This window comes from Stenotrophomonas sp. SbOxS2, assembly GCF_013416715.1.
Classification (GTDB): domain Bacteria; phylum Pseudomonadota; class Gammaproteobacteria; order Xanthomonadales; family Xanthomonadaceae; genus Stenotrophomonas; species Stenotrophomonas lactitubi.
Window position 1 is genome coordinate 164,480 of the sequence record NZ_JAAVXD010000009.1, and the last position, 54,419, is coordinate 218,898.

Annotated in this window: 55 protein-coding genes and 1 riboswitch (2 of these 56 running past the window's edge); of the genes, 28 read left to right on the forward strand and 27 right to left on the reverse strand. The window is 67.6% G+C overall.

Translation table 11 applies throughout. From position 1 onward, the window contains the following. A protein-coding gene (locus tag HFK18_RS21185) for a hypothetical protein (RefSeq protein WP_025878393.1) crosses the window boundary here: on the reverse strand, window positions 1-264 show its 5' end (the start). The gene continues 351 nt to the left of window position 1, outside the view; the window shows 264 of its 615 coding nt (coding positions 1-264); its start codon is at window positions 262-264; the stop codon falls past the left edge of the window. A gap of 310 nt (window positions 265-574) precedes the next feature. Between HFK18_RS21185 and HFK18_RS21190 the strand changes: the two genes are divergently transcribed. Beyond that, window positions 575-1,504 (forward strand): oxygenase MpaB family protein, encoded by a 930-nt coding sequence (locus tag HFK18_RS21190; RefSeq protein ID WP_180167756.1) that lies wholly within the window; start codon window positions 575-577, stop codon window positions 1,502-1,504. A 119-nt stretch (window positions 1,505-1,623) separates the two neighbouring features. On the opposite strand, the gene HFK18_RS21195 is transcribed toward HFK18_RS21190, so the two are convergent. After that, window positions 1,624-2,211, reverse strand: coding sequence for a TetR/AcrR family transcriptional regulator (locus HFK18_RS21195; protein WP_180167757.1), 588 nt, complete (start codon window positions 2,209-2,211; stop codon window positions 1,624-1,626). Between the two features lie 133 nt (window positions 2,212-2,344). Between HFK18_RS21195 and HFK18_RS21200 the strand changes: the two genes are divergently transcribed. Together HFK18_RS21200 and HFK18_RS21205 are read left to right on the forward strand one after the other, a co-directional pair. Next, complete coding sequence (locus HFK18_RS21200) at window positions 2,345-3,559, forward strand: MFS transporter (RefSeq protein WP_180167758.1); 1,215 nt, start codon at window positions 2,345-2,347, stop codon at window positions 3,557-3,559. Next, window positions 3,556-4,719, forward strand: a complete 1,164-nt coding sequence (locus HFK18_RS21205; RefSeq protein WP_180167759.1) for an MFS transporter — start codon at window positions 3,556-3,558, stop codon at window positions 4,717-4,719. Before HFK18_RS21200 ends, HFK18_RS21205 begins: the two co-directional genes overlap by 4 nt. A gap of 166 nt (window positions 4,720-4,885) precedes the next feature. Here HFK18_RS21205 and HFK18_RS21210 read toward each other — a convergent pair whose 3' ends face one another. Next, window positions 4,886-6,997: a M13 family metallopeptidase gene (locus HFK18_RS21210; RefSeq protein ID WP_180167760.1), complete on the reverse strand. Its 2,112-nt coding sequence runs from the start codon at window positions 6,995-6,997 to the stop codon at window positions 4,886-4,888. A 174-nt stretch (window positions 6,998-7,171) separates the two neighbouring features. Between HFK18_RS21210 and HFK18_RS21215 the strand changes: the two genes are divergently transcribed. Beyond that, a complete protein-coding gene (locus HFK18_RS21215; RefSeq protein ID WP_180167761.1) occupies window positions 7,172-10,234 on the forward strand; it encodes an EAL domain-containing protein in 3,063 nt (1,020 codons plus the stop codon). Between the two features lie 66 nt (window positions 10,235-10,300). Here the strand turns inward: HFK18_RS21215 and HFK18_RS21220 are convergent, their stop codons facing one another. Continuing rightward, window positions 10,301-11,182, reverse strand: coding sequence for a LysR family transcriptional regulator (locus HFK18_RS21220; RefSeq protein WP_180167762.1), 882 nt, complete (start codon window positions 11,180-11,182; stop codon window positions 10,301-10,303). Window positions 11,183-11,276: 94 nt separating this feature from the next. Here HFK18_RS21220 and HFK18_RS21225 point away from each other — a divergent pair, with 94 nt between their 5' ends. From HFK18_RS21225 to HFK18_RS21240, 4 genes are all read left to right on the forward strand, one after another. Then, on the forward strand, window positions 11,277-11,687 hold the full coding sequence (locus tag HFK18_RS21225) for a DoxX family protein (protein ID WP_180167763.1): 411 nt from the start codon (window positions 11,277-11,279) through the stop codon (window positions 11,685-11,687). 43 nt (window positions 11,688-11,730) lie between these two features. Further along, complete coding sequence (locus HFK18_RS21230; RefSeq protein ID WP_180167764.1) at window positions 11,731-12,540, forward strand: class III extradiol ring-cleavage dioxygenase; 810 nt, start codon at window positions 11,731-11,733, stop codon at window positions 12,538-12,540. Continuing rightward, window positions 12,537-13,193 carry an alpha/beta fold hydrolase gene (locus HFK18_RS21235; protein WP_180167765.1) on the forward strand — a complete coding sequence of 219 codons (657 nt, stop codon included), beginning with the start codon at window positions 12,537-12,539 and terminating at the stop codon, window positions 13,191-13,193. The genes HFK18_RS21230 and HFK18_RS21235 overlap by 4 nt, the downstream gene beginning before the upstream one ends. 110 nt (window positions 13,194-13,303) lie before the next feature. Then, the gene (locus HFK18_RS21240) at window positions 13,304-14,947 is read left to right on the forward strand and encodes a Na+/H+ antiporter (protein ID WP_099821572.1); all 1,644 of its coding nucleotides are present in this window, start codon (window positions 13,304-13,306) and stop codon (window positions 14,945-14,947) included. A 110-nt stretch (window positions 14,948-15,057) separates the two neighbouring features. Here HFK18_RS21240 and HFK18_RS21245 read toward each other — a convergent pair whose 3' ends face one another. Further along, on the reverse strand, window positions 15,058-15,309 hold the full coding sequence (locus HFK18_RS21245) for a DUF3297 family protein (RefSeq protein ID WP_049466119.1): 252 nt from the start codon (window positions 15,307-15,309) through the stop codon (window positions 15,058-15,060). Window positions 15,310-15,399: 90 nt separating this feature from the next. Here HFK18_RS21245 and HFK18_RS21250 point away from each other — a divergent pair, with 90 nt between their 5' ends. Then, on the forward strand, window positions 15,400-15,942 hold the full coding sequence (locus HFK18_RS21250; RefSeq protein ID WP_025878402.1) for a hypothetical protein: 543 nt from the start codon (window positions 15,400-15,402) through the stop codon (window positions 15,940-15,942). A gap of 136 nt (window positions 15,943-16,078) precedes the next feature. Here HFK18_RS21250 and HFK18_RS21255 read toward each other — a convergent pair whose 3' ends face one another. From HFK18_RS21255 to msrB (HFK18_RS21275), 5 genes are all read right to left on the reverse strand, one after another. Beyond that, the gene (locus tag HFK18_RS21255) at window positions 16,079-16,354 is read right to left on the reverse strand and encodes a DUF4031 domain-containing protein (RefSeq protein WP_180167766.1); all 276 of its coding nucleotides are present in this window, start codon (window positions 16,352-16,354) and stop codon (window positions 16,079-16,081) included. Between the two features lie 13 nt (window positions 16,355-16,367). Further along, a complete protein-coding gene (locus HFK18_RS21260) occupies window positions 16,368-16,859 on the reverse strand; it encodes a hypothetical protein (RefSeq protein ID WP_180167767.1) in 492 nt (163 codons plus the stop codon). A gap of 133 nt (window positions 16,860-16,992) precedes the next feature. After that, window positions 16,993-17,967 (reverse strand): flagellar motor protein MotB, encoded by a 975-nt coding sequence (gene motB / locus HFK18_RS21265; RefSeq protein ID WP_180167768.1) that lies wholly within the window; start codon window positions 17,965-17,967, stop codon window positions 16,993-16,995. Window positions 17,968-17,970: 3 nt separating this feature from the next. After that, entirely contained in the window at window positions 17,971-18,825 is an 855-nt protein-coding gene (motA, locus tag HFK18_RS21270) for a flagellar motor stator protein MotA (RefSeq protein WP_012509934.1), read from the reverse strand. Between the two features lie 101 nt (window positions 18,826-18,926). After that, on the reverse strand, window positions 18,927-19,394 hold the full coding sequence (msrB, locus tag HFK18_RS21275) for a peptide-methionine (R)-S-oxide reductase MsrB (RefSeq protein ID WP_088099857.1): 468 nt from the start codon (window positions 19,392-19,394) through the stop codon (window positions 18,927-18,929). A 137-nt stretch (window positions 19,395-19,531) separates the two neighbouring features. On the opposite strand from msrB (HFK18_RS21275), the gene HFK18_RS21280 reads away from it, so the two are divergent. Both HFK18_RS21280 and HFK18_RS21285 read left to right on the forward strand, forming a co-directional pair. Beyond that, on the forward strand, window positions 19,532-19,906 hold the full coding sequence (locus tag HFK18_RS21280) for a classical arabinogalactan protein 4 (protein ID WP_180167769.1): 375 nt from the start codon (window positions 19,532-19,534) through the stop codon (window positions 19,904-19,906). Window positions 19,907-20,285: 379 nt separating this feature from the next. After that, the gene (locus HFK18_RS21285) at window positions 20,286-20,438 is read left to right on the forward strand and encodes a lana protein (RefSeq protein WP_089238441.1); all 153 of its coding nucleotides are present in this window, start codon (window positions 20,286-20,288) and stop codon (window positions 20,436-20,438) included. Window positions 20,439-20,495: 57 nt separating this feature from the next. On the opposite strand, the gene HFK18_RS21290 is transcribed toward HFK18_RS21285, so the two are convergent. Next, window positions 20,496-20,975 carry an Lrp/AsnC ligand binding domain-containing protein gene (locus HFK18_RS21290; RefSeq protein WP_089241164.1) on the reverse strand — a complete coding sequence of 160 codons (480 nt, stop codon included), beginning with the start codon at window positions 20,973-20,975 and terminating at the stop codon, window positions 20,496-20,498. Between the two features lie 149 nt (window positions 20,976-21,124). On the opposite strand from HFK18_RS21290, the gene HFK18_RS21295 reads away from it, so the two are divergent. Genes HFK18_RS21295 through HFK18_RS21305 form a run of 3 tightly spaced genes read left to right on the forward strand, consistent with a single transcriptional unit; the run spans window position 21,125 to window position 23,784 of the window. Then, on the forward strand, window positions 21,125-22,429 hold the full coding sequence (locus HFK18_RS21295) for a D-amino acid dehydrogenase (protein ID WP_025878410.1): 1,305 nt from the start codon (window positions 21,125-21,127) through the stop codon (window positions 22,427-22,429). Continuing rightward, entirely contained in the window at window positions 22,408-23,478 is a 1,071-nt protein-coding gene (alr, locus tag HFK18_RS21300) for an alanine racemase (protein WP_180167770.1), read from the forward strand. The genes HFK18_RS21295 and alr overlap by 22 nt, the downstream gene beginning before the upstream one ends. Window positions 23,479-23,520: 42 nt before the next feature. Then, window positions 23,521-23,784: a hypothetical protein gene (locus tag HFK18_RS21305; protein ID WP_180167771.1), complete on the forward strand. Its 264-nt coding sequence runs from the start codon at window positions 23,521-23,523 to the stop codon at window positions 23,782-23,784. On the opposite strand, the gene HFK18_RS21310 is transcribed toward HFK18_RS21305, so the two are convergent. Beyond that, window positions 23,715-24,281 (reverse strand): DUF3016 domain-containing protein, encoded by a 567-nt coding sequence (locus tag HFK18_RS21310; protein WP_089238446.1) that lies wholly within the window; start codon window positions 24,279-24,281, stop codon window positions 23,715-23,717. The two genes, HFK18_RS21305 and HFK18_RS21310, sit on opposite strands and share 70 nt — an antisense overlap. Before the next feature lie 249 nt (window positions 24,282-24,530). Between HFK18_RS21310 and HFK18_RS21315 the strand changes: the two genes are divergently transcribed. Continuing rightward, window positions 24,531-26,516 (forward strand): ATP-binding protein, encoded by a 1,986-nt coding sequence (locus HFK18_RS21315; protein WP_257216364.1) that lies wholly within the window; start codon window positions 24,531-24,533, stop codon window positions 26,514-26,516. Between the two features lie 51 nt (window positions 26,517-26,567). Continuing rightward, on the forward strand, window positions 26,568-26,861 hold the full coding sequence (locus HFK18_RS21320; protein ID WP_180167773.1) for a DUF3247 family protein: 294 nt from the start codon (window positions 26,568-26,570) through the stop codon (window positions 26,859-26,861). 85 nt (window positions 26,862-26,946) lie between these two features. Here the strand turns inward: HFK18_RS21320 and HFK18_RS21325 are convergent, their stop codons facing one another. After that, window positions 26,947-27,210: a hypothetical protein gene (locus HFK18_RS21325; protein WP_180167774.1), complete on the reverse strand. Its 264-nt coding sequence runs from the start codon at window positions 27,208-27,210 to the stop codon at window positions 26,947-26,949. Between the two features lie 155 nt (window positions 27,211-27,365). Here HFK18_RS21325 and HFK18_RS21330 point away from each other — a divergent pair, with 155 nt between their 5' ends. From HFK18_RS21330 to HFK18_RS21340, 3 genes are read left to right on the forward strand one after another with little or no spacing between them, the layout of a single operon-like run. After that, window positions 27,366-28,436: a class I SAM-dependent methyltransferase gene (locus HFK18_RS21330; protein ID WP_180167775.1), complete on the forward strand. Its 1,071-nt coding sequence runs from the start codon at window positions 27,366-27,368 to the stop codon at window positions 28,434-28,436. Next, window positions 28,433-29,134, forward strand: coding sequence for a pseudouridine synthase (locus HFK18_RS21335; RefSeq protein ID WP_180167776.1), 702 nt, complete (start codon window positions 28,433-28,435; stop codon window positions 29,132-29,134). Before HFK18_RS21330 ends, HFK18_RS21335 begins: the two co-directional genes overlap by 4 nt. Next, window positions 29,131-29,814 carry an HAD family phosphatase gene (locus HFK18_RS21340; RefSeq protein ID WP_180167777.1) on the forward strand — a complete coding sequence of 228 codons (684 nt, stop codon included), beginning with the start codon at window positions 29,131-29,133 and terminating at the stop codon, window positions 29,812-29,814. The genes HFK18_RS21335 and HFK18_RS21340 overlap by 4 nt, the downstream gene beginning before the upstream one ends. Before the next feature lie 98 nt (window positions 29,815-29,912). Here the strand turns inward: HFK18_RS21340 and fabB are convergent, their stop codons facing one another. Beyond that, the gene (gene fabB, locus HFK18_RS21345) at window positions 29,913-31,121 is read right to left on the reverse strand and encodes a beta-ketoacyl-ACP synthase I (protein WP_025878419.1); all 1,209 of its coding nucleotides are present in this window, start codon (window positions 31,119-31,121) and stop codon (window positions 29,913-29,915) included. After that, window positions 31,121-31,636, reverse strand: a complete 516-nt coding sequence (gene fabA, locus HFK18_RS21350) for a 3-hydroxyacyl-[acyl-carrier-protein] dehydratase FabA (RefSeq protein WP_165376167.1) — start codon at window positions 31,634-31,636, stop codon at window positions 31,121-31,123. The genes fabB and fabA overlap by 1 nt, the downstream gene beginning before the upstream one ends. A gap of 191 nt (window positions 31,637-31,827) precedes the next feature. Here fabA and dinB point away from each other — a divergent pair, with 191 nt between their 5' ends. Then, window positions 31,828-32,916 (forward strand): DNA polymerase IV, encoded by a 1,089-nt coding sequence (gene dinB, locus HFK18_RS21355; protein ID WP_180167778.1) that lies wholly within the window; start codon window positions 31,828-31,830, stop codon window positions 32,914-32,916. Between the two features lie 298 nt (window positions 32,917-33,214). Here the strand turns inward: dinB and HFK18_RS21360 are convergent, their stop codons facing one another. Next, window positions 33,215-34,126, reverse strand: a complete 912-nt coding sequence (locus tag HFK18_RS21360; RefSeq protein ID WP_180167779.1) for an MBL fold metallo-hydrolase — start codon at window positions 34,124-34,126, stop codon at window positions 33,215-33,217. 98 nt (window positions 34,127-34,224) lie between these two features. Beyond that, on the reverse strand, window positions 34,225-34,863 hold the full coding sequence (locus tag HFK18_RS21365; RefSeq protein ID WP_180167780.1) for an NAD(P)H-binding protein: 639 nt from the start codon (window positions 34,861-34,863) through the stop codon (window positions 34,225-34,227). 106 nt (window positions 34,864-34,969) lie between these two features. Between HFK18_RS21365 and HFK18_RS21370 the strand changes: the two genes are divergently transcribed. The 3 genes from HFK18_RS21370 to gph are packed head-to-tail and all read left to right on the forward strand — an operon-like array spanning window position 34,970 to window position 37,406. Beyond that, a complete protein-coding gene (locus HFK18_RS21370) occupies window positions 34,970-35,899 on the forward strand; it encodes a LysR family transcriptional regulator (RefSeq protein ID WP_180167781.1) in 930 nt (309 codons plus the stop codon). Further along, window positions 35,896-36,687, forward strand: a complete 792-nt coding sequence (locus HFK18_RS21375; protein ID WP_180167782.1) for a class I SAM-dependent methyltransferase — start codon at window positions 35,896-35,898, stop codon at window positions 36,685-36,687. Before HFK18_RS21370 ends, HFK18_RS21375 begins: the two co-directional genes overlap by 4 nt. A gap of 50 nt (window positions 36,688-36,737) precedes the next feature. After that, the gene (gph, locus tag HFK18_RS21380) at window positions 36,738-37,406 is read left to right on the forward strand and encodes a phosphoglycolate phosphatase (protein ID WP_180167803.1); all 669 of its coding nucleotides are present in this window, start codon (window positions 36,738-36,740) and stop codon (window positions 37,404-37,406) included. Between the two features lie 78 nt (window positions 37,407-37,484). On the opposite strand, the gene btuB is transcribed toward gph, so the two are convergent. Then, a complete protein-coding gene (gene btuB, locus HFK18_RS21385; RefSeq protein WP_180167783.1) occupies window positions 37,485-39,326 on the reverse strand; it encodes a TonB-dependent vitamin B12 receptor in 1,842 nt (613 codons plus the stop codon). 117 nt (window positions 39,327-39,443) lie between these two features. After that, window positions 39,444-39,665, reverse strand: a riboswitch (cobalamin riboswitch). 176 nt (window positions 39,666-39,841) lie between these two features. Here btuB and HFK18_RS21390 point away from each other — a divergent pair. Then, entirely contained in the window at window positions 39,842-40,420 is a 579-nt protein-coding gene (locus HFK18_RS21390) for a histidine phosphatase family protein (RefSeq protein ID WP_089238474.1), read from the forward strand. A 33-nt stretch (window positions 40,421-40,453) separates the two neighbouring features. Here HFK18_RS21390 and HFK18_RS21395 read toward each other — a convergent pair whose 3' ends face one another. Both HFK18_RS21395 and HFK18_RS21400 read right to left on the reverse strand, forming a co-directional pair. Beyond that, entirely contained in the window at window positions 40,454-40,816 is a 363-nt protein-coding gene (locus HFK18_RS21395) for a TfoX/Sxy family protein (RefSeq protein WP_180167784.1), read from the reverse strand. Beyond that, the gene (locus tag HFK18_RS21400; protein WP_180167785.1) at window positions 40,813-41,295 is read right to left on the reverse strand and encodes a GAF domain-containing protein; all 483 of its coding nucleotides are present in this window, start codon (window positions 41,293-41,295) and stop codon (window positions 40,813-40,815) included. Before HFK18_RS21400 ends, HFK18_RS21395 begins: the two co-directional genes overlap by 4 nt. Window positions 41,296-41,362: 67 nt before the next feature. On the opposite strand from HFK18_RS21400, the gene bioD reads away from it, so the two are divergent. Beyond that, complete coding sequence (gene bioD / locus HFK18_RS21405) at window positions 41,363-42,049, forward strand: dethiobiotin synthase (RefSeq protein ID WP_180167786.1); 687 nt, start codon at window positions 41,363-41,365, stop codon at window positions 42,047-42,049. An 82-nt stretch (window positions 42,050-42,131) separates the two neighbouring features. Here the strand turns inward: bioD and HFK18_RS21410 are convergent, their stop codons facing one another. The 4 genes from HFK18_RS21410 to msrB (HFK18_RS21425) all read right to left on the reverse strand — a co-directional run bounded on the left by HFK18_RS21410 (window position 42,132) and on the right by msrB (HFK18_RS21425) (window position 46,880). Further along, window positions 42,132-43,574, reverse strand: a complete 1,443-nt coding sequence (locus tag HFK18_RS21410) for a PLP-dependent aminotransferase family protein (protein WP_180167787.1) — start codon at window positions 43,572-43,574, stop codon at window positions 42,132-42,134. A 212-nt stretch (window positions 43,575-43,786) separates the two neighbouring features. Continuing rightward, the gene (gene msrA, locus HFK18_RS21415; protein WP_180167788.1) at window positions 43,787-44,524 is read right to left on the reverse strand and encodes a peptide-methionine (S)-S-oxide reductase MsrA; all 738 of its coding nucleotides are present in this window, start codon (window positions 44,522-44,524) and stop codon (window positions 43,787-43,789) included. Between the two features lie 14 nt (window positions 44,525-44,538). Further along, entirely contained in the window at window positions 44,539-46,302 is a 1,764-nt protein-coding gene (locus HFK18_RS21420) for a cytochrome c biogenesis protein DipZ (protein ID WP_180167789.1), read from the reverse strand. Window positions 46,303-46,304: 2 nt separating this feature from the next. Continuing rightward, window positions 46,305-46,880, reverse strand: a complete 576-nt coding sequence (gene msrB, locus HFK18_RS21425; protein WP_180167790.1) for a peptide-methionine (R)-S-oxide reductase MsrB — start codon at window positions 46,878-46,880, stop codon at window positions 46,305-46,307. A gap of 144 nt (window positions 46,881-47,024) precedes the next feature. On the opposite strand from msrB (HFK18_RS21425), the gene HFK18_RS21430 reads away from it, so the two are divergent. Together HFK18_RS21430 and HFK18_RS21435 are read left to right on the forward strand one after the other, a co-directional pair. Next, a complete protein-coding gene (locus tag HFK18_RS21430; RefSeq protein WP_025878436.1) occupies window positions 47,025-47,744 on the forward strand; it encodes a response regulator transcription factor in 720 nt (239 codons plus the stop codon). Beyond that, entirely contained in the window at window positions 47,741-49,213 is a 1,473-nt protein-coding gene (locus HFK18_RS21435) for a HAMP domain-containing sensor histidine kinase (RefSeq protein ID WP_180167791.1), read from the forward strand. Before HFK18_RS21430 ends, HFK18_RS21435 begins: the two co-directional genes overlap by 4 nt. On the opposite strand, the gene HFK18_RS21440 is transcribed toward HFK18_RS21435, so the two are convergent. After that, complete coding sequence (locus HFK18_RS21440; protein WP_100554650.1) at window positions 49,210-50,553, reverse strand: ATP-binding protein; 1,344 nt, start codon at window positions 50,551-50,553, stop codon at window positions 49,210-49,212. The genes HFK18_RS21435 and HFK18_RS21440 overlap by 4 nt on opposite strands. Beyond that, window positions 50,550-51,239: a winged helix-turn-helix domain-containing protein gene (locus tag HFK18_RS21445; RefSeq protein WP_099821602.1), complete on the reverse strand. Its 690-nt coding sequence runs from the start codon at window positions 51,237-51,239 to the stop codon at window positions 50,550-50,552. The genes HFK18_RS21440 and HFK18_RS21445 overlap by 4 nt, the downstream gene beginning before the upstream one ends. A 345-nt stretch (window positions 51,240-51,584) precedes the next feature. Here HFK18_RS21445 and asnB point away from each other — a divergent pair, with 345 nt between their 5' ends. Beyond that, window positions 51,585-53,486 carry an asparagine synthase (glutamine-hydrolyzing) gene (gene asnB / locus HFK18_RS21450; protein WP_180167792.1) on the forward strand — a complete coding sequence of 634 codons (1,902 nt, stop codon included), beginning with the start codon at window positions 51,585-51,587 and terminating at the stop codon, window positions 53,484-53,486. Between the two features lie 582 nt (window positions 53,487-54,068). Here the strand turns inward: asnB and queD are convergent. After that, a protein-coding gene (queD, locus tag HFK18_RS21455) for a 6-carboxytetrahydropterin synthase QueD (RefSeq protein ID WP_025878441.1) crosses the window boundary here: on the reverse strand, window positions 54,069-54,419 show its 3' portion. Its footprint extends 12 nt past the window's final position; the window shows 351 of its 363 coding nt (coding positions 13-363); its start codon lies off the right edge, out of view; it ends in the stop codon at window positions 54,069-54,071.

Genomic DNA, 54,419 nt, shown 5'->3' on the forward strand with positions numbered 1-54,419 from the left:
CACGACCACGCGGGTGAAGGTGATGTGGTAATCGTCGCGCCACAGGTAATTGGTGATCAGGCCGAGGATCAGCAGCGAGGCCGCCTGCCATCCGACGATCGAAGTGATCAGCCATTGGCACTTGGCCTGGGCCAGCACCGCCACTTCATCGCGGATCTGCTGTTCGCTGAGGCTGCGCCAGTGCGCGACCTGTTTTTCGAACGGGCTGCTGTAGAGCTCGTTGTCGCGAAGCAGTAATCCCAAACCCTTGAACAAAGCAATCATGGCTGGCTCCTTGGTGGAACGTGCGGCGATCTGCAGTGGACGGTGTGGCGGGTTCAGTTCTAGCACTTCCAGCGAGCGGTGCAATGGCCTCAAGGCCACGCGGCACAAGGGTTCTGTCTGAACAGGTGAATATTGGTGCGCCGCAGCATTGATCGCATGGCCTGCGACAAGATGTCGCAGGGTGAAACGTGCTGCGCGCGCACATGAAACCGACGCTGAGCGGCCGGGCTCGCCGTACCTGTCGTGATCGCCCAGAATCGGGGGGAACCGCGCAGGACGCGGTCCGCCCCTCCGTCGATCTGGACCCGTGATGCCGCCGTTGCTGCACCGTCTTTCCCGCCCCGTCACCGCCCCGATCCGACGCTGGGTACTGGATGCGTTTCCGCGTGATCAGAGTGGCATCGACTACGACCACCCGCTGGGCGATCCCGGCTGGTTCGGTGCGGACAGCGTGACCTGGCGGATGCACGCCGAACTGCCCTCGATGCTGGCCGGCGGCCTGTGTGCCCTGATGCTGCAGACCCTGCATCCGCGCGCGCTGGCCGGTGTCTACGACCATTCCAATTTCCGCCAGGACCTGGTCGGCCGCCTGCGCCGTACCACCGCTTTCGTGGCCGGCACCAGCTACGCGCCGGCAGGCGAGGTGGAAGCGCTGGTGGCCAAGGTGCGGCGCATCCACGCGCAGATCCGCGGCCATACCGCGCAGGGTGAGCCGTATGCCGCCGATGACCCGCAGCTGCTGACGTGGGTGCATGTGACCGAGGCCTACGGCTTCCTGCAGGGCTATCGCCGCTACGGGCGTGAGGTGCCTGCCGCGATCGCCGACCGCTACTACGACGAGTACCGTTGTGTGGCCGAAGCGCTGGGCGCGGTGGATGTGCCGCGCAGTGCGGCGGAAGTGGATGCGTACTTCTGCGCGCGGCAGCCGGAACTGGTGGTGGACGAACGCTCGCGCGAAGTGCTGCAGGTGCTGTCCGGCGTTCGCCTGCCGGTGCCGGTGCCCGGCCTGTCACGCGAAATCTTCCTCGGTGCTGGTGCCGCGCTGCTGCCGGACTGGGCCGAGGGCATGCTCGAGCGCAGCACGCGCCAACGTGCGCAGGCAGCGGCGTCGGCCAAGCTGATGCAGGGCATGGCGCCGCTGTTCCGCCGCGCGCTGCCCGATGGCCTGGCGACCCGTGCCTGCGCACGGGTGGGTGTGCCGGTGGACGTGTTGCGCGAGTGGCCGGCATTGCCCCGGTAGGCGCCGACCTTGGTCGGCGCGCCGCCGCGCGGCGCCGCATCCACGCATGGCGTGGATCTACTGCACGCTCGCGATCCGGGTGAATGCAACGGTAGATCCACGCCATGCGTGGATAGGCCTTACCCGGTCGACTTCAGCCCACGCAACAGCATCTCCAGTGCCGCCGTTGCTTGGCGAAGGCGTGCATCGCCATCTTCGCCTTCGGCGATCCAGAACGCTGCTTCGGCCAAGCTGCCGTAGATCAGCGAAGCCAGCGCCTGCGCATCCACCGGCGCGACTACATTCTGCGCGATCAACTGTTCGATCAATCGCTGCATCGAGTGCACGCAGTGCCGCTGCGATTCCGGTGACGCACCGCCGAGCACCGCACGTGCGTCGCGCAGCACGATGCGCTGGATCTCCGGTTCCAGCGCCATCTCCAGGTAGGCACCACAGCGCCGCACGAAGCCGTCCCAGGTATCGGCGGCGCCATCGCTGATCGCCTGCAGGCGTGCATCCGTCTCGGCGTCGAGCTGGACGACCACCGCCGCCAGCAGCCCCTTCTTGTCGCCGAAGTGGTGATACAGCGCACCGCGGGTCAGCCCAGCCTGGGCTGTCAGATCGTCCATCGAGGTGGCGGCATAGCCTTGTTCGCTGAACACGCGGCGGGCAGTAGCCAGCAAGCTGGCGCGGGTTTCTTCCATCTCGGCGCGGGTGCGACGGACCATCCGGAACTCCTTACATACGAAGTGCATGATTATTTACATACGAAGCGTATGAATGTAGTCTCTTATTCATACGCTCTGTATGTATTGTCGTGGCGCTGCGTGCGCCAGGCAAGTCGCTGCCCTGGAGATTTCGATGGCCACCCCGTACCGCGACCTGTTCGCTGCCCCCGGCACCACCGGCCTTGCCCTGGCCGGGCTGCTGGCACGCCTGCCGCTGCCGATGACCGGCATCGGCCTCATCACCTTGCTGTCGCAGCTGCGCGGCAGTTATGCGTTGGCCGGCGCAGTGTCTGCCACCTTCGTGCTCACCTATGCATTGCTGTCGCCGCAGGTGTCGCGCTGGGTCGACCGCCATGGGCAGGGCAGGGTGCTGCCGTGGGCCACCGCGGCCAGCGCGACAGGCCTGCTGCTCCTGCTGGCCTGTACAGTGCTGCGGGCGCCGGACTGGACCTTGTTCGCTGCGGCGATGCTGGCCGGCTGCATGCCCAGCGTGTCGGCGATGGTGCGGGCGCGCTGGACCGCGATCCACCGCGGCCGCCCGCAACTGCAGACGGCCTATTCGCTGGAGACGGTGTTCGATGAGGTCACCTTCATCGCCGGGCCGCCGTTGTCGGTCGGGCTGTCGGTGGCGGTATGGCCGCAGGCCGGCGTGCTGGCTGCCGCCCTGCTGCTGGTCGTCGGCGTGGCTCTACTGGTGCTGCAGCGTGGCACCGAACCACCGCTGCAGAGCTGCGAGGGCGCCGCGCCTTCGCGCTCCCTGCTGCGACAACCGGAGATCTGCCTGCTCGCATTGCTGATGCTGGCGATGGGTGTGATCGTCGGCACGGTCGACATCACCAGCGTGGCCTTTGCCGAACAGCGAGGTCAGCCCCTGGCAGCCAGCGCAGTGCTGTCGGCCTACGCGCTTGGCAGCTGCGCGGCAGGCCTCCTGTTTGGTGCGTTGAAGCTGCAGGTGCCATTGCAGCGCCTGTTGCTGCTGGGTGCAGCAGCCACCGCGCTGACCACGTTGCCGCTGCTGTTGGTGGGCACCCTGCCTGCACTGGCCGCTGCGGTGCTGCTGGCTGGGCTGGCTTTCGCGCCGACCATGATCGTGGCGATGTCGCTGGTGGAACAGCGCGTGCCCGAATGGCGCCTCACCGAGGGCATGACCTGGTTGCTGGCTGGCCTGAACATCGGCGTGGCACTGGGTGCTGCGTTGTCCGGGCAGCGCGTCGATGCCGGTGGTGCGCGCAGCGGCTTCGTCGTCGCGTTGGTGGCAGGCAGTGTCGTGCTGCTGGTCGCCCTGCTCGCGCAGGGTGCGCTGCGCACTTCTGCTTCGTCCACTTCCTCTGCAGGGATGGTCCCGTGAGTACTTCATCGCCCGCGCACGCCGCGCCTGTGCCCCGCCATCCGTGGTGGGCCATCTCCGCCGTCGGCCTCGCCACCTTCTCCGTGGTCACCACCGAAATGCTGCCGGTCGGACTGCTGACCCGCATCGCCGACAGCCTCGGCGCGTCCGTAGGCACCGCCGGTCTGATGATCTCGCTGCCGGCACTGCTGGCGGCGCTGTTCGCACCGCTGGTGGTGATTGCAGCTGGTGGCATTGATCGTCGCCGCATCCTGTGCGCGCTGCTCGGCCTGCTGCTGGTGGCCAACGTCGCCTCGGCACTGGCGCCAGGCATCGCATGGTTGCTGGCCGCGCGTGTGTTGGTGGGCTTCTGCATGGGCGGCATATGGGCCATTGCCGGCGGACTGGCGGCGCGCCTGGTGCCGCCAGCGCGCATCGGCCTGGCCACCTCGATCATCTTCGGTGGCGTAGCCGCGGCCTCGGTGCTGGGCGTGCCGCTGGGTGCGCTGATCGGCGAGGCGCTGGGATGGCGCTGGGCCTTCGTGGTGATGGCTGCGTTCAGTGCAGCCGTCCTGCTGCTGCATCTGTGGATGGTGCCGGCGTTGCCGGTGGACGGCTCGGTGCGCGCGCGCCAGTTCATGCAGCAGCTGGGCAACCGCGGCCTGCAGCAGGGGCTGCTGCTGACCCTGCTGCACTTCATCGCGTTCACCTATGTGCGGCCGTTGCTCACCACGCTGGCACACATCGATGCGACATGGATCGGAGGCCTGCTGTTTGCCTATGGCATGGCCGGCATCGTCGGCAACTTCATCGTTGGCCTGCTGGCAGCGCGACGCCCGCGTGGGTTGCTGCTGGCCATTGCGCTGGGCTTGCTGCTGACACCGCTGTTGTTCCTGTTGACCGGCGGCACGCCAGCCAGCGGTGTGCTGGTGCTGCTGGTGTGGGGCCTGGCCTATGGCGGGGTATCGGTGGGGTTGATGACATGGATGATGGCGGCTGCACCCAAGGCCGTGGAGATCGCTACGGCGCTTTACGTGGGCGTGTTCAACATCGGCATCGCGCTGGGCGCGTGGGGTGGGGGACTGCTGCTGGATGGCCTCGGGCTGCACGCCAACCTGTGGGCGGCGGCCGGGTTCGCGGCGGCGGCGACGTTGGTCGTGGCGGGTATGCGCAGGCAATAGATCCCCGCCATGCGTGGATGGCGGAAAAGCGCCAACCAAGGTTGGCACCCACCAGAGCGGGGCGGGTGGATTCCAGCCATGCGTGGATGCCTGAAAAGCGCCAACCAAGGTTGGCGTCTACCCATGGAAACGAAACGGGCGCCTTTCGGCGCCCGTTCGCGTTACATCACCAGACCTTGACCCGCTTGTCCGGGGCCAGGTACAGCTTCTGGCCTTCCTTCACGTCGAACGCCGGGTACCAGGCGTCGATGTTGCGCACCGTCAGCGCGCGGAACTGGCCCGGTGCATGCACGTCGGTCAGCAGCGAATTGCGCAGCGCCTGCTCGCGGCTCTTGCTGCGCCAGGCCTGGGCGAAGCCGAGGAAGAAGCGCTGGTCGGGGGTGAAACCTTCCAGGGTCTGGCCCGGCTTGCCCTGCAGCGACAGCTGGTAGGCGTCGTAAGCAGTGCCCAGGCCGGCGACGTCGGCGATGTTCTCCCCCAACGTCAGCTTGCCGTTGACATGTACGCCCGGGAACGGCTCGTAGCTGCTGAACTGCGCGGCCAGCGCATCACCGGCAGCGTTGAACTGCTTGAGGTCTTCGGCCGTCCACCAGTTGTGCAGCTTGCCGGTGTCGTCAAACAGCGCGCCCGCATTATCGAAGCCGTGGCTGATCTCATGGCCGATCACCGCGCCGATCGCACCGTAGTTCACCGCGTCGTCGGCGGCGCCGTCGAAGAACGGCGGCTGCAGGATCGCCGCCGGGAACACCAGGCGGTTTTCCAGCGGCACGTTCATCGCATTGATGGTCTGCGGCAGCATCGCCCACTCGCTGTGGTCGACCGGCTTGCCCAGCTTGGCGATGTTGCGCTGGTACTCGAACAGTTCGGCGCGCTGTGCATTGCCCAGCGGATCATCACGATGGATTTCCAGGCCGCTGTAGTCGCGCCACTTGTCCGGATAGCCCATGCCCACGGTCAGGCCAGCCACCTTGGCCTTGGCGCTGGCCTTGGTCTGCGGTGACATCCAGGCCAGTGCATCGATGCGCTTGGCGAAGGCGGCGATGATGTTCTTCGCCATCTCGTCGGCACGTTCCTTGGTCTTGGCATCGAAGTGCTTTTCGACGTAGCGCTTGCCGATGGCCTCGCCGACGGCATGGTTGGCGTCATCCACCGCACGCTTCCAGCGATCGCTCTGCTGCGGCGTACCGCTCAGCGCGGTGCCATGGAAGGCGAAGCGCGCATCTGCGAACTTCTTCGGCAGATAGGCGGCGGCACGGTCCAGCGCGTGGAAGGTCATGTAGTCCTTCCAGGCATCCAGCGGCTCGGTGGCCACCAGCTTGGAGAGGCCGGCCACGGCCTTCGGCTGCCACACGATGAAGTCCTGCTGCTTGCCGAGTGCGGCTGCGTCCAGGAACGCGGCCCAGTCCATGCCCGGCGCCTTGGCGTTGAAGTCGGCCTGGGTCCAGGGGTTGGCACCCTTGGTCACGTCGTTGGTTTCTTCCTGGGTGGCATGCGCCTGCGCGATCTTCGTTTCCAGGGCGAGGATGCGCTGCGCCTTGCCGGCCGGGTCGGCCACGCCGGCCAGCTGCAGCACCTGCGCGATGTAGGCCTGGTACTGCTTGCGCAGTTCGGCCATGCGGCCACCCCCCAGGTAGAAATCGCGGTCCGGCATGCCCAGGCCGCCCTGCACCAGGTACGGCGCAGTGCGGTCGGGCTGCAGCAGGTCCACCGAGACCCAGAGGCCGAACAGGCGGTCGGTGTAGAAGTTGGTGGCATTGAGCAGGTCGACATCGGCGCGTACGTCGCCGCCGAGGGCGCGGGCCAGGCCGGCCTTGTCGGCGATCGCATCGATGTTCTTCAGCTGCGGCTGCACCGGCGCCAGGCCGCGCTGTTCGATGCCGGCCTCGTCCATGTAGGCGGCGTAGTAGTCGCCGATCAGCTTGTCTTCGCCGCTGGCCTGGGCGTTGCCGGCAGCGCCTTCCAGGATCGCGCGGGTATCGGCCTGGGTCTTCTCGGCGATCACGTTGAAGCTGCCGAAGCGCGAGCGGTCCGCCGGGATCTCGGTGTTCTTCACCCAGCTGCCGTTGGCGAAGCCGAAGAAGTCGTCACCGGCGGCGACGCTGCGGTCCATGCCACTGGCATCGAAACCAAAGCTGCCCAGCATCGGCTTGGCGGCAGCGGGTGTCGCCTCGGCCGGTGCGGCGGTGCCGGCGGCCGGATCGGCCGGGCGGTCGCAGGCGGCCAGGGACAGGCTGGCAACGATGGCCAGTGCCAGGGTGGGGCGGCGCAGCTTGGACATGGACTTCTCTTGCGGCGGAAAACTCCAAGTCTAATCCGCTGCGGGCCGGCTGGACGTGCCCGGCAGGGCCAGCACTGTGCGTGATCTGGCTGAACACGCAGCAGCGACCTTCACGCGGTCATCGGCGTGGTGCATGCTGCGGGCTGGATGTCTGCAGCACCCGGGGGAGGGCGCATGCAGGACAGGTTGAGGCGTCAAGAATGGCGTCCGCCGGCCGTTGAGGTCGGGGATGTGGAGGAATCGTTCGCGCATGAAGCCAGCCGACTGCACAGGGAAGACCGACCGATGCCGGCGCTGAGACACGCGCTGGCCCGGCCGTTGCGTGCCATTACCTGGGGCGGCGTGGTGCTGGGCGTGCTGCTGGCGCTCGGCCTGGCCGCAATGCTGGCCAACGATTACCAGCGCCGGCTGGAAGCCGCGCAGCGGCAGAGCCGGGCGCTGGCGATAGGCAGCGAGCGCCTGCTGGCATTGGAGCTGCGCAACCTGGAGCGGGCGATGGGCGGCATCGCCGCCGATGCGGCCGAGCTGTTCCGCACGGTGCCTGCGCAGGCGCCCGCGCTGCTGGACGCTGCCATCGCCGGCGTGCTGGGCCGGCACGCCGAACTGCACAGCATTGTCGTGCTCGATACCTACGGGCGCGCCCTGACGGCCGGCAAGGGCGACCTGCAGCTGCCGCTGTGGACCGATCCGCAGCGACGAGGCCAGGGAAGTGCGCTGTACATCGGCCCGCCGCAGCGTGCCAACGACGGCGGCTGGGTGGTGCCGCTGGCGCTGCCGATGGAGGGTGATCGCTGGCTGCTGGCGCGGCTGCGCTGCGGCGAACTGCAGCGGATTGTGGGCGGTCTGGATGTGGGACCGAGCGGCCTGGCCTCGATCAGCGATGCCGATGGCTACATGCTGGCCCGCGTGCCCGATCCGGATGGCACCGTCGGCCGCCGCTACCTGTTGCCGGCACGCACGCTGCTGGGCCGGCAGGCAGTGGTTGAACTGGGCAGCATTCCCGGCGCGGTGGACCAGATACCGCGCATCTCCACCATCAGTACCCTCGAACGCAGCCCGCTGGCGGTGCAGGTCGGTCTGGCCGACGAAGATGTGCTGAAGCCATGGTGGCCGTACCTGCAGGCGGCGATCGCCATCGTGCTGGCCTACGTCGGAGTGCTGGTGGTGCTGCTGTATGCGGTGCGCCGCAGCACTTGCCGGCAGCAGTCGATGGCCGAAGAGCTGCGGACCGGCCACGCCGAGCTGCGCCTGGCCCATCAGGTGGGCCGCGTATGTACCTGGTATGTCGACGAAGACGCTGCGCTGCTGCGCTGGTCACCGCTGGCGCGTGAGATCTTCGGTGTGCAGACCGATGCGCTGCCGGTGGCCGATTTCTTCGCCCGCGTGCACCACGATGACAGCGCACGCATGCAGCAGGCCTTCGACCAGGCCTTCGCCGGCACCGCGGTACTCGACGAAGAATTCCGCCTGGTGCTGCCCGGCGGTGCCGTGCGCTGGGTGGCCGCGCGCGGCCAGCGGGTGGCGGTGGCCGATCGGCAGCGGCGCATGATCGGTGCACTGACCGACCTCAGCGAGCGCTACCAGGCGCGCGAGCAGATGCGCCAGGTCGAGCGCCGCTTCCGCCTGCTGTTCGATCGCAACCCCGCGCCGTTCTGGGTGTTCGATCCGGACACATTGCGCTTCATCGAGGTCAACGAGGCGGCCGTGCAGCAGTACGGCTACAGCCGCGATGAATTCCTGGCGATGAGCATCCTCGACATCCGCCCGCGCGAGGGTTGGGACGAGGTCAAGGGCGCCATCGCGCAGGTGCGCAGTGGTGAACTGCAGGACGCTGCGGTGCGCCTGCACCAGCGCAAGGATGGCACGGTGTTTGAAGTGCGCGTGCACCTGTCGCAGCTGGATTTCGATGGCCAGCCCGCATGCCTGGTGCTGGCCGAGGATGTCAGCGAACGCCTGGCCTACGAGCGCGAACTGGCCTATCACGCGCGGCACAATCCGGCCACGGGCCTGCTCAACGTGCGCGCGCTGAGCGAACAGCTGGACGAGCAGTCCGGCGCCTACACCATCGCCTATGTACAGCTGCGCGGCCTGCAGCTGGTGGCCGATACGCTGGGCCGCGAGATCGGCGATGCGGTTCTGCAGTCGATGGCCTCGCGCCTGGGCGGGCTGGGCGCGCGCTTCGGCCTGCTGGCGTTCCAGCCGGCAGAAGACTTCGTGCTGGCGATCGCGCCGGAACACAACACCCAGCGCGTGCTGGACGATCTGCTGCAGATCGTCTCGGCACCGATGCGCGGACAGGATTCGCTGCACCAGTTCGAACCCCGCATTGGTGTGGCGGTGCATGACGCCGATGCAGGGCACAGTGCGGAACAGGCGATCGGCATGGCCGCGCAGGCGGCGCACGCGGCCCGCGCCGAAGGCAACGTGGTGGCCTGGTTCGATGCGGCGGTGACCACCCGCCTGGCCGATCGCCTGCGCCTGGCCGGTCGCATCCACGCGGCCATCGACAACGAGTTCCAGCTGTACTTCCAGCCGATCCGGCACGCCAGCGATGGCAGCCCGGCGTCACTGGAGGCCCTGCTGCGCTGGCCGCAGGCCGACGGCAGTTTCATCCCGCCCAGCGAGTTCATCCAGTTGTGCGAGGACACCGGCCTGATCCTGGCGTTGGGACGCTGGGTGATCCGCGCGGCGGCACAGGCGCAGCGGCGTCTGGTCGAAGCCGGCTGGGGCGAGCTGTCGATCGCGGTCAACGTGTCGGCGGTTCAGTTCTTCAACAGCGATCTGGTGGCCGAGTTCGCCCGCGCGCAGCAGGATTTCGGCCTGGCCCGCGGTGCACTGCATGTGGAGCTGACCGAGAGCAGCCTGATGCGCAAGCCGGCGCAGGCGATGCAGACCATGCAGCGCCTGCACGAGCAGGGCATCAGCGTGTCGCTGGACGATTTCGGTACCGGCTACTCGAGCATGTCCTATCTGCAGCACCTGCCGCTGGACATCCTCAAGATCGATCGCAGCTTCGTCGCCGACGTGGAGACCAATCCGCGCAACGCGTCGATCTGCCGGGCGCTGCTGTCGCTGGGCCACAGCATGGGGCTGACGATCATCGCCGAGGGCGTGGAAACGCCGGGGCAGCTGGACTGGCTGGCCGCGCATGGCTGCGACCAGGTGCAGGGTTACCTGCTGGGGCGGCCGGCACCCCTGGAGAAGATCATCGCGCAGCTGGATGAGGTTGTTGCCTAGGCCGCGCGTCGTGCTCGCCGGGCGTGGCCCGGCGCTACCGTGTCAGGCGCGCCTCTGGTAGCGCCCTCACACCCCGGTTTCCACCAGGTAATCGATGAAGCTGCGCACCTTTGGCGCGAGATGGCTGCGGCTGGTGTAGACGGCGAAGATGCCGATCGGCGCGGCCTCCCATTCCGGCAGGATGCGCACCAGGCGGCCATCGGCGAGGGCCTCGTGCAACAGGAAGTCCGGCTGCAGGATCACGCCCATGCCGGCAATCGCGGCTTCGCGCAGGACGTCGCCGTTGTTGGCGCGCAGCAGGGTTGTCACTGCCGCCTTTACTTCGCCGCCGGGTCCCTGCAGTGGCCAGTGGTCGCCGGCTGCCCAGTAGCTGTAGCCGAGGCAGGTGTGCGTCTGCAGATCCTCCGGTGCCTGTGGTGTTCCGTGTGCGGCCAGGTAGGCCGGTGCGGCGCACAGGCTGATCCGCGATTGGCCCAGGCGCCGTGCGATCAGGGTGGGGCTGGGTTCTCGGGTGATGCGGATGGCCACGTCGTAGCCTTCTTCGACCATGTCCACCAGGCGGTCGGACAGCGCCAGGTCCAGTTCGACCTGCGGGAAACGCTCGCGGTAGCCAGCCAGCAAGGGACCGAGGCGGGCGATCCCCCAACTGACCGGCGCATTGATGCGCAGCATGCCGGACGGCTCCAGCGCCTGTGCGCCGATGCTGGCCTCCAGCGCATCGAACTCGGCCAGCAGGCGCACGCACTGCGCGTAATAGGCGGCGCCGGCACTGGTCGGGCTGACCCGGCGGGTGGTGCGGTGGAGCAGGCGGGTGGACAGGCGTTTTTCCAGCGCGGCGACCTGGCGGGTGACCCCGGCCGTGGACATGTCCAGCGCCTGTGCGGCAGCGCTGAAGCCGTTGCGTTCGACCACCGCGACGAACACGCGCATGGCATCCAGGGTGTCCATTGTTGCGCCTTTTGAAATAAATACGGTCGATTCATCGTATTTATCGGTGGGGAAGAGCGCAATAACCTGTGCCCTGTCCCCACCGAGGTGCCCCATGAACGCTACCGCCACTCCCCTGTCCCCGCTTGCCCCGTATGCCGCGACCCTGCTGCGGCTGGCCCTGGGCGTGCTGTTCCTGGTCCATGCGCTGACCAAGCTGCTGGTGTTCACCCCCGCCGGTACCGCTGCCTTCTTCGAATCGCTGGGCCTGCCCGGCGTCCTGGGCTACCTCACCATCGCCGTTGAGCTGACGATTTCCGCAGCGCTGCTGCTCGGCATCTACGCGCGCTGGATCGGCCTGCTCGGTGTGCCGCTGCTGCTGGGCACCATCGTGACCGTGCACGGCGCCAACGGTTTCAGCTTCGCCAACGCGGGCGGTGGTTGGGAATATCCGGCGTTCTGGGCGCTGGCCCTGGTGGTGCTGTTCCTGCTTGGCGATGGCCGCTGGACCCTGCGTTCGCGCTGATCGTCATCCGGCCCGCTGCCTGTTCCTGTCATTGGAGAAGATCATGTCCCGCCTGCCTTCGCTGTACATCTCCCACGGCTCGCCGATGACCGCCCTGCATCCGGGCCAGGTCGGCGTGCGCCTGGCCGAGCTGGCCCGCGACCTGCCGGCACCGCGTGCGATCGTCATCGCCTCGGCGCATTGGCTGGCCCGGCAGCCGCTGGTCGGCAGCCATCCACACCCGCCCACCATCCACGATTTCGGGGGCTTCCCACGCGAACTGTTCGAACTGCAGTACCCGGCGCCCGGTGATCCGGTGTTGGCCGAAGACGTGGCGGGTCGCATCGCCGCCGCCGGCCTGCCGGTGGCACTCGATCCGCAACGTGGCCTTGACCACGGCGCGTGGGTGCCGCTGCGCCTGCTGCACCCGCAGGCCGACATCCCGGTGGTACCGGTGTCGATCCAGCCGATGCTGGGCCCGCAGCATCAGTTCGCGCTGGGCCGCGCACTGGCGCCGCTGCGCGAACAGGGTGTGCTGTTGATCGGCTCGGGCAGCATCACCCACAACCTGCACGACTGGGGCAACTACCACGACGGCAAGGAAGCGCCTTACGTGCGTCCCTTCATCGACTGGGTGGAGCAGCGGCTGGCGGCCAATGACCGCGATGCCCTGTTCGATTACCGTCGACAGGCACCGTTTGCGGAGCGTGCGCACCCCACCGACGAGCATCTGCTGCCGTTGTACTTCGCGATGGGCGCGGCGGGCGAGGGCGGCTTTGGTGCCAAGCGCATCGATGCCGGTATCGATGCCGGCTTCCTGGCGATGGACCTGTACCGCTTCGATGGCGCCGATCGCGCTCAGGATGCGGCGTGAACCCGCTGCTGCAACCGGTGCTGGAGCGCCCTGCGCAAGGACCGGCGCAGGGCCTGGTGGTGCTGTTGCACGGGGTGGGCAGCAATGAGCAGTCGCTGCTTCCGCTGGCCTCGGCCATCGACCCGCGCCTGCACGTGCTGCTGCCGCGCGGTCCTGTGGTCTTCGGGCCACAGGCGTTCGGCTGGTTCACGGTGCGCTTCGATGCGCAGGGGCCGGTGATCGATCCGGCGCAGGCCGAGACTTCGCGCCTGCTGCTGGCGGATTGGCTGGCTGGCCAACAGCAGCGGCTGGGACTGGATGCGCGGCAGACTGCGCTGGCCGGCTTCAGCCAGGGCGGCATCATGGCCGCCAGCGTCGCCCTGACCCAGCCGCAGCGGGTGACATCCTTCGCGATCCTGTGCGGGCGCATCCTGCCGGAAATCGCGCCGAGCATCCCGGCTGATGTGGGCCAGGCCGGGCTGGACGCGCTGGTGGTGCACGGCTACGACGACGACAAGCTGCCCTACACCCTGGCCGAAGCCGCATCGCACCGGTTGCAGGCACTGGGCGTGGCCCATCAGCTGCGTGGCTACCCGGTCGGTCATGCGTTGTCCGCGGACATGCAGCGGGACACGCTGGCGTGGCTCGAGCGGCGCTTGCTGTCGCGGTCCTGACGCGCATTCAGATGGCTGGCCGCAGTGGCGGCCTGCTGTGTTAAGTTTTTTCCCGTCCCCCGGCGCACTCCGGTTTTTCCGGCCCCACGCGCCGCTCCTGTGGAAGAAGCATGCACACCATCGAAGTCGTCCTGGCGATGCTGGTGGCCGTTGTCGCCAGCGGTTACCTGGTTCGCGTCCTGCCATTCTCGTTGCCGCTGCCGCTGGTGCAGATCGGCCTCGGTGCGGTAATCGCCGGGGTATTCAACCGCGGCCACGCGCTGGAACCGGAAGTGTTCTTCCTGCTGTTCCTGCCGCCACTGTTGTTCCTCGATGGCTGGCGCATTCCCAAACAGGGCCTGTTCCGCGACAAGGGCGCGATCCTCGAGCTGGCGTTCGGGCTGGTGGTGTTCACCGTGATCGGCGCGGGCCTGCTGATCCACTGGATGATTCCGGTGATGCCGCTGGCGGTGTGCTTCGCGTTGGCCGCGATCGTGTCGCCGACCGACCCGGTGGCGGTTGGTGCAATCGCTTCGAAGGCGCCGATCCCCAAGCGCCTGATGCACATCCTCGAAGGCGAGTCGCTGCTCAACGATGCCTCCGGCCTGGTCTGCTTCCGCTTCGCGGTGGCGGCGGTGATGACCGGCACCTTCTCGTTGGCGACCGCCTCGCTGACCTTCCTGTGGGTGGCGGTGGCCGGCCTGGCCGTCGGCGTGGCGGTCACCCTCGGCGTGTCCACGTTCCAGCGCTGGCTGTGGCGCCGCTTCGGCGAAGAGCCGGGCGCGGCGATGCTGGTCAACCTGCTGATCCCGTTCGCGGCGTACCTGCTGGCTGAAGAGATCAACGCCTCGGGCATCCTCGCTGCGGTCGCAGCGGGCATCTCCATGAGCTACGTGGAAATGACCGGCCGTGTCTCCGGCAGCATGCGTGTGCAGCGTGCCGGCGTCTGGAACATGCTGCAGTTCAGCTTCAACGGCATCATGTTCGTGCTGCTGGGCGAGCAGTTGCCGGGCATCGTCGAACGCGCCACCACCACCATGAACGAGAGCGGCCACCAGAGCGCGTGGTGGCTGCTGGTGTACGTGCTGGTGATCAACGCGACGCTGATCGCGCTGCGCCTGCTGTGGGTGTGGCTGTCGCTGCGCTGGAACCTGCTGCGCGCGCGACGCCGCGGCCTGGAGCATGGCGAGGCACCGAACTGGCGCATCGTGGTGGCCACCTCGGTGGCGGGCGTGCGTGGTGCGATCACCTTGGCCGGCGTGCTGACGCTGCCGTTGTTCCTGCCCGATGGCAGCCCGTTCCCGGCACGCGACCTGGTGATCTTCCTGGCTGCCGCGGTGATCCTGTGCTCGCTGGTCGGCGCCAGCGTGGCGCTGCCGCAGCTGTTGAAGGGCCTGCAGCTGCCGGCCGATTCGGGTGAGCGCAAGGAAGAGGATCTGGCCCGCAAGCTGTCCTCGAAGGCCGCGTTGGCGGGCGTGGAGCGCATGCGCCAGCAGCTGGTGCTCAACCAGAACACCGAGAACGTGCAGCTGTACAACGACGCCGCATCGCGGGTGAGCCTGCTGTATCAGCGGCATCTGGACCGCGACAACCCCGATGTGGATCCGGAAAAGGTGAACCGGATGGAGATGGGCTACCGTCAGCTGCGCAGCGCCGGTCTCAATGCCGAGCGCGAGGAACTGTTCCGGCTGACCCGTCGCGGCGTGGTGTCGGACGAGATCGCGCGGCGGCTGATCCGCAACCTGGACTTGCTGGAATCGCGCAAGCGCGAGTGATGGGTCTGTTGGGTAGAGCCGAGCCCACGCTCGGCTGAGCTTTCCGTCCAGGTGCCATGACACCTGAGCAGACAGCAGCCGAGCGTGGGCTCGGCTCTACAAGGCAGCCGTCAGGCTTCCGGCTTCTGTTCCAGGAAGTAAGCCTCGACCTTGCCCTTGACCTTGATGGTCATCGGGTTGCCGCGACGGTCGCGGGCCTTGCCGGCCTGCACGCGGATCCAGCCTTCGCTGACCGAGTATTCCTCGACGTTGTCGCGCTCGACATCGTTGAAGCGCACGCCGACGCCGCGCTCCAGGGCCTGCGCATCGTGGAAGGGGCTGGCCGGGTTGATCGCCAGGTGGTCGGGAGGGGTATCGCTCATCGCTTCATTCACAGTGACGGCCACCACGGCCGGCTTCAGCGGTACAGGATAAACCGTAGAATGCCCACCTGCTCCCGAGGATGTTCCGCCATGCCTGACAACAGCGACTATTTCGACTTCGAGGAAGACGCCCACGATTTCGACGAGGACGACTTCGAGGCGCGGGTCTGGAATCTGCTGGTGCTGATCAATCCGGGCGACGAAGAGCTGGCCCTGCAGCAGTTCAACCGCTGGCGCGAGCATCTGTCCGAGGACGGCCAGCCGCTGGAAGCCGACAGCGATTGGCTGCCGGCGCTGTTCACCGCCATCGCCTGGCAGTCCGGCTTCGAGGTCGAACGAGATGACTTCGATTCGCTGCAGTCGGCGGTGAACGAGCTGTCAGCGCGCTTCAACCTGCAGCTGGACTGGGGTGGCGACCTGGACGATGAGGACTTCGCCGCAGACCTGGACGGCGTGCAGCTGATGAGCACCGCCTTCGACCGCCTGCGCGAGCACAACTACACGCTGTGGAGCGTGGATGCCGGCAACGACGGCTTCAGTGGCTGGATGGCGCTGACCCGCGATGACGACGCCCTGCTGGCGCTGTGCTCGCTGCTGAACGTGGAAGTGCGGCTGGGCAGCGACCCGTTCTGAGAGTCACCGGTAGCGCCGGGCCATGCCCGGCGGCTTCTCGCCGCGCTGGATGAATCGTGTCCAATGTGTCGCGGCAGGTTCCGCGCGCATTGCGATGCGTTCATGCCAATCGCGCCCTCGTGTTCCTTGGGCGCGCCTACGGCCGGTACTGCGCCCTGGCATTGGCGATCACCGCTTTCACCTGCGCGCGATCCACGTGCCGGGAAATCGCCACCGCGCCCAGCGCCAGCGCCTGCGCACGCAGCTCGGCGGTGACATCGTAATGCGCCCCGCTGGCCTTGTTCTGGAAGGCCCGCGAGGGAATGCCGAGCTGCGCCGCCATCGCGTGCAGCTCGGCCAGGGTATCGGCCATCAGGTGCGCCCAGCGCTGACCGCGCCAGGGATGCACCGCGTCATCGACGTAGACCGACACCGCCGCCGCCGGATCAGGCCTGCGGCTTGCCGTCGGCGTCGGCGGCCGTAGCGGCCTCGGCGTCGGCAGTATCCGCAGCCGCTTCATCGGCAGCGTCGCCTTCGGCGGCTGCGTCTTCAGCCTGCTCGCTGGCGAACTCGGCCACCAGCTTGTCCAGGTACTCCTCGGCGGTCTGGCCTGCTTCTTCGGCCAGGGTGTCGAGCAGCTTCTGCATCAGCTCGGAATATTCCAGGGTGACCTTGCGGCCTTCGGCTTCCTGCACGTTGGACAGGTGCTTGAGCATGGCCAGCATCGGCACCGGGTTGTCGGCGTTGCCCATGGTCTGGCCACCGATGGCCAGCAGCCACTCGCGGCCCTGCAGGCCGATGGCGGCCACGGCCTGGCCGTCCTCGTTGACCAGCACGGCATGGTTCTGCACCTGCTGCTGGGCGTTCAGACGGAGGAACGGGCGCTTGGCCTGGTGCTTCTTGCGCTTGTCGCGCTTGGCCTTGGAGGACTGGGACATGGGGTGGGATCACCTGGAAACGGAAAGACCGCCATTGTACTGGGTGCCGCGCTGCGCGCTCGCCGGGCATGGCCCGGCGCTACCTTTGGGCGTTGGGATCCGGTAGCGCCGGGCCATGCCCGGCGGAAACCGGTCAGCGGTCAGAGCCCTTTCCTGCAGAAAGGGATCCGACCCCTGCTGGCCCCTGCGCGGCCTGCACGTCCGGATCCACGGTGGTCGCCGACAGGCCCACCTGCGGTCCGGCGCCGGCCAGCGCGGCTTCTTCGGCGGCCTTGGTCATCACCACGATGCTGATGCGGCGGTTGATCGGGTTCTGCGGATCGGTCCTGTCGAACAGCACCGACGAAGACAGGCCGACCACGCGGGTGATCTTGCTGTCGTCCATGCCGCCATCGATCAACGCGCGGCGCGCGGCATTGGCGCGGTCGGCGCTCAGTTCCCAGTTGCCGTAGCCGCGTGCGGCCGAATAGGCGGTGATGTCGGTGTGGCCGGTCAGGCTGATCCGGTTCGGCACGTGGTTCAGGTACTCGGCCAGCTCGTGCAGGATCTGCTGCGTGTACGGCTTCAGGGTGGCGCTGCCGAGGTCGAACATCGGCCGGTTCTGCTTGTCCACGATCTGGATGCGCAGGCCTTCCGGGGTCAGGTCCAGCAGCAGCTGGTCCTTGAACGGTTCCAGCGCCTGGCTGCGGCTGATCGCCTCCTGCAGCTCCTTCATCAACGCTTCCAGCTGCTGCTTGTCGCGCTGCTGTTCGTCCACCGGCTGCGGTATCGCCTTCTGCTGGTTCTGGAAGGGATCGTTGCTGTTGCCACGCGAGACGTCGGTGGCGCCGCCCAGCTTGATCATCGAAGTGCTGGCGCCGCCCGGTCCGGCCATGCCCGGTGCAGGCGTCGCGCTGGAGCCGACCAGCGGGCTGGGGTTGCGGAAGTATTGGGAAATGGCCGCGCGCTCGGGCTTGCTGGTGCTGGCCATCAGCCACAGCACCAGGAAGAAGGCCATCATCGCGGTCACGAAGTCGGCATAGGCCACCTTCCACGAACCGCCGTGGTGGGCGGCGTGGCCGGCCTTCTTGACCCGGCGGACGATGACGGTGGGCTTGGTCTCGGCCATGGCTTACTTGACCGTCTTCAGGTGCTGCTCGAAGTCGGAGAACGCCGGGCGCACGTTCGACGGCAGCGTCTTGCGGGCGAACTCCAGCGCGATCTTCGGGTTGTAGCCGCGCAGGCAGGCCAGCAGGGCAGTTTTCACCGACTCGTAGATGCGGCTGTCCTGCTCGGCGCGGGCTTCCATCGCCGACGCCATCGGGCCGACGAAGCCATAGCCCAGCAGGATGCCGAGGAAGGTGCCGACCAGCGCGCCGGCCACATGGCCACCCACTTCGACGATGTCGCCGCCGATCGAGCCCATGGTGATGACGATGCCCAGCACCGCCGCGACGATGCCGAAACCGGGCAGGCCGTCGGCAACCTTGGTCAGTACCTGCGACGGCGCCATCGCTTCGGCGTGGTGCTTTTCCAGCTCCAGCTCCAGCAGCGGCTCCAGCTCGTGCGGCTCGATGTTGCTGCCGATCATCAGGCGCAGGCAGTCGGTGATGAAGTCGATCAGGTGGTGGTCGGCCTGCACCTTCGGGTAGTTGCCGAACAGCGCGCTTTCGGCCGGACGCTCGACGTGGTCTTCCAGCGCCATGAAGCCTTCACGGCGGGCCTTGTTGAGCAGTTCGTACACCAGGCTGAGGACATCGATGTAGTCCTGCTGCTTGTAGCGCGGGCCCTTGAACACGCCGACCATGGCCTGCAGCGTCTGCTTGACCGTCTTGGCCGGGGTGCCGACCAGGAACGCACCCAGCGCGGCACCGCCGATGATGACCAGTTCGTAAGGCTGCCACAGCGCCCCAAGGCGGCCGTGTGCGCCGAGGTAGCCGCCCAGCACGCTGATGATGACGACCAGGAATCCAACGATGATGAGCATGGCGCGACGCAAGGAGGGGGGATATCTCCTTGTCGGCCTGACACCGGTGTTTCTGAAGAGGGAATTCTGTGAAGTCGGTCAGCGGGTCATTCCGGCGCGTGTCAGCCCGCCACGCCGGCTTCCGCGCCGCCACGCTGCAGCGGATCGGGCCACGGCTCGCCGTTGCCGGTGAATGAAAGTGAGACCGAGTTCAGGCAGTGGCGCTCGTAAGTGGGCGGCGGACCGTCCGGGAACACATGGCCCAGATGGCTGCCGCAGCGGGCGCAGGTGATCTCGGTGCGCACCATGCCGTGGCTGCTGTCGCGGATCTCGCGCACATGTGCCGGGTCGAACGGAGCGAAGAAACTGGGCCAGCCGGTGCCCGAATCGAACTTGGTGCTGGAGCGGAACAGCGGCAGCGCGCACAGCCGGCAGCAGTAGACGCCCTCACGCTTGTTGTCGAGGAACACCCCGCAGAAGGGTGCCTCGGTGCCATGCTGCAGCAGCACGCGGCGCTCCTCGGCGCTGAGCCCGGCGACCAGGGCGTCGGTCTGCGTGGCGGTGGGGGGCGTCAGATCGAAAGCGCTCATGCCGGCTCTCCGTGGGGTTGTGGCCTGGGATGCCGCAGACGTGGGGGTGTCGGCACGCGCTTGCAAGTGTGATGGCCGTTCATGGCCGGCACACAGGGGCAGGTGCAGGGTGGATAGGGTCCACCCTGGAGCGCGCCATGAAACCCCGCCTGGTTCTACTGTTGACGGCCCTGCTGCCTCTGCTTGCCCAGGCCCAGGTGCCCACCGGCAATCCGACCGCCACCCGCAGCAGCTCGACGCTGGCACCGCCGCGTGTAGCCCCGCCACCGCAGGCATCGCGCCCGCAGCCGCAGGTGCTGCCCTCGCCGCAGCCGGCCCAGCCGATCCGCTCGACCGGCCCGGCCCAGGTGACCCCCACGCCCGCACCGGCACTGCCGGACAAGGTCTACGACCGCAACGGCCGCATCGTTCCCGGCGTCAAACCGGTCGGCCCCAACCGCGTATTCGACTCGCGCACCGGCCGCTACTACGACAGCGTACCCACCGGCGACGGCCAGCAGATCAAGCGCTGACCCCAGCGCCCCAAACCGATCGCGTACCCATAGAGAGCGCAGCGACCCGCTGTCGCTCTTTTTTCTTTTTCTTTTCCGTGGCTGGTGCCCGCATGAACCTGTCCAAGGCCGGGCGGGTGGGCTGTGCAGGGACGTATTCACGGCGCCCCCTGCACAGCCCACCCGCCCGGCCAACGCGCAGCGCCGCACCAGGCTCCAGCCACGAGGGGCTCAGCCGTTGGCAGGAAACCCGCCACCCACATGAACGCCGGAAAACAGCCCCCGCCCTGCACACCCCGCATCACCCGTTTTTCGCCTGCGATTAACCGCGCCAGGACCACGGTGGACCTGCGCCGGCATCCCCGCCGTCGCGCTTCCCTCGTCCCCTTGGAATACGATCATGGCCAACCAGCAGAACCGTCATCCCGGCAAGGAACAGCAGGGCAAAACACCGCAGGACCAGCAGCGCCAGCAGCAACAGCAACAGCAGCCGAACGAGCAGCAGAAGAAGAATCCGCAACAGGGTTCCATGAAGAACCCGCAGCAGCGCTGATGCAGCCAGGGGCCAGAGCCCGTGCTACGGGATCTGGTCCCGCTGCCGCCGGTCGATTCAGTCGGGAATCGGCAGCGACCAGGTCTCCTTGACCTCCTCCATCACGATGTAGCTCTTCGATTCACGCACATGCGGCAGGGTCAGCAGGGTGCTGCCAAGCAGCTTGCGATAGGAGGCCATCTCGCTGATCCGCGCCTTCAACAGGTAGTCGAAATCGCCCGACACCAGATGGCATTCCAGTACGTTGGGCAGCTTCAGCGCCGCCCGCCGGAACTCCTCGAAGATGTCACCGGATTTGTAGGCCAGGCTGATCTCCACGAACACCAGCAGGCTGGCTTTCAGCGCCGATGGGTCCAGGTGGGCGTGATAGCCGGTGATCACCGCTTCGCGCTCCAGCCGGCGTACGCGCTCGGTGCACGGGGTGGTCGACAGACCGACCCGTTCGCCCAGCTCGGTGAAGGAAATGCGGCCTTCGCCCTGCAGGATGCGCAGGATCTTGCGGTCGATCTTGTCCAGTTCGCGGGGGCGGGTGGTCATGGCCGTCAACCTTGAGGAATGAATCAGAGGAAAATATCCTGCCTGCATTCCTAAAATCAGGCAAATCACCTAGGAACGGAAGAATATACTTCCCCGATTGTGGCCCCTGCGCACCCAAATGCAGGGAATGATCGGGTTGGAGAATTTCCATGCGAGTCCTAGTTCTCGGCAGCGGCGTGATCGGCACCACCAGTGCCTGGTACCTGCGACAGGCCGGGTTTGAAGTCACGGTCGTCGACCGCCAGCCCGGTCCCGCGCTGGAAACCAGCTTCGCCAATGCCGGCCAGCTGTCCTTCGGCTACACCTCGCCGTGGGCCGCCCCGGGCGTGCCGAAGAAGGCCATCGGCTGGCTGTTCGAAAAGCACGCACCGCTGGCGATCAAGCCGGGCATGGACCTGGCCCAGTACCGCTGGCTGTGGCAGATGCTGCGCAACTGCACCCACGAGCGCTACGCGATCAACAAGGCGCGCATGGTGCGCATGTCCGAGTACAGCCGCGACTGCCTGAACGAGCTGCGCGCGCAGATCGGCATCGATTTCGAAGGGCGCGACCTGGGCACCACCCAGCTGTTCCGCACCCAGCAGCAGCTGGATGCATCAGCGCAGGACATCGAGATCCTGGCCCAGTACGGCGTGCCGTACGAAGTGCTGGATCGCGCTGGCATCATCAAGGCCGAGCCCGCGCTGGCCCACGTCGATGGCCTGGTCGGCGCGCTGCGCCTGCCGCGCGACCAGACCGGCGATTGCCAGCTGTTCACCCGCCGCCTGGCGCAGATGGCGGCCGAAGCGGGGGTCGAGTTCCGTTACGACCAGGACATCACCGGCGTGGAATTCGACGGTGACCGCATCACCGGCGTGCGCATCGGCGGCAAGCTGGAAACCGCGGACCGCTTCGTGGTCGCACTGGGCAGCTATTCACCGGGGCTGGTCGCGCCGCTGGGCATGCGCCTGCCGGTGTATCCGCTGAAGGGCTACTCGCTGACCCTGCCGATCACCGACCCGGCGATGGCGCCCACCTCGACCATCCTCGATGAGAGCTACAAGGTTGCGGTGACCCGCTTCGACAACCGCATCCGCGTCGGCGGCATGGCCGAAGTGGCTGGTTTCGACCTGTCACTGTCGCCGCGTCGCCGCGAGACGCTGGAGCTGGTGGTGCGCGATCTGTACCCGAAGGGCGGCGACCTGGCCAAGGCCGAGTTCTGGACCGGCCTGCGCCCGGCCACGCCCGACGGTACGCCGGTGATCGGCGCTACGCCGTTCCGCAACCTGTTCCTCAACACCGGCCACGGCACGCTGGGCTGGACCATGGCCTGCGGCTCGGGCCGCTACCTGGCCGACCTGATGAGCGCGCGCCAGCCGCAGATCAGCACCGAAGGCCTGGATATCTTCCGCTACGGCCAGTACCGCCACGCCCCGCAACATGAGAACCGCACATGCGTCCTGCCCGCGCGCTGATCGATCTGGGCGCACTGCGCAGCAACTACCGTCTGGCCCGTGAACTGGGTGGTGGCAAGGCGTTGGCGATCATCAAGGCCGATGCCTATGGCCACGGTGCAGTGCGCTGCGCGCAGTCACTGGAAGGCGAGGCCGACGGCTTCGGCGTGGCCACGATCGAAGAGGCACTGGAGCTGCGCCAGGCCGGTATCCGTGCACCGATCCTGCTGCTGGAAGGGATCTTCGAGCCAAGCGAAATGGCGCTGGTGGCCGAGCATGACCTGTGGTTCTCAGTCGGTTCGCCGTGGCAGCTGGAGGCGCTGGCCGCGTTCGACAGCCCACGCCCGCTGACGGTGTGGCTGAAGCTGGACAGTGGCATGCACCGGCTGGGCCTGGACGTGGCCGGTTTCCGTGCCGCGCATGCTCGTTTGTCTGCACTGCCGCAGGTGGCGCGCATCGTACTTATGACCCACCTGGCACGCGCCGACGAGCTGGACAGCGAGCGTACCCATGAGCAGGCCGCGACCTTCGTCGAGGCCATCGAAGGCCTGCAAGGCGAGACCAGCGTCTGCAATTCGCCGGCGCTGCTGGGCTGGCCTGACGTACGCAGTGACTGGGTGCGCCCGGGCCTGATGCTGTACGGCGCAAACCCGCTGCCGGACAACAGCGAGCTGACCGCGCGCCTGCGCCCGGTGATGACGATGCAGTCCAAGGTGATCGCCGAGCGCTGGATCGAGGCCGGTGAGCCGGTCGGCTACGGTGCGCGTTTCGTCGCCAAGGCACGCACACGCGTGGGCGTGGTCGCACTGGGCTATGCCGATGGCTATCCGCAGTTCGCGCCCAATGGCACCCCGGTGCTGATCGATGGCCAACCCGGTGGGCTGATCGGCCGCGTGTCGATGGACATGCTGACCGTGGACCTGACCGCGCATGCGCAGGCCGGCGTCGGCAGCGTGGTGGAGCTGTGGGGCACTGCGCCGACCCTTTCAGAGTTGGCGCCGCGTTGCGGTGTCAGTGCCTACCAGCTGCCGTGCGGCGTCAAGCGCGTGGCACGTGTCTACCAGGATTGACCGGCTCTGGTAGCGGCCGACCTTGGTCGGCGCTTTGAATGTGTGTCGACCAAGGTCGACACCTACCGGATCGATCAGGCGCTGCGCACGGCTCTGGTAGCGGCCGACCTTGGTCGGCGCTTTGAATGTGTGTCGACCAAGGTCGACACCTACCGGATCGATCAGGCGCTGCGCACGGCTCTGGTAGCGGCCGACCTTGGTCGGCGCTTTGAATGCGTGTCGACCAAGGTCGACACCTACCGCGCAGCGGTGACGCGCGAGGTCAGCTGGCGCTTCACCCAATCATCGATCAGGCGCTTTTCATAGCGCAGCGGATCGGTATCGCTCTTCAGGCCGATGTTGTGCAGGTAGCCGCTGTCGCTCAGGCGGGCGTCGCCTTCATCGATGATGCGCCCGCTGGCATCCTTCAGCGTGTACTGCAGGGTGATCCGCGGCGGGTAGATGTCGCGCATGATCCGGATGTCGCTGCCACGCGGGCCGTGCCAGGGCTCGTAGTCGCCCGCGCGCTTGATATCGACCAGGGTCACGTCCAGCGTCTGCCCGGCCTGCAGTGGCTTGGCGGCGCTGGTCTGCACGTAACGTGCCAGCTGCTGCACCCAGTCCCCACGTTCAGCCTCGAAGCGGTTGCTGCTCTGACGGAGCTCGGTGAACTTCGCCGGATCGTCCCACTTCACGCTGACCGGGCCATCGGCCTGCAGCGCACGCGGTGCGTCGGGCGCGGTTACCGTGCGCGGCGCGGCGGCCACGCTGCCCACGGCAAGCATGCCGGCCAGCAGCAGGGCGGTTGAAAGCGAACCTTTCATGGCAGTCTCCTGCGTCCCCGAAGCGGGGAGGGTGATGATCTCGGATCGAGTGTGATCCCGCTGGAGGGCCGCAGCAATGGTCAGTAGCGTCAAATGCGTCAACAGTTGCCGCCAATTCATGGTCGTCAACCGTGACTGACGGCGCTTGACGCTGTGAATACGCGCTCTGGAAGATGCTGTACCTCCATCCGGTCTTTTCTCCCCACGCCCTTGTCCACACTGCCGCCCCTCGTGGAGCGCTCACCCTTGATGGTGCCGACGCCCGAAACTGACCTGCACCATGGCGTGCTTGAGCGCATCAACGCAGGTTTCTGTGTGATCCAGGTGCTGTTCGATGGCGACGAGGCGATCGATTACCGCTTCCTCGAGGTCAACGACGCTTTCGAGCGCCACACCGGCCTGAAGGATGCCTGTGGCAAGCGCATGAGCGCGCTGGAGCCGCAGCACGAAGGCGACTGGTTCCGCATCTATGGCGAAGTCGCCCGGACCGGGCGGCCGGCCCAGTTCGAGATGGATGCCCGTGCCCTGGGGCGTACGTTCGCCGTTGATGCTGTTCGGGTGGGGCGGCCGGGCGAGGACAAGGTCGGCATCCTGTTCTTCGATGTGACCGCGCGCAAGCAGATGGAAGTGGAACTGGGCGAGAGCGAGGCCCGTTTCAGTGCGTTGGCCGATGGCCTGCCGATGCCGGTGTGGGTGCTGGATGAGCGCGGCCACGCCCGTTTCGTCAACAGTGCCTTCAGCGAATTCTTCGGCGGCGACGAGAACCGCGTGCCGGAAGATGTCTGGCGCGGCCTGGTGCATCCCGACGATGCCTCGGTGTTCGAATACGAACTGCAGGAAGCGCTGAAAGCGCAGCGTTCGATGCACGCGCTGGTGCGCGCCCGCCGTGCCGATGGACAGTGGCGCTGGCTGGAAATGAACGCCCGTCCGCGCTTCTCGCGGATGGGCCGCTTCATCGGCCTGGCCGGCAGCAGCCCGGACGTCACCGAGCGTCGCGAGATCGAACTGGCGCGCGAAGAGCTGCTGCAGTCCGAGCGCGCCGCGCGCAGTGCGGCGGAGAACATGGCGCGGCTGAAGGACGAATTCCTGGCCACGCTGTCGCACGAACTGCGCACGCCGCTGACCACGATCCTGGGCTGGAGCGAACTGCTGCTGCAGCGCGTCGATTCCACCAGTCCGCTGTACAAGGGCTTGGGCGTGATCGCCAACAGTGCCACCGCGCAGAAGCGGTTGATCTCGGACATGCTCGATCTCAGCAGCATGCTGCTGGGCAAGGTGCAGCTGGAAGTGGAAGTGCTGGATCTGCGCGACCAGTTGAACGAAGCGATGGGCGCGCAGGAGCTGGTGGCCGAGGGCAAGGCGCTGGACGTCACCCTGCAGCTGCCGTCGCAGGCGTGCCAGGTGCTGGGCGATGCCACCCGCCTGCAGCAGGTGTTCTGGAACCTGCTGTCCAACGCGATCAAGTTCACCCCGGCCGAAGGCCGCATCGACGTGCAGCTGCAGGCCGATGGCAACTATTGGACGATCACCGTGCGCGATACCGGCGACGGCATCGCACCGGAGTTCCTGAACCACCTGTTCAGCCGCTTCCGCCAAGCCGACGGCACCACCACCCGCCGTCATGGCGGTCTGGGCCTGGGCCTGGCGATCGTGCAGCAGCTGGTGGAGCTGCACGGCGGTACGGTCAGCGCGGCCAGCGATGGCCACGGTCACGGTTCCACCTTCACTGTGCGCCTGCCGCAGCACCTGCCCGATGCCGAACGGCGACCGCTGCGTGAGGTCGTCAGCGGTCCGATCCTGGAACCGATGGTGGTCGAACCGTACCCGCTGCGCGGCCTGCATGTGCTGGCGGTGGAAGATCAGCCAGAAGTGCTGGAGTACCTGCGGCGCATGCTGGAAGAGCAGGGCGCCAGCGTATCTGCGGCCAGCTCTGCGGGCGAGGCACTGGCGCTGCTGGCCGACAATGGCCACCTGCAGTACCACGTGCTGCTGACCGACATCGGCATGCCGGGCATGGATGGCTATGGCCTGGTGAGCACGCTGCGCGAGGACCTGGGCGTGGATGCCACGGCATTGCCTGCGGTGGCGGTGACGGCACTGGCGCGTGCTGATGACCGTCGCCGTGCGTTGGCCTCGGGCTTCCAGGAGCATGTGGCCAAGCCGTATTCGGTGGCCCAGTTGGTGGGTGTCGTGCGGCGCGTGCAGGCCACGCGCGGGGACAGCCTGCTGCACTGAGCATTCACGGCCAATCGGCGATCCTGCATGCCTGCACGCAGGAGGTTGTCGATGTCCCGTATTGCTCCCCGAATCCATACCGATGCCGCGCAGATCGCGCGCCTGGAAGCCCTGCTGCCGCAGTTGCACGGGGAAACCCAGGTCCAGCTGACCCTGCACGACGGCCGCCGCCTGCTGGGCACGGTTGCGGTGCAGCCGACGCTGCAGCAGTACCGCAATGACGCCGGCGACGAAGGCAGCAACGGCCAGCTGCGGCTGGACGATCTCGATACGCCGGTGCAGCAGCATCACGTGTGGCTGGATGAAATCGCCAGCATCCGCGAGCTGCCGCCCACGGCGCCTTGATCCGATGTAGAGCCGAGCCCATGCTCGGCTGCCGTTTGCGCGGCTGTGCCGCCGCCCGAGCATGGGCACGGGCGCTACAGGCCTGTCAGTGCTCGAACAGCGTTGCCGTCGCCTCGAACCTGCGCGCATAGGCGCGCTCCTCGGCTACCCGGGTCACTTCCTCGTCGGCCAGATCCGGTGCCCCATACACGGCGTAGGCCACACTGCCATCGGCGCCGTGGCCGACCTGGTGCAGGCGGTAGCGGGAGTGACCACCGCCGGTATCCTCCGGGTAATGGACGGGGGGATGGCTGCCTTCCAGGTCCATTTCACTGTTGTCGACAACACCTCCGACGAACAAGGCACGCATGCAGGATCTCCAGGAGTTGCGGGGAGCTTCTACCCTGAACGCTGGCATGTTGCTGCGGCATCAAGGCAACGTTGAAGTTTCGCAAAGCGGCGGCCGGGGCCGGGCCAGACAAGCCGGTACAATGGACGGCCCTCACGCTTCCAGTACCCGCGCCGATGGCATCCAGCGACGACGCCCCCCTGCAGACCCTGTTCCTGCCGTTCTCCAGCGGCGCCCTGCGCTGGCCGGAGGGGCCGGTGGCCTTCCTGCGCGCCCGTGACGGCTGGCCCCTGCGCGAGCAGGCCGGCGGCCGCGAAGTTGACTGCGAGCAGAGCTTCGCTCCGTTCGCGCAGCCGCTGCAGCAGGCCGCTGGCTGGACCGTCAGCGGCCAGCTGGATGATGCTGCCGGCCGCGGCCGTTACCCGCTGGTGCTGGTGCTGCCGCCGCGCCAGCGCGAGGAAGCCCGCGCGCTGTTCGCCCGCGCCCTGGCGCTGGTCGCCGAGGGTGGCCGCATCGTGGCCTGCCAGCACAACAACGAAGGCGCCCGCTCCGGCGAAGGCGACCTCAAGCAGTTGGCCGGCCTCGGCGGCAGCCTGACCAAGAACCACTGCCGCGTGTTCTGGACCGCACCGCTGCAGGGCCAGCATGACGCGGACGTGGCCAAGCGCTGGGGCAGCCTGGACGCGGTGCGGCCGATCGTCGGCGGCCGCTTCCTCAGCCGTCCTGGCGTGTTCGCCTGGGACCGCATCGATCCGGCATCGGCGCTTCTGGCCGAACATCTGCCGGCCGACCTGGCCGGGCGTGCGGCCGACCTCGGTGCCGGCTACGGTTACCTGTCGCGCGAGCTGCTGGAGCGCTGCCCGAAGATCACCGCGCTGGACCTGTACGAGGCCGAGAAGCGCGCGCTGGACCTGGCCGAACTCAACCTCGCGCCGCCACCGCGCCCGGTGCCGCTGCGCTTCCTGTGGCGCGATGTCACCGCCGGCATCGAGCCGGACTACGACGTCATCATCAGCAACCCGCCGTTCCACACCCCCTCGCGTGCGGATCGTCCGGACATCGGCCAGCGCTTCATCGCCGTAGCCGCGCAGGCGCTGCGCCCGGGCGGGCGCCTGTACGTGGTGGCCAACCGCCACTTGCCGTACGAGTACACGCTCAACGAGAGCTTCGGCGCGGTCCGCGTGGTTGCCGAGCGCGATGGCTTCAAGCTGGTCGAGGCAGTGAAGGGCAAGGGGAAGGCCCGGTGAAACTGGTCAAGCTCATCGCCAACCTCGGCTACGGCAGCCGCAAGCAGGTGCAGTGGATGTTCCGCGAAGGGCGCGTCACCGACGCTGACGGCGAGGTGCTGTATGCCGACGACCAGGTGCCGCATGAAGCGGTGCGGGTCGATGGCGAGCCGCTGGACCCGCCGGTGGGCCTGTCGCTGGCGATGTACAAGCCGGCCGGCTACACCTGTTCGACCAAGGACAAGGGCCGCCTGATCTACGACCTGCTGCCGCCGCGCTTCCGCGACCGCGACCCGGTGCTGTCCACCGTCGGCCGCCTGGACCGCGAGACCAGCGGCCTGCTGCTGCTGACCGACGATGGCAACCTGCTGCACCGGATCATTTCGCCGAAGTCGAAGCTGCCCAAGGTCTACGAAGTGGAGCTGGCTGAAGACCTGCGCGGTGACGAGATGGCGCTGTTTGCCAGCGGCACGCTGATGCTGGAAGCGGAGAAGACGCCCCTGCTGCCGGCTGAACTGCAGGTGCTCGGGCCGCGCAAGGCGCGCCTGATACTGCACGAAGGTCGCTACCATCAGGTACGCCGCATGTTCGCTGCCGCAGGCAACCACGTGCAGGCACTGCACCGCAGCCGTGTCGGTGGCCTGGACCTGCAGGGACTGGCCGAAGGGCAATGGCGGCTGCTGACCTCCACCGATCTGGATACGCTGTTCGCTCCATGACCTCCATCGCTGCGCTGCCGTTCCTGCCTGACGCCGTCATCTTCGACATGGACGGCCTGATGATCGACAGCGAGCGTGTGTCGCTTGCATGCTGGAGCGAGGCCGCAGAGGAGTTCGGCCTGCCGCTGGATGCCGACTTCTTCGTGCGCATGGTCGGTCTTGGCGACCGCGACAGCCAAGCGCTGCTGCGCCAGCAGGGGATCGAAGACAGCGTGATCGAGGCGATGGCGGCGCGCTGCCATGATCTGTACGAGGAACGCACGCAGACAGGGTTGCCGCTGCGCCCGGGCATCCTAGAACTGCTTGAGTTGTTGAAGTCGCACGCGGTGCCGCGTGCGGTGGCGACCTCGACCCGGCAACCGCGGGCCAACCGCAAGCTGGCCGCGACCGGGCTGCTGCCGTACTTCGATGCGGTGGTTGCCGGTGGCGACGTGGCGCGGGCCAAGCCGGCACCGGACATCTACCTGCTGGCCGCGCAGCGGCTGGGCAAGGCACCGGAACGCTGCCTGGCGCTGGAGGATTCCCCAGCCGGCACGCGTGCCGCACTGGCTGCGGGCATGACCGTGATCCAAGTGCCGGACCTGGTGCATCCCGATGAAGAACTGCGTGCGTTGGGCCACCGCATCGTCGGCTCGCTGGTGGACGCGCACGCGCTGCTGCTGCCGCTGTTGCCGAGGTAGCTGCCAACCTTGGTTGGCACTGAGCCGAGCATGGGCTCGGCTCTACATCCATGGCAACCGCTCTGGTAGGTGCCAACCTTGGTTGGCACGCTTTCAGATCACACCCTGCCGAACACCAGCGCCGCGTTGGTGCCACCGAAGCCGAAGCTGTTGGACATCACCGTGTCCAGCTTCTGCTCGCGGCTTTCGCGCAGGATCGGGAAGCCTTCCACCCTCGGGTCCAGCTCACCGATGTTGGCCGAACCGGCCACGAAGCCGTCGCGCATCATCAGCAGGCAGTAGATCGCTTCATGCACGCTGGCAGCGCCCAGCGAATGGCCCGACAGCGCCTTGGTCGAGGACAGCGGCGGAATCGCATCGCCGAACACCTCGCGGATCGCACCCAACTCGGTCACATCACCCAGCGGGGTCGAGGTGCCGTGGGTGTTGAGGTAATCCAGCGGACGGTCCACGTTCTGCAGCGCCATCTTCATGCAGCGCACGGCGCCTTCGCCGGACGGGGCGACCATGTCGGCGCCATCGGAGGTCACGCCATAACCGATCAGCTCGGCATGGATGTGCGCGCCACGTGCCACGGCGTGGTCGTAATCCTCCAGCACCAGCATGCCGCCACCACCGGCGATGACGAAGCCATCGCGGTCCTTGTCATACGGGCGCGAGGCGCTGGCGGGGGTGTCGTTGAAGCTGGTGGACAGTGCACCCATCGCATCGAACATCACGCTCATCGACCAGTGCAGGTCTTCACCGCCGCCGGCGAACATGATGTCCTGCGCGCCGTGACGGATGAGGTCGGCAGCCGCGCCGATGCAGTGTGCGGAGGTCGCGCAGGCGGCCGACAGCGAGTAGCTGACGCCCTTGATCTGGAACGCGGTGGCCAGGCACGCCGACACGGTCGAGCACATCGTGCGCGGCACCATGTACGGACCGACCTTGCGCACGCCACGGCTGCGCAGCAGATCGACCGCACCCACCTGCCATTCGCTGGAGCCACCGCCGGAACCGGCGATCAGGCCGGTGCGCAGGCCACTGACCTGCTCCGGGGTCAGCCCCGCATCGGTGATGGCATCGGCCATCGCCAGGTAGGCGAAGGCGGCGGCATCGCTCATGAAGCGCTTCTGCTTGCGGTCGATCAGCGCGTCCAGGTCGAGGTCGACACGACCGCCGACCTGGCTGCGCAGGCCGGCTTCGGCGTGGTCGGCCAGCGCGGTGATGCCGGCGCGGCTCTCGCGCAGGGCGGCCGAAACGGTATCCAGATCATTGCCGAGGCAGGACGTGATGCCCATGCCGGTGATGACGACGCGACGCATCAGAAGCTCCCGGTTTCAGTGAACAGGCCCACGCGCAGGTCGCGGGCGTTGTAGATCTCGCGGTCGTCCACGTACATGCGCGCGTCGGACTGGGCCATCACCAGCTTGCGGTTGATGACGCGACTGATGTCGATCTCGTAGCGCACCAGCTTCGCGTCTGGCAGCACCTGGCCGGTGAACTTCACTTCGCCGCAGCCCAGGGCGCGGCCCTTGCCGGGGGCACCCAGCCAGGTGAGGAAGAAGCCGGTCAGCTGCCACATGGCATCCAGGCCCAGGCAGCCGGGCATCACCGGGTCGCCGATGAAGTGGCAGCCGAAGAACCACAGGTCCGGGCGGATATCCAGTTCGGCGCGTACCATGCCCTTGCCATGCGGTCCGCCGTCCTCGCGGATGTCGGTGATGCGGTCGAACATCAGCATCGGGTCGTTGGGCAACCGGCCGGCGGCAGCGCCGAACAGTTCACCGCGTGCGCTGGCCAGCAGCTGGTCGCGGTTGAACGCGTGGAGACGAGTCATGGAAAGCGCAATCCTGGAAGCGAAAACAAGGCAACGAGTTCCCGAGGATGCACGACGGATCAGGCGGATATCAAACCGCCTCTCCGTACGCGTGCGTAGTGTTTTCAGCTGAAACCACGCATCCCGTTGATGCACAACGACCATACTTCGGCGTCTGGACGGGTACGGTGCAGGTATCATGTGGGCCAACCATGAACGCACTGCGCAAGATCATCCACGTCGACATGGACGCCTTCTACGCGTCGGTGGAGCAGCGCGACGATCCGTCACTGCGCGGCAAGCCGGTGGTGGTGGCATGGCGCGGCGCGCGTTCAGTGGTGTGCGCCGCCTCGTACGAGGCGCGCGTGTTCGGTGTGCGTTCGGCGATGCCGGCACTGCGCGCCGAGCGCCTGTGCCCGGACGCGGTCTTCGTGCCGCCGGACTTCGCGCGTTACAAGGCGGTGTCGCGCCACGTGCGCGAGATCTTCCTGCGCCATACCGACCTGGTCGAGCCGTTGTCCTTGGACGAGGCCTACCTGGACGTGACCGAGCCGAAGAGTGGCATCGAACTGGCCACCGACATCGCCCGCACCATCCGCGCGCAGATCCGCGAGGAAACCAACCTGACCGCTTCAGCCGGGATCGCGCCGAACAAGTTCCTGGCCAAGATCGCCTCGGACTGGCGCAAGCCCGACGGCCAGTTCGTGATTCCGCCGCAGCGGGTGGACGCATTCCTGCTGCCGCTGCCGGTGAACCGCGTGCCCGGCGTGGGCAAGGTGATGGAAGGCAAGCTGGCGGCGCGCGGCATCGTCACCTGCGGCGACCTGCGGCAATGGACGCTGCCGGACCTGGAAGACGCCTTCGGCAGCTTCGGCCGCAGCCTGTACAACCGCGCACGCGGTGTCGACGAGCGGCCGGTGGAGCCTGACCAGCAGGTGCAGTCGATCTCTTCGGAGGACACCTTCGCCGAGGACCTGCTGCTGGAAGACCTGAGCGAAGCGATCGTGCAACTGGCCGGGAAGACCTGGCAGGCCACGCGCAAGACCGAACGCATCGGCCACACCGTGGTGTTGAAGCTGAAGACCGCGCAGTTCCGCCTCCTTACCCGCAGCTTCACCCCGGAACGCCCGCCCGAGTCGATGGAAGAACTGCGCGACATCGCACTTTCATTGCGCGCCCGCGTCGACCTACCCGCCGACACCCGCTACCGCCTGGTCGGCGTCGGCCTCGGCGGCTTCCGCGAAAAAGAGCCGGTGGTGCAGGGCGAATTGTTCGAGCACACCCAGACCGATCGTCCCTGATCGTTCATCCACGCATGTCTGGATCTGCGTGTCGACCAAGGTCGACACCTACCAAGGGCAGGCCATGCCATCCAGACAGATTGCGGAGATCTGTCGAAGGCGGGGTGGGTCCGGTTGCGGGGGTGTCCGCGGCATGGATGCCGCGGCCAAGCCTACAGGGACGTATTCACGGCGTCCCCCGCAACCGGACCCACCCCGCGATCCCACGGAACGCCCGCTTTTGCCGTTGCCGTTGCCGTTGCCGTTGCCGTCGATTCGGCAGGTGCAGGGCGCAGCCCTGCAAAAGAAAACCCCTACCTTACGGCCACTGCATCTCGCCCTTGGCCACCTTCGCACTCAACTCCAGCGACGCCACGCCCGCCAGCTTCGGATAGCGCGCCTGCATCGCCTTCACCAACGCCGCACTGTCCTTGGCCTTGGCCGTTTCAACATCGAAGGCGCGGATGTAATCCGCCGTGAAGCGCAGCGCACTGGCATCCAGTGCCGCACCCTCCGCGTAATGACCGGGCACCACCACCTTCGGCTTCAACGCCTGCAGCTGCTGCAGCGTGCGCAGCCAATCGGCATGCGACTGCGGCGTCTGCGTGTCGGCCATCCACACATGCTCGCCGGCCACCACCGGAATGCCACCGACGATCGCGCGCAGTGACGGCACCCACAGCACGCTGCGGTCCGGCGTCGGTCCATCCAGGCCGATCAACGGCAGGCGCTGGCCTTCCAGCTGCAGTGCATCGCCTTCCAGTACCGCTGGCACCACGATGCGTGCGGGAGCGTCGGCGCCCATCTTCGGCCCCCAGTACGCCAGCTTGCCGGCCTGGGATTCACGGATATGCGCCACGGTCTGCGCGGTGGCGACGATGCGCGCCTGCGGGAACGCGTCCTGCACGGTGGCCAGGCCGAAGTAATAGTCCGGATCGCCATGGCTGATGTAGATGGTGGTCAGCTGCTTGCCGCTGGCGCGGATCTGCTCGACCAGCCGGCGCGCATCGCCGGCAGCGAACTGCGCGTTGACCAGGATCGCGTCGTTGCGCCCTTCGATCAGCACCGAAGACACCGAGAACATCGCCTGCGGGCCGGGATGGAAGGTCTGCAGGTGCAGCTGGGATTTCGCGGCGCTGGCAGGCGCAGGGGCGGCCGGTGCGGCCAGCAGCGGGGTGCTGGCGAAACCTGCAGCCAGCGCGAGGGGGAACAGCAGGGCAGCGGTACGCATGGGAGGTGTCCTTTGGGATATTGAGCCGAGCATCGGCCCAGCGGGGGAGGTAGCGCCGGGCGACGCCCCGCGGGCATGAAACCCGGCGCATGCCGCGATCAGTACGCTGCAGTGATGATCTGCTTCGGGTACTTGCGCGCTTCCAGTTCGGCGACGAACGCGGCGCCGTAGTCGGCGTAGCTGATGCGGCTGTGGCCGCTGGCATCGGCGAGGAAGGCCTTGGGCTGCACGCGATACTGCCCACGCTCTTCACCCGGGCCGATTTCGGCCGCCGGCGAGAAGAAGGTCCAGTCCAGGTCATCCACTGCCTGCAGGCGGTTGAAGGCTTCACGGTGGGCCAGCGCGTAGGGCTTGTAGGCTTCCGGGAAGGTGGGGGTGTCGACCAGCTGCACGCCGGGGGCGACTTCCAGGCTGCCGGCACCACCGACCACCACCAGGCGCGGCACGTTGGCCTTGCGGGCGGCGTCGGCCAGCTGTGCGGCAACCTCGCCGACGCGGCCGATGTCGTCGCCCGGGCGCGGGCCGTAGGCGCTGGCCAGCACATCGTGGCCGGCAATGGCGGCGACCAGGGCATCCTGGTCGTCCAGCGAGGCGATGACCGGATGGGCGCCGCCCAGCTCGGCCGGCAGGTCCTGCGCGCTGCGCACGATGACGGTCAGTTGGTGGCCGTTGGCCAGCGCGTGGCGGGCGATCTGGCGGCCGATATTGCCGGTGGCACCGACGAGGGCGATCTTCATGGCAGGACTCCGTGGGGGTGGTGGCTGGGAATGGGGCCACTGTAGGCCGCTGCAGTCGCTCGAAAAACAGCGTATAACGCGCTTGTTTGTTGCATGGATCGAGCAGATGGACCGATTGACCGCCATGACCGTATTCGTCGAAGTTGCCGAGCGCGGCAGCCTGACCGCCGCCGCCGAGGTGCTGGACATGTCGCGGGCGATGGTCAGCCGCTACCTGGCCGAGGTGGAGGGCTGGCTGGGCGCGCGGCTGCTGCACCGGACCACGCGGCGGGTCAGCCTGACCGGGGCCGGTGAAGCCGCGCTGGCGCGTTTCCGGCAGATGCTGGCAATCGGCGAGGAACTGCAGGGCGAGCTGGCCAGCGACGATCCCGAGCCACACGGAACGCTGCGCATCACCGCCAGCGTGTCGTTCGGGCAGAGCCATCTGGCGCGCGCAGTGGCCGCCTTCGTGCAGCGTCATCCGGCCGCACGCATCGAACTGCTGCTGGTCGACCGCACGGTCAACCTGGTGGAGGAGCGCGTCGACCTGGCGGTGCGCATCGCGCGGCAGATCGATCCCAGCCTGATCGCACGTCGCTTGGCGATCTGCCGCTCGGTGCTGTGCGCGACGCCGGCCTATCTGCAGGCACGTGGCACGCCGACTGCCCCCGAACATCTCGCCGCGCACAACTGCCTGACCCATCACTACGTCGGCAAGAGCCTATGGCAGCTGCATCGCGAAGGGCGTTCGTTGTCGGTTGCGGTGGGCGGCAACATCAGTGCCAATGAAGCATCGCTGCTGCTGGAGGCCGTGCGCGCCAATGCCGGCATCGCCATGTTGCCGACCTATCAGGTCGCACCGTTGCTGCGCAGTGGTGAGCTGATCGAACTGCTGCCCGAGTACAGCCTGGACGAGCTGGGCATTCATGCCGTGTACGCCTCGCGCCGGCAACAGCCCGTTATCATGCGGCGATTCCTGGATTTCCTCGCCGAGTGCTTCGCCAGCCCGGCCTTCCAGGATCTGGACTGGCGCCCTTCGGGCAAGGAGAACACATGAACCAGGGACAGGCGTTGATCGACCACAACCGTGCTGCCTGGGACCGCCAGGCCAGCGAGGTGCGCGAGTGGTCGCGACCGGTGGATGCCGAAACGATTGCCGCCGCACGCGAGGGACGCTGGCAGGTACACCTGACGCCGCGTGCGTTGCCGCTGGATTGGCTGGGCGATGTGCGTGGCAGGCGCATCCTGTGCCTGGCCTCGGCCGGTGGCCAACAGGCACCCGTGCTTGCCGCGGCAGGCGCCGAGGTGACCGTGTTCGATCTTTCCGACGGGCAGCTGGCGCAGGACCGCGCCGTCGCCGACCGCGACGGTCTGTCGCTGCGCACCGTGCAGGGTGACATGCGTGATCTGCAGGCCTTTGCCAGCGACAGCTTCGACGTGGTGTTCCATCCCATATCGAACCTGTACGTGCCCGACGTGCGTCCGGTGTGGGCCGAGTGCCGCCGGGTGCTGGCACGCGATGGCCTGCTGATGGCCAGCTTCTACAATCCGGTGGTGTTCGTTGCTGCGCGTGATGCACAGCTGAGCGAGCAGGGCCTGATCCGCCCGCAGTACGCGATTCCCTATTCCGACCTGGAAGACCTGGAGCCAGCCGCGCGCGAGGCCAAGCTGGCCCGTGGCGAAGCGCTGACATTCGGCCACAGCCTGGGGGATCTGATAGCAGGGCAGCTGGAGGCCGGGTTCGTCATCGACCGCTTCATGGAAGACTGGCAGCCGCAGCCGCGCTTCCTGATCGACCGTTACCTGCCGACCTTCCTGGCCACCCGCGCACGCCGGATCGGCTGAAGACGCGGGCGTACAATGGACGGCCCCACGTTGCACGAGTGAGCCGTCCCTTGTCGTATCCCTATCCGCTGGTCGTGTTCGACCTCGATGGCACGCTGGTCGACAGCGCCGCTGATATCGCCGAAGCACTGAACCGCACGCTGCAAGACATCGGTCTGGCGCGCGTACCCGAAGCCACCGTGCTGGGCTGGATCGGCGACGGCGTGCGCCGGCTGGTCGAACAGGCGGTGCAGGCCGCCGGGCGTCAGATCGATCTGGCAGCGGTGATGCCGACCTTCATGGTCCATTACCGCGAATGCCTGCTGCGCAGCCCGCAGCTGTTCGCTGGCGTAGTGGACGCGCTGGCGCAACTGCGCGCATTGAACGTACCGCTGGCGATCTGCACCAACAAGCCGGCCGCGCTGGTGCCGCCGTTGCTGCAGCACCTGGGCATCGCCGAGGCCTTCGCGCTGGTGCTGGGCGGTGATTCGCTGCCGCAGCGCAAGCCCAGCGGCGAGCCGTTGCGGCATATCGCCGCGCATTTCGAACTGCCCGTTGATGCGTGCCTGATGGTGGGCGACTCGCTTACCGATTACCGCGCTGCCGAAGACGCCGGCATGCCGATCGCCCTGGTGCGCTACGGCTATCCGCGAGGACTGGACCTGGAAAACGCGCAGGCCGTCGCGGTAATCGACGACCTGCGTGAACTGCCGGGATTGGCTGCGGTATCGGCGATCTGACCCGCCGGTAGCGCCGGGCCATGCCCGGCGGCCCTTCGATCTGGCGCCCCGACGCCGGGCATGGCCCGGCGCTACCACTTACCTGGGCTGGTAACGCACGCTCAGCTGATACTCGCGGCCTGGCTGGTTGAACCACGCCACGGTTTCGTACTCGCGGTCGAACACATTGGCCACCCGCGCCAGCACCGACCATGCCGGGGTAAGCGCGTATTCGGCGCGCAGATCCAGCGTGCCGTAGCCGCCGACCTTCACCGCGTTGGCGGCATCGTCGTAGCGCTTGCCCGCGCCCTGTACGGTCAGGCCGGTGCGGAAGTCGCCGAAGCGGCGGTCGATGTCCAGGCGCGCGGTCTGCTGCGCACGGCGTGCCAGCCAGTTGTCGAACTGCGCGCTGCCGTTGGTGCGGTTGCGCGGGTCGGTGAAACTCAGCTGCGCGTTGATGTCGAAGCCGGCCACGGTGGCGCCGCCGGTCAGTTCGGCACCGCGGATGCGTGCCTTTTCGACCTGCTGCATGCGGAAGGTGGCCGCGTCGTAGGTGATCAGGTCATCGATGCGGGTTTCGTACACGTCCAGGCCCCAGCGCCAGCCCTGGCCCTGCTGCGAGATGCCGAGGTTGGCACTCTTGGACTTCTCCGGGTCCAGCGTCGGCACGCCGCTCCACGGGTCGTACAGGTCGCTGAAGGTCGGTGCCTTGAACGCGGTGCCGTAGCTGGCGTTGACGCGCAGGCCGTGGCCCAGCTCCATCGCCCAGCCGAGGCTGCCGGTGGCATGGTTGCCGAACTGCTGGTTGTCATCATTGCGTGCGCTGGCCTGCAGCTGGTGACGGCCGAAGCGCGTCTGGTACTGCAGGAACACGCCGGTATTGCGACGGCTGTCGACCAGGTAACCGGCGCTGCTGCCGTCCAGGTTGTCTTCGCTCCAGTCCACGCCGGCACTGAGCAGCTGGCCTTCGGCCACACCGATGTCGGCCTGCAGCGAGGCGCTGTCGCGGTGCGTCTGTGCGCTGCCGCGTGCACCAAAATCGCCGAAGTTGTCGGACTCGTTGTCGCTGCGGCCGACATTGGCAGTCAGCGTCAGCTGCTCGGACGGGGTGTAGCGCACCTTGCCGGCCAGCACCTGCTGGCGGGTCTCGGAGTAGTTGTAGTAGCCGTCGTAGTGGTTCTTGCCGTCGGCGCGCAGGGCGCTGCCTTCCACGGTCCACTGGTCGCTCAGGTTGTAGCCACCGCGCAGGCTCTTGGACAGATTGCGGTAGCCGTCGCGGTCGGGTTCATCGGCGAAGCAGCCGGCAAACAGCGTGGCCGAACCGCGGCAGGCATCGATGCCGTCCGAATGCTGGTAGGCGATGTCGGCGCCGAACCAGCCGCGTTCGGTGCCACCGCCGATACCGCCACTGGCTTCACGCAGGCCGTTGCTGCCGCCGCCCAGCTGGAAATGCGGAGCGAAGTCGCCCTGGTTGCGGCGGGTGAAGATCTGGATCACGCCACCGATGGCGTCGGCACCGTACAGGCTGGACTGCGGGCCGCGCACGATTTCCACGCGCTCGATCTGCGCCAGCGGCAGATCCTGGTACATCGCCAGGCCGAGGTCGGCGCTGTTGATGCGCACGCCATCAACCAGCACCACGGTATGCGAAGAGTTGGTGCCACGCAGGAACAGCGAGCTCTGCTTGCCGAGGCCACCGGCATTGGTCAGGTTGATGCCGGCGCGGCCCTGCAGCAGTTCCTGCAGCGAGGTGGCCTGGCTGGATTCGATCTGCGCACGGTCGATCACCTGCGCAGGCGCAATGCTGTCCTGCAGGGCGATCGGCGTGCGGGTGGCGGTGACCAGCACCTGATCGAGGTCGGCGGCGCGATCTTCGGCCAAGGCCAGCGCAGGAAGAGCGGCCAGCACGGCCAGGGACAGCATTCGGGACTGCAGTTTCATCGGGGGGACTCCAGGTGCCGCGCACGCCCGCGCAGCGAAGGGGAGGAGTCACAACAGGCAGGCACGCGCCGATGCCGTGGCCACCGCCACAGACATCCAGCGCCATGCCCACCGCATCGCGACCTGAGGCTTCCGGGCCGGTCTCCGGGCTCGCCGCCGGGTGGCCCGAGGCCACCGTCCAGGCGCCTTCCCATGCCTGCGGCACAGTGGCGGGTTGCCTGGAACTGACGTGCTTACCGTTGCGGGGGCAGCGCCGGCATGGCGTGTTGTCACGCGTCACCGGCTTCCCGTTTCAACCTGCCGGCAGGGCCGCAGGTCACCTGGAAGTGCGCGCAGTCTACGGCATCGCGGCCGGCCCGTAGCGCCGCACCTGCGCGGTTGATCAGGTGCGTATGTGCCTGCACGGTGCAGCAGACCTGCGCCAGCGCCTAGAATGCAGCTCGAATTATCGTGGTGCCGTTGCCGATGTCCGTCTGTTTTCCGCTGTTCCCGCGCCGCCCTGACTGGGCACGCGCATGATCCTCGACCTGGTCCGCCATGCCGGCAACGGTCGCGATGAGTTCCTCGATGGCCGCAGCGATCCGCCGCAGCTGGCCCGCCTGCCGCAGGAGCTGGTCGATGCCTATGCCGGGCAGTCGTGGGAACGGGTGATCAGCTCGCCGCGCCTGCGCTCGCTGCATACGGCGATGGCACTGGCCACACCGCGCGCGCTGGACGTGGAGGCGGACGAGGAGTGGGAAGAGCTGGATTTCGGCGACTGGGATGGCCAATCACTCTTCGACCTGCCGGAAGACGCGTTGGCCGCTTTCCACGCGGATCCTCACGCGTTTCCGCCGCCGCATGGCGAGAGCTGGGGCCATTTCGAACGGCGCATCGCACGCGCGCTGGATCGACTGCTGGACGACGACGACCCGGCGCCGACGGTCGTGGTCAGCCACGGCGGTCCGCTGCGCATGGTGCTGTCGCAGGTATGTGGCCTGCCGATGTCGCTGTGCTGGGCGCTGCGCATCGACCACGGCACCCGCCTGCGCGTGTGGGTCGAGCGCGGTGAAGCAGGGCTGGTGGGCGAGCTGCTGGAGCTGCAGCAGCCCTGAGCGCGCTCGCCGGGCATGGCCCGGCGCTACCGATCAATCCTCGTCGGTGCTTTCGGCCGTGCCTTCTTCGCCGTCGTCCTCGGCGTCGAAGCGCTGCTCATGCACCGGGCCCGATGCCGGACCTGCCGCCTTCAGCGGATGCACCGCGATACGCGCTTCGTAGTCCTGCACCAGTGCGGTGCGCTGCGGTTCGCTCAGTTCCTGCCAGTGGCAGTCCAGCAGCGCACCTTCCAGCGAGTACAGCAGGTTGAGGCTGGGCTTGAAGCCGGCGCGCTTGACCTTGACGAAGGCGCCGACGGCACCGATGGCAACCAGATCCTCGCGGCTGCGCAGGCCCACCTGGCGCAGCCATGCCGCACTCTTCGGGCCGATGTTGCGCAGCTTGACCGCGCTCACGCCAACGCCCCGACGAACACCTGGGCGATGGCTTCCAGGCCGGCCTGGTCCTCAGCATCGAAGCGGCCGACGACCGGGCTGTCGATATCGAACACACCGATCAGCTCCTTACCCCGGAGCAGCGGCACCACCAGCTCCGAGCGCGATGCGGCATCGCAGGCGATATGGCCGGGGAAGGCCTCCACGTCTTCGATGCGCTGGGTCACACGCTGGCTGGCGGCCGCACCGCACACGCCCTTGTCCAGCGGAATGCGCACGCAGGCCGGCAGGCCCTGGAACGGACCGACCACCAGTTCCTTGCCGTCATACAGGTAGAAGCCCACCCAGTTCAGGTCGGGCAGGGCGTGGTAGACCAGTGCAGCGAGGTTGGCCGCATTGGCGATGCGGTCGGACTCTCCGTAGACCAGGCCACGGGCCTGTTCCAGCAGCTGGGCGTATTGTTCCGGCTTGCTGCCGGTGAGCGAGGCGTTGGCGAACATGGCCGCAGTCTAGCAAGCGTGCCGGGCCAGCGATAATGCAGGCTCTGTTGCCCTGCTGGAGCCTGTGATGTCCCTGCCTGCCACGTTGCCGACGGCCCTGTTCGTCACCGGCACCGATACCGAGATCGGCAAGACCGCCGCCAGTACCGCGCTGCTGTACGCGCTGCGCCGGCGCGGCCTGCGTGCGGTAGGCATGAAGCCAGTGGCCAGCGGCAGCCACGATCTGGGGCAGGGGCTGCGCAACGACGACGCGCTGGCACTGCAGGCCGCCAGCCTGCCGGTGCCGGACTATGCCGATCTGAACCCCTACGCATTGCGCCAGCCGTTGGCGCCGGAGCTGGCGGCGGCAGAAGATGGCGTGCGCATCGAACTGTCCCCGATCGTGGCGGCCTTCGAACGCCTGCGCGCACAGGCCGACGTGGTGGTGGTGGAGGGCGTGGGCGGCTGGCTGGCGCCGCTGTCGGCACAGCTGGACCAGCTTGACCTGGTGCGTGCGCTGCGGCTGCCGGTGGTGCTGGTGGTCGGCATGCGCCTGGGTTGTGTCAACCACGCGCGGTTGACCGCGCAATCGCTGCAGGCCAGCGGCGTGGACTGCCTGGGCTGGATCGGCAACCACATCGATCCGTCGATGCAGCGCCAGGACGAGAATTTCGCGACCCTGCAGCAGCGCCTGCCGATGCCCTGCTGGGGACGGCTGCCGCATCTGCCGGAAGCCGGTGGCGAAGCATTGAGCACACACCTGCACGACGCGTGAGGGTAGCGCAGGGCCATGCCCGGCGAGCGCTCAGCGCGGCAGGCAGAGAAGCCGCCGGGCATGGCCCGGCGCTACCAATCCATCAGCCCGCCACCAGCTCCCGCGCGATCGCACCCAACCGTTCCACCGCACCGATGAAGCGCGCGTCCAGGGTCTGGCAACACGACAACCGCAGGCAATGCCGGTACCGCGCGCCACGCGAATACACCTGGCCTGGCATGAACACGATGTCCTCTGCCAGTGCGCGCTCGAACAGTTCACGGGTGTCCACGCCCGGCAACTCCAACCACAGCAGGAACCCTCCCTGCGGCTCGGTCGCGCAGGTGCCGGCAGGGAAATGCTCGGCCACCAGCTGCCGCAGGCGACCGACCTGTTCGCGGTAAAGGCGGCGCATGCGATGCAGGTGGTGCTCGTAACTGCCTGCTTCCAGGTAGGCGGCCACCGCATCACCGAGCAGCTGCGGTTCACCGCCGGTGGACTGGAATTTGAGCAGCGCGATGCGTTCGGCGAAGCGTCCGCCATCGAGCCAGCCGATCCGGTAGTCCGGTGCCAGCGTCTTCGAAAAGCCACCGACCACCATCACCCAGCCATCGCGATCGAACGCCTTCAGCAAGGGGGCCGGCGGCTCGCAGAACTGCAGTTCGGCATACACCGCGTCTTCGATCAGCGGCAGCTGGCGCGCGTTGACCAGCTCGGCAAGGCGTTGCTTGTCGGCGATCGGCATCGTGCAGCCCAGAGGGTTGTGTACGGTCGGCATCACCACCAGCGCCGCCAGCGGTGTGTGCTCCAGCAGTGCGTCCAGCGCATCCACGTCCAGGCCACGCTGCGGATGGGTGGGCAGTTCGATCGGCTGCAGGCCGAGGGTGGTCAGCAAGGGGTACAGGTTGAAGTACGAGGGCGCCTCGATGCCGACGGCATCACCGGCCTGGGTAATCGCGCGCAGGGCCAGCTGCAGCGCCTCCATCGCGCCATGGGTCAACAGCAGGCGCTCGGCATGGGTATGCAGGCCCAGCCGTGGGCCTCGCCGCACGATCTGCGCCAGCAGGCGCTGCGAACCATTGGGGCGGGCGTAGGTTTCCACGGTCTGCTGGCCATGACGCAGTACCTGCGCGGTGTGCCGCGCCAGCTGCGCACCCGGGTAGAACTGTCGTCCGCGCGGGCCGGCAAAGGCCAGGTCGACCACGCCGGGGCGGCGCTGTGCTTCCAGCACGCGGGCCATCAGCACCTGCTGCAGCGGCGCGGTCGGTGCTGACGGCGCATCGCGCAGCGATCGCTGCGGCGCCGACAGTCGCGGCGCGACTTCGAATCCGGCCTTCGGCCGTGGAATGACCAGTCCGGCGTCTTCCAGCTGGCGATAGGCCGCAATCACGGTGTTCAGGCTGAGCTGGCGCTGCGAAGCCATCTGCCGCAGCGACGGCAACCGGCTGCCGACCGGCAGGCGCCCGCCGTGGATGGCTTCAGCCAGCTCGTCCGACAGCCGCTGGTAGCGGGGTGGGAACATCGTGGTGGTGTCTTCTGTATCCATCGACTCGACCCGCATCTGGTTCTGTACCCATGATGCCGACGAGCCTAGCATGTCGTTGTCGGCCGGGCCTGATCGGGGCCGGGTCGATACTTCCCAAGCGCACGGCCCTGTGGCCGTGCGTCTTTTTTTGTTGTGTGTAGAGCCGAGCCCATGCTCGGCTGCTCTTCCGCCAACAGCAGCCGAGCATGGGCTCGGCTCTACAGAAGAGGGTGTCACCGCATCGGTACCAGCGCCGGATCGCGCCGGTACAACGCCGGGAACTGCTTGCCCAGCGCGGCCAGCTTGGGCGCGTCGTAATAGCGGATGTACGCGGCCTGCGGGTAGTTGCTCATGTAGTTCTGGTGGTAGCTCTCGGCCGGGTAGAAGCGTTGGCCACTGCCCACCTGGGTAACGATCGGCGCACGGTAGCTGCCGGCCTGGCCGAGCTGGCCGATGTAGGCGCGGCTTGCTGCCAGCTGGCGCGTGTCATCGACGAAGATCGCCGAGCGGTACTGGCTGCCGTGATCGGGCCCCTGCCGGTTGAGCTGGGTCGGGTCGTGCACCACCGCGAAGAACACCTGCATCAGCTGCCCATAGCTGACCTGGCGCGGGTCGTAGTCCACCTTCACCGCTTCGGCGTGGCCCGTGCGGCCACCGCTGACGCGCTCATAGCGGGCATCGGTGGCACTGCCTCCGATGTAACCGGACACCGCGTTGCTCACGCCTTTGACGTGCTGGAACACGCCCTGCACGCCCCAGAAACACCCGCCGGCGAAGACCACGCTGGCATGGCTGGCGTCATCGCGGAAGGCCGCATCGCCGCTGGGCGCAGGCAACGCCTGCACCTGCGCCGTGGGCTCGGCTGCTGCGGCCACCGCGCCGTGGTCCACCAGCAGCACACCCGCGATCAGCGCGGTGGCAACCAGGCCGGCGACGCCGGCGGCAATGCCCTGTTCGAAGGAGAGTTTCATCGTGTGCTCCCGGTTTAACCGAAGGTGAAGGCGTAGGCCTGCACGCCTGCGTCGAGGAATTCGATCTCGAAACGATGCGGGCCGATCGTGCCGCGCTGGCGGATCAGCTGGTACAGGCGGTGCTCGTTGACGGTGCCGGTGCCATCGGCCGCCACGTCGGCGCCGGCATCGGCCGCTGGCAGTGGCTTGCCATCAAGCAGCACGCGGAAGCGCACCGGCGTTCCGTCCTCGCCCGGTGCCAGCACCAGATGCAGGTCGCGGGCATGGAACTGGAAGGCGATGCGGCCGCCGGCCTGCTGCAGCTGTGCCGCTTCATCGTCGACCCGCCACTGTCCGGACAGGCCCCATTGGTTCAGCGCCAGGGTGGACGGCAGCGCGTAGCCGAATGCTGTGTCGGCGCGCTGCCCGCCCGGTGAGGCGAACTGCTCGGCACGTGCGTGGCCCAGGTAGGTTTCCGGCGAGCGCAGGTTGCCCATGTCGGCCTGCGTGGCTACGCCCTGCAGGTCGGCCGCAGCGGGGTCTGCAGGCGGTGGCAGGTCGGTCTGCCCGGCTTCCACCAGCAGACGGCGGATCACCTGTTCGGAGTGCGCGTAGTTGCCCTCGCCGAACTGATGGCCGCGGATGTTGCCCTGCGCGTCGATGAAGTAGTGCGCCGGCCAGTAGCGGTTGTTGAACGCGCGCCAGATCGCATACTGGTTGTCGAGCGCGACCGGGTACTCGACCTTCAGCTGCTGCACGGCCTTCATCACGTTGCGCGGGTCGCGCTCGAACGCGAACTCCGGCGTATGCACACCGACCACCACCAGGCCATGGTCGCGGTAACGCTGCGCCCACTCGTGAACGAACGGCATCGCGCGCAGGCAGTTGATGCAGGAGTAGGTCCAGAAATCGATCAGCACCACCTTGCCGCGCAGCTGCTCAGCAGTCAGCGGCGGGCTGTTGAGCCAGCCGGTGGCGCCGCTCAGCGAAGGCAGTGTGCCTTCCACTGGCAGCGGCGCGCCTGCCTGCCCAGCCGCCATCATCATCATTGGCGGTGCTGCTGGTTGTGCGTCGGGCACGGCATCCAGCAGGCCCTGTTCGATGCGTGCGGTACTGACCGCGGACAGACGGGTCAGCAGGCCGGTGTCCCAGCCCAGGCCGATCGCCACCACCGCCAGCAGCGCGGCCACGCCCAGTACCCGGCGCACCACATTGCCCAGCCCGAGCCGGGCCTGCAGCGCCCGGAACACGCGGCCACCCACCCACACCGCGAGCGCCAGCGCGGTGACGGCGCCCAACGCGTAGGCCAGCAGCAGCGAACTGGTGCCGACACTGGCGCCGTTCAGGGCGGCACCAGTCAGCACCAGGCCGAGAATCGGACCGGCGCAGGGCGCCCACAGCAGGCCGGTGGCGATGCCGATCAGCAGCGAAGTCCCGGCGCCGCCACGGCCGGCCGCATCCGCGGCGTCGGCACGCGCGCTCAGCCGCGCACCGATGCGCTGGAACGGCGCCAGCAGATGGTCGGCCAGGGTCGGCCACAGCAGCGCGATGGCGAACACGGCCATCAGCACCAGCGCCACCCAGCGGCCGATCTGGTTGGCCTGCGCCACCCACTGGCTGCCGACCGCGGCCAGGCTGGCAACCACGGTGAAGGTCAGCGCCATGCCCAGCAGCAGCGGCAGGGTGCTGCGCAGGAAAGGACGATCGGCGCGTGCGAACACGAACGGCAGCACCGGCAGGATGCACGGGCTGAGCAGGGTCAGCACGCCCCCGAGATAGGCAAGCAGCAACAGCAGCATCATCACGCTCCCAGAGTGGGGGAAGAACCCAGCGGCACGCGCCAGTCGCCGGCGGCGTCCTGTTGTGCAGCCCCGGGAATGAACGCCATCGCCGCGCCGTTCATGCAGTAGCGCAGTCCGGTCGGACGCGGGCCGTCGTTGAACACATGGCCGAGGTGGCCGCCACAACGACGGCAATGTGCCTCCACCCGCAACATGCCGAAGGTGGTGTCACGGTCTTCGCCGATGGCGTTGTGCAGCGGCGCCCAGAAGCTGGGCCAGCCGGTGTGGCTCTCGAACTTGGTGGACGACGAGAACAGCGGCAGCGCGCAGCCGGCGCAGGCGAATGTCCCCTGCCGGTGTTCCTTGTTCAGCGGGCTGCTCCAGGGGCGTTCGGTGGCCTGCTGGCGCAGCACGGCATACTGCGCCGGGCTCAGCAGCCGACGCCACTCGGCATCGCTGCGGGCCACCTCGAACTGTCGCGAAGGCCGTGCCTCGGCAGCGGCGGGGGCAGCGCGGCTGCACGCGCCCAGGCCCAGCAGGCCGGCGGCGGTGACAGCACCGCCCAGGCCCAGCAGATGGCGGCGGGTGAGGGACATGGTGGACTCCGGGAAGGGGCGACAGGGTCATGCTGCGCCCCCTCCGGTCAACGAATCCTCACGCAGGATTCAATTTTTCGTGAGGTATCCACGCCGCTCCCGCGCCACAATGCGGGCAGCCTCCCCACTGGCCCGAACCTGCCGATGTCCGCCAAACGTGTCCTGATCGTTGAAGACGATGCCCATATCGCCGACCTGCTGCGCATGCACCTCGGTGATGAGGGCTATGAAGTCGCGCACGCCGCCAGCGGCGATGCCGGCCTGCGCCTGATCGAACAGGAAGGCCCGTGGGATGCGCTGGTGCTGGATGTGATGCTGCCGGGCGTGGATGGCCTGCAGGTCTGCCAGCGTGCACGCGCGATGGCGCGCTATGTGCCGATCATCATCATCAGTGCGCGCGGCAGCGAAACCCAGCGCATCGTCGGCCTGGAACTGGGCGCGGACGACTACCTGGCCAAGCCCTTCTCGATGCCGGAGCTGGTGGCACGCGTGCGTGCGCTGCTGCGCCGCGCTGAAGCCATGGCACAGAACGCGCGCATCGATGCCGGGGCGATCGAACTCGGTGGGCTGCGCCTGGACCCGGTCGCGCGCACCGCCGCCGTCGATGGCAATGCACTGGAACTGACACCGCGTGAGTTCGAACTGCTGCTGTTCTTCGCCCGCCACCCGGACCAGGTCTTTGCGCGGATGGAACTGCTCAACCAGGTCTGGGGCTATCAGCACGATGGCTACGAGCACACGGTCAACACCCACATCAACCGCCTGCGCAGCAAGATCGAAACCGACCCGGGCAACCCACGGCGTCTGCTGACGGTATGGGGGCGCGGCTACAAGTTGGTCGACCCGGCCGGGGCGGCAGCATGATCAAGCCGAACCTGTGGCAGAAACTGGCGCTGGTGATGTCAGCGCTGATGCTGACGTGCTGCATGGCGCTGCTGGCCTGGCAGATGCGCACCAATTCCCGGCATGAGCAGGAAGTGGTGCAGCGCCTGTCGCTGGGGTTGGCCGAGCACATCGCACAGCGCAGTGAGCTGATGGACACCAGCGGCATGCGCGATGCGGCGGTACGCGCCTTGTTCGGCCAGCTGATGGCGGTCAACCCCAGTGTCGAGGTGTACCTGCTGGACGACCAGGGCCGCATCCTCGGCCACGATGCGCCCAGCGGCCACCTGATGCGCAGCCAGGTGGACGTGGCACCGCTGCGGCGCCTGCTGTCCGGCGCGTCGCTGCCGATCCTCGGTGACGATCCGCGCAGCACGGATGGTCGCAAGGTGTTCAGTGTCGCGCCGCTGGTGGTGCAGGGGCGGCAGGCCGGCTACGTGTACGTGGTGCTGGTGGGCGAACACCGGCAGATGCTGGCCGATGATCTGGCCGCCGGCAGTCAATGGCACACCACGCTGTGGTCGGTGCTGTTGATAGGCGGGCTGGGGCTGCTTGCCGGCCTGGTGGCCTTCTATTGGGTGACCCGACCGCTGCGTCAGGTCACCCGGCGCATACAGGCCTTCGACATCGACGCACCGACGCCGCTGCCCGCGCCGGTACCGCTGCGCGCGGGTGAGCGCGATGAACTGAAGATCCTCGAACATGCCCATGCACAGATGGCACAGCGGCTGGGCGAGCAGTGGCAGCAGCTGCGCCAGCAGGACCTGCAGCGCCGCGAACTGGTGGCCAACATCTCGCACGACCTGCGTACGCCGTTGTCCTCGCTGCACGGTTACCTGGAAACGCTTGCGCTGAAGGAAGCCACGCTGTCGCCGCAGGAGCGTCGTCGCTATCTCGGTATCGCGCTGGCGCAGAGTGCCAAGGTCGGCCGTCTTGCCCGTGCACTGTTCGAACTGGCGCGGCTGGAACACGGCGAAGTGCGGCTGGAGTGGGAAGTGTTCGCGCTGCCGGAACTGCTGCAGGACGTGCTGCAGAAATTCGAACTGGCCGCGCAGGCACGCGGGCAGCGCCTGCATGCTGACTTCCCGCCGGGCCTGCCGCTGGTACGCGCCGATCTCGGCCTTGTGGAGCGCGTACTGACCAACCTGCTCGACAACGCGCTGCGACATGCGCCGGACGGTGGCCGCGTGCAGGTGCAGCTGTCGGCGCTGCCCGACAGTGTGCAGGTGGCGGTGCAGGACGATGGCCCCGGAGTGCCGACAGCGCTGCGTGGGCAACTGTTCCAGGCGCCGGCGGCACTGGGGGCGCGGCGTGGCGAAAACGGCGGGCTCGGCCTGCTGATCGTGCAGCGCATCGTGCAGTTGCATGGCCGGCGCATCGAGCTGCGCGACAGCGAGCAGGGTGCACTGTTCGTGTTCGCCTTGCCACGCGCGGATGCGGAGACGAACTAGACGTCTTCTGCCGGCGGCGCCACGCCGCTTTCCATCGGCAGCAGCAGCCGGATGCAGGCACCACCGAGCGCAGAATCGGCCACTTCCACGTGGCCACGATGCTTGTCCGCCACCACCTGCACCAGTGCCAGCCCCAGCCCGAAACCCGGGCTGGCCTGGTCCAGCCGCACGTAGGGCTGCAATACCTGGCTGCGCAGTTCGACGGCGATGCCGGGGCCGTCGTCCTCCACCTGCAGGCACAGCCATCCCTCGTTGAGCGTGCTGACGATGCGGATCTGCCGGCGCGCATAGCGCAGCGCGTTGCCCAGCAGGTTGCGCAGCGCCAGTTCCAGCATGTGCCGGTTGACGTTGACCAGCCCTGCCGGTGACAGGTCCAGCTGCACCGGTATCGTCAATGGCGCGAACTGGTCGACCACCCCGCGTACCAGTGCGGCCAGCTGCAGGCGCTGACGGGTGAGCTGATGGCAGCGCCCGAGTGCCGCATATTCAACGCCAGCGTCGGTCAGGTGCTGCAGCCGGTCCACATCGATGCGCAGCCCCGACAGTGCATCGCGCTGGGCGTCATCCAGTCCGGTTTCTTCCAGGTCCGCAAGGCCGAAGCGCATCCGTGCCAGCGGCGTGCGTACTTCGTGCGCCACCGCCTGGGCCAGCACGCGCTGGCTTTCCAGCAGCAACTGCAGCTGTTCGGCCATGTGGTTGAACGCCTTGGCCAACGGCCGCACCAGCGCGGTACCGGCGCGCGGCGCACGGCTGTCGAGCTGGCCATCGCGCATCCGTCGCGCGGTCTGCGCCAGTTGCGAGACATCCCGCCACAGCCGGTAGACCATCACATACATCGGCAACGCCACCGCCACCATCAGGATCAGCAGGATGATGGCCACGCCGGAGGCTTCGCTGTCCTGCCAGCCTTCCTCGGGCAGGGCCTGGTCCAACGGTCCCAGGATCAGCGCACTGCTGCTGTTGCCGACGCGCTGCAGGCTGCGCATGCTGTCCAGCTCGATCTGCACGTGTCCGTTGAGCAAGCCCTTGCGCTGTTTTGCCGGCAGTATCGCGGCAGCCTCGGTCAGCGGCATCAGCTGCAGCGGATAGGCGAAATCGCTGTCCAGCTGTTGTGCCAGGGCTGGCCACTGCGCCGGCGGCGTTTCAGCGAAGCGATGTTGCAGCATCGCATGTGGGCCGCGCATTTCCGCCTGCAGGCTGGCCTCGGTGCGGTCTTCCAGCAGCGCATCCCAGGCCCACAACCCGGCGACGATCAGCAGAAGGTGGACGACGAGGAAGCCGATGCCGTAGCGCAGGAAGTGGAAGGCGTGGCCACGCATGGCCGACGATGGGTGCTTCATCCCCATGCCGATCGGCTGAACAGGTAACCACGGCCGCGCACGGTCTTGATCCGCTCGGGCTGTTCCGGGTTGTCGCCCAGCTTGCGCCGCAGGCGTGAGATGCGTGCATCGATCGAGCGGTCCAGGCCATCGAAGGCGATGCCGCGCAGGCCGCGCAGCAGCGCATCGCGGTCGAGGATCTGGCCCGCGTTGCCGGCCAGCAGGAACAGCAGGTCGAATTCGGCGGTGGTCAGTTCCAGCAGGCGGCCCTGCAGATGCACGTTGCGCGTGGACGGGTCGATGCTCAGTTCACCGAAACGCAGCGCTTCATCGCGTGGCTCGACCCGACGGTGGCGGCGCAGATGGGCGCGCAGCCGGGCCAGCAACACCCGCGGTTCGATCGGCTTGCCGATGTAGTCGTCGGCGCCCAGTTCCAGCCCCAGCACCTGGTCGATGTTGTCGGTACGGGCGCTCAGCACGCAGATGATCCCGTCATAGTGAGGCCGGATCTGCCGACACACTTCGAAACCATCCTGGCCCGGCAGGCCGATGTCGAGCAGGACCAGCGCCGGCTTTTCGCTCAGGATCCGGGCGATCGCGCGCTGGCCACAGCGCTCATGGGCGACCTGGTAACCGTGGCGCTGCAGGTAGTCGCTGACCATCGTGCCCAGCCGAGCGTCGTCTTCAACCAGTACGATATCCAGCATTTACAAGGCCTCCGGGGCGCTTCCGTACCGCCGTGGCACGAGCGCGGCGATGCTATCCCAGCTGTCGGGCCGCCCGGGTCCTGGGGGCGGGCGCCATTCAGCCGGGGTTGCTGGCGCACGGGCCGGGCCTCAGGCCGGGCAATGACTTGGCTGCAGGGTAGCAATCCGGTTGTTACAAAACGTTACGCAAGGCGCGCCTGCGGTGACGGTCGCTGACAGCGCTACGACTGACGTGGCGCGCGGCGGGGCCGAGCATTGCAGCTCTCCCCATCCGCGTGCCGCCCTCATGCCGTCCGCCTCCTGCCCCGTGCGTTCCCTTGATTGCCATTGCCATGGAGGCCAGCGATGAGCGGCGTGGTCGGGGCCTGGCTGCCGCCGGCCGACGACGAGCAGCTGCTGCAGCAGCTCGCGCCGATGCTGCGGGCGCTGCAGCAGCGCGGCCGCGGTCGCATCGGTTACTGGACCGATGCCGAAGCAGGACTGGCCCTTGGTCATTGCCGCGCGCCGACCGACATGCCGTTGCAGCCGCTCAGTTCCAGCTGTGGGCGTTACGTGCTGTGCCTGGATGGCCGCATCTACAACAGGGCGGCGCTGCAGTCGCAGCTGCGTGATCTGCCGCGCAGCTGCACCGATGCACGCCTGCTGCTGCAGGCCATCGTCGAATGGGGCGTGCAGCGTGCGCTGTCGCGCATCGAAGGCGCGTTTGCGTTCAGCGTCTGGGACCGCCATGCGCATGAACTCTGGCTGGCGCGCGACCCGGTCGGCGAACGGCCGTTGTATTACGGGTGGTATCAGGGCCAGTTCCTGTTCGCTTCGGAGTTGAAGGCGCTGCAGGCCTTCGCCGGGTTCGCTCCCAGCATCGACCAGGATGCATTGAGCCTGCTGCTGCGGCATGACTATGTGCCCGCGCCGCATACCATCTATCGCGGCATCCACAAGCTGGTGGCCGGAGCGATGCTGCGCGTGGACCTCAACGACCATGCCGCCGGCGGATCAACGCAGGCGACACAGGGAGGCCATCGCTACTGGTGCGCGCGCGATGCGATGCAATCAGCGCTGCAGGAGCCGTTGCAGCCGGCGCCCAGCCTGGAGCAGGCCACCGACCAGCTGGAGGTGGTGCTGCAGCAGGCGATCGCCGCGCGCATGCATTCACCCGTGGCCTGCGGTGCGTTCCTGTCCGGTGGTACCGATTCGTCGCTGGTGGTGGCGATGATGCAGGCGCAATCGGCGTTGCCGGTCGAAGCATGGACGGTGGGTTTCGATGACCCCGGTCACGACGAGAGCGACTGGGCCTCGCAGGTCGCCCGCCATCTGGGCGTGCATCACCACCTGCACAGGATGGACAGCCGGCAGGGTCTGGATCTGCTGCAGCGCTTGCCGCAGGTCTGGTGCGAACCGTTCGCCGATGCCTCGCAGCTGCCCACCTTGCTTGCCAGCGAGCTGCTCGGCGCGCGCAAGCCGGTGGCGCTGACCGGCGACGGCGGCGATGAACTGTTCTTCGGCCACCCCAGCTACGGCCGCGCGTTGCGCAATGCGCGCCTGTGCGGTGGCCTGCCGGACTGGGTGCGTGATCTCGCGCGGCGTGGCAGCAGCCGCTTGAACGTGGAGCGGGGGCGGCTTGGCGGCTGGCGGGCACTGGTGGCCGAAGTGGCGGCCAACGATGTGGAGGGGCATTACCTGCAGCGTGTCACCCGCTGGCGGCAGCCGACCCAGGTGGTATTGGGCGCACGCGAGCCGGCGACGATCTTCCAGCAGCAGGACACCGCACTGCCGGCAGAAGCACGCATCCAGCTGCTTGATTTCCGCATGGATCTGGCCGAAGGCATCCTTGCCAAGGTCGACCGTGCCGGCATGGCGGCCGGCGTGGAAACGCGCTCGCCGTTGCTGGACATGGAGGTGGTGCGCCTGGCCTGGCGCCTGCCGCAGCACCTGAAGTACCACGACGGTGAGCACAAGCGGATCCTCAAGCATCTGCTGTCGCGCTATCTGCCTGCACCGCTGGTCTATCGTCCCAAGCGCGGTTTCGGCCCGCCGATGGCGCGCTGGCTGGCTGGCCCACTGCGTGACTGGGCGGAAGCGCTGCTCGATCCGCAACTGCTGCGCAACCAGGGCTGCTTCGATGCGGTGCGCGTGCGCGCGATCTGGGAGGCGTTCCTGCGCGGCGAGCGTAAATGGCATACGCACCTGTGGAACGTGTTGATGTTCCAGGCGTGGTACCAGCACTGGCATAGCAACCGCGGGCGCTAGCCGGGAGCGATCCTTGCGGGTGCAGCGAATCTTGCTGGCGCAGGGCGGAGGCCCTTACGTGCGAATGTCCTCCGGCGCCGGCCTGTGGCCGTCACCTCCCCCTTTACTTCGCACGCAAGGGCCTCCGCCCTGCGTTCGACATCTATCGGCGTCTCATTGAAAGGCTGCTGCCAGCGCGGTGTTGCGTGCCGCAAGCCGAGCCTCGTCGGGGCGGGTAGGGGTCTGGGCAAAGTAAAGGAGGAGGTGGCGGCCAACGGCCGGCACCGGGGGACATTTGCCCAGGCCCCTACCTGCCCCGACGGGGCCCTTCAGCTCGCAGAGACCCGGACGAAGACGCGCTCCAGAATCCCAGACGCCAGGCAAAAAAAGACCCGGCAGAGGGAGGGATCTGCCGGGTCCGGATTGCATGGGGGGAGGGACCCATGCAATGAGCGTGGGCGTCGCGCCAGTGGCTGTTGCCAGTCGCATCCGCCGTGCATTTGCGTTGATGCAATGCAGCATACGCCGATCATGCGGCATTGCAACAAAAATCATGAAGGCGCCGTCTCCGGCGCCCTGATTCCTTTCAGATCAATGGGTTGATCAGGCGGCAGGGCCGCGGTAGCGGCAGCCCGAGGTGCAGGTTTCGTGCACCGTGATCTCGCTCAATGCCGGCAGGGTGGGCTTGAGCTCATTCCAGATCCACACCGCCAGATTCTCGCTGGTCGGGTTCTCCAGGCCGGGGATGTCATTGAGGTAGTGGTGGTCCAGGCGGTCGTAGATCGGCTGGAACGCCGCCTTCACGTCGCCGAAATCCATGATCCAGCCGGTCTGCGCACCCGGCTCGCCCTCCACCTTCAGTTCCACCCGGAAGGAGTGGCCGTGCAGGCGCGCGCATTTGTGCCCCGGCGGCACGTTGGGGAGGCGGTGCGCCGCCTCGAGCATGAAGACTTT

What these genes read in the sequence shown, in the direction of transcription:
- HFK18_RS21290 (WP_089241164.1), bottom strand. Translation starts at nt 20,975, where the DNA reads ATGACCACCCGCCCCCGCGAACTGGACAAGATCGACCGCAAGATCCTG.
- HFK18_RS21190 (WP_180167756.1), top strand. Translation starts at nt 575, where the DNA reads ATGCCGCCGTTGCTGCACCGTCTTTCCCGCCCCGTCACCGCCCCGATC.
- HFK18_RS21310 (WP_089238446.1), bottom strand. Translation starts at nt 24,281, where the DNA reads ATGAAAGGTTCGCTTTCAACCGCCCTGCTGCTGGCCGGCATGCTTGCC.
- HFK18_RS21390 (WP_089238474.1), top strand. Translation starts at nt 39,842, where the DNA reads ATGATCCTCGACCTGGTCCGCCATGCCGGCAACGGTCGCGATGAGTTC.
- HFK18_RS21430 (WP_025878436.1), top strand. Translation starts at nt 47,025, where the DNA reads ATGTCCGCCAAACGTGTCCTGATCGTTGAAGACGATGCCCATATCGCC.
- HFK18_RS21280 (WP_180167769.1), top strand. Translation starts at nt 19,532, where the DNA reads ATGAAACCCCGCCTGGTTCTACTGTTGACGGCCCTGCTGCCTCTGCTT.
- HFK18_RS21445 (WP_099821602.1), bottom strand. Translation starts at nt 51,239, where the DNA reads ATGCTGGATATCGTACTGGTTGAAGACGACGCTCGGCTGGGCACGATG.
- msrB (WP_180167790.1), bottom strand. Translation starts at nt 46,880, where the DNA reads ATGTCCCTCACCCGCCGCCATCTGCTGGGCCTGGGCGGTGCTGTCACC.
- HFK18_RS21440 (WP_100554650.1), bottom strand. Translation starts at nt 50,553, where the DNA reads ATGAAGCACCCATCGTCGGCCATGCGTGGCCACGCCTTCCACTTCCTG.
- HFK18_RS21215 (WP_180167761.1), top strand. Translation starts at nt 7,172, where the DNA reads ATGCAGGACAGGTTGAGGCGTCAAGAATGGCGTCCGCCGGCCGTTGAG.
- HFK18_RS21230 (WP_180167764.1), top strand. Translation starts at nt 11,731, where the DNA reads ATGTCCCGCCTGCCTTCGCTGTACATCTCCCACGGCTCGCCGATGACC.
- HFK18_RS21200 (WP_180167758.1), top strand. Translation starts at nt 2,345, where the DNA reads ATGGCCACCCCGTACCGCGACCTGTTCGCTGCCCCCGGCACCACCGGC.
- HFK18_RS21370 (WP_180167781.1), top strand. Translation starts at nt 34,970, where the DNA reads ATGGACCGATTGACCGCCATGACCGTATTCGTCGAAGTTGCCGAGCGC.
- HFK18_RS21195 (WP_180167757.1), bottom strand. Translation starts at nt 2,211, where the DNA reads ATGGTCCGTCGCACCCGCGCCGAGATGGAAGAAACCCGCGCCAGCTTG.
- HFK18_RS21210 (WP_180167760.1), bottom strand. Translation starts at nt 6,997, where the DNA reads ATGTCCAAGCTGCGCCGCCCCACCCTGGCACTGGCCATCGTTGCCAGC.
- HFK18_RS21375 (WP_180167782.1), top strand. Translation starts at nt 35,896, where the DNA reads ATGAACCAGGGACAGGCGTTGATCGACCACAACCGTGCTGCCTGGGAC.
- bioD (WP_180167786.1), top strand. Translation starts at nt 41,363, where the DNA reads ATGTCCCTGCCTGCCACGTTGCCGACGGCCCTGTTCGTCACCGGCACC.
- HFK18_RS21240 (WP_099821572.1), top strand. Translation starts at nt 13,304, where the DNA reads ATGCACACCATCGAAGTCGTCCTGGCGATGCTGGTGGCCGTTGTCGCC.
- HFK18_RS21315 (WP_257216364.1), top strand. Translation starts at nt 24,531, where the DNA reads ATGGTGCCGACGCCCGAAACTGACCTGCACCATGGCGTGCTTGAGCGC.
- btuB (WP_180167783.1), bottom strand. Translation starts at nt 39,326, where the DNA reads ATGAAACTGCAGTCCCGAATGCTGTCCCTGGCCGTGCTGGCCGCTCTT.
- HFK18_RS21260 (WP_180167767.1), bottom strand. Translation starts at nt 16,859, where the DNA reads ATGTCCCAGTCCTCCAAGGCCAAGCGCGACAAGCGCAAGAAGCACCAG.
- HFK18_RS21250 (WP_025878402.1), top strand. Translation starts at nt 15,400, where the DNA reads ATGCCTGACAACAGCGACTATTTCGACTTCGAGGAAGACGCCCACGAT.
- fabB (WP_025878419.1), bottom strand. Translation starts at nt 31,121, where the DNA reads ATGCGTCGCGTCGTCATCACCGGCATGGGCATCACGTCCTGCCTCGGC.
- msrB (WP_088099857.1), bottom strand. Translation starts at nt 19,394, where the DNA reads ATGAGCGCTTTCGATCTGACGCCCCCCACCGCCACGCAGACCGACGCC.
- alr (WP_180167770.1), top strand. Translation starts at nt 22,408, where the DNA reads ATGCGTCCTGCCCGCGCGCTGATCGATCTGGGCGCACTGCGCAGCAAC.
- HFK18_RS21225 (WP_180167763.1), top strand. Translation starts at nt 11,277, where the DNA reads ATGAACGCTACCGCCACTCCCCTGTCCCCGCTTGCCCCGTATGCCGCG.
- motA (WP_012509934.1), bottom strand. Translation starts at nt 18,825, where the DNA reads ATGCTCATCATCGTTGGATTCCTGGTCGTCATCATCAGCGTGCTGGGC.
- fabA (WP_165376167.1), bottom strand. Translation starts at nt 31,636, where the DNA reads ATGACTCGTCTCCACGCGTTCAACCGCGACCAGCTGCTGGCCAGCGCA.
- msrA (WP_180167788.1), bottom strand. Translation starts at nt 44,524, where the DNA reads ATGAAACTCTCCTTCGAACAGGGCATTGCCGCCGGCGTCGCCGGCCTG.
- asnB (WP_180167792.1), top strand. Translation starts at nt 51,585, where the DNA reads ATGAGCGGCGTGGTCGGGGCCTGGCTGCCGCCGGCCGACGACGAGCAG.
- HFK18_RS21320 (WP_180167773.1), top strand. Translation starts at nt 26,568, where the DNA reads ATGTCCCGTATTGCTCCCCGAATCCATACCGATGCCGCGCAGATCGCG.
- HFK18_RS21420 (WP_180167789.1), bottom strand. Translation starts at nt 46,302, where the DNA reads ATGCTGCTGTTGCTGCTTGCCTATCTCGGGGGCGTGCTGACCCTGCTC.
- HFK18_RS21285 (WP_089238441.1), top strand. Translation starts at nt 20,286, where the DNA reads ATGGCCAACCAGCAGAACCGTCATCCCGGCAAGGAACAGCAGGGCAAA.
- dinB (WP_180167778.1), top strand. Translation starts at nt 31,828, where the DNA reads ATGAACGCACTGCGCAAGATCATCCACGTCGACATGGACGCCTTCTAC.
- motB (WP_180167768.1), bottom strand. Translation starts at nt 17,967, where the DNA reads ATGGCCGAGACCAAGCCCACCGTCATCGTCCGCCGGGTCAAGAAGGCC.
- HFK18_RS21340 (WP_180167777.1), top strand. Translation starts at nt 29,131, where the DNA reads ATGACCTCCATCGCTGCGCTGCCGTTCCTGCCTGACGCCGTCATCTTC.
- HFK18_RS21435 (WP_180167791.1), top strand. Translation starts at nt 47,741, where the DNA reads ATGATCAAGCCGAACCTGTGGCAGAAACTGGCGCTGGTGATGTCAGCG.
- HFK18_RS21220 (WP_180167762.1), bottom strand. Translation starts at nt 11,182, where the DNA reads ATGGACACCCTGGATGCCATGCGCGTGTTCGTCGCGGTGGTCGAACGC.
- HFK18_RS21360 (WP_180167779.1), bottom strand. Translation starts at nt 34,126, where the DNA reads ATGCGTACCGCTGCCCTGCTGTTCCCCCTCGCGCTGGCTGCAGGTTTC.
- HFK18_RS21325 (WP_180167774.1), bottom strand. Translation starts at nt 27,210, where the DNA reads ATGCGTGCCTTGTTCGTCGGAGGTGTTGTCGACAACAGTGAAATGGAC.
- HFK18_RS21295 (WP_025878410.1), top strand. Translation starts at nt 21,125, where the DNA reads ATGCGAGTCCTAGTTCTCGGCAGCGGCGTGATCGGCACCACCAGTGCC.
- HFK18_RS21400 (WP_180167785.1), bottom strand. Translation starts at nt 41,295, where the DNA reads ATGTTCGCCAACGCCTCGCTCACCGGCAGCAAGCCGGAACAATACGCC.
- HFK18_RS21245 (WP_049466119.1), bottom strand. Translation starts at nt 15,309, where the DNA reads ATGAGCGATACCCCTCCCGACCACCTGGCGATCAACCCGGCCAGCCCC.
- HFK18_RS21365 (WP_180167780.1), bottom strand. Translation starts at nt 34,863, where the DNA reads ATGAAGATCGCCCTCGTCGGTGCCACCGGCAATATCGGCCGCCAGATC.
- HFK18_RS21410 (WP_180167787.1), bottom strand. Translation starts at nt 43,574, where the DNA reads ATGGATACAGAAGACACCACCACGATGTTCCCACCCCGCTACCAGCGG.
- HFK18_RS21330 (WP_180167775.1), top strand. Translation starts at nt 27,366, where the DNA reads ATGGCATCCAGCGACGACGCCCCCCTGCAGACCCTGTTCCTGCCGTTC.